The following is a 56,615-nucleotide window of genomic DNA, read 5'->3' as shown; positions in this document are numbered from 1 at the left end:
ACGGCGGGCGGCTTCCTCGGTGTTCAGGCCACGCTTCTCGACCCACAGCCAGAGGTGTTCGCCATCACCGGAGAGCGGGATGTCCAGCACTTCGTCGACCTGGAAGTCTTCCGCCACTGCCTTGAGCACAGCGCTTCCGCAAGCATCGCCATGGGCGCGCGGGCCCAGCAGTTCCAACTCGGTCATGCGCGCCCCAGCAAAGCGACGGCGTGGACCGCAATGCCCTCTTCACGGCCGGTGAAGCCAAGCTTCTCGGTGGTGGTGGCCTTGACGTTGACCTGCTCCAGCTCAACCTTCAGGTCGGCGGCGATGGCCTCGCGCATGCTCTGGATGTGCGGCGCCATCTTCGGCGCCTGGGCGATGATGGTGGTATCGACGTTTTCCACTTTCCAGCCCTTGGCTTCCACCAGCGACAGCACGTGGCGCAGCAAGGCGCGACTGTCGGCCCCCTTGAACTGCGGGTCGGTGTCGGGGAAGTGCTTGCCGATATCGCCCAGCGCGCAGGCGCCCAGCAAGGCATCGGCGAGCGCGTGCAACAGCACGTCGCCGTCGGAGTGGGCAATCAGCCCGAACTTGTGGGGAATACGCACGCCGCCAAGGTTGATGAAATCGCCCTCGCCGAAGCGGTGCACGTCGTAACCATGTCCGATACGCATGAAAAAACGCCCTGTAGATGTCAGGGCGTCGATTCTACCGGATCACCGCACCGAGGGTGTCAGCCACAGAGCGCTGCGGCGTGGTGGCGCAGGTGATCTTCGATGAAGCTCGCAATGAAGTAATAACTGTGGTCGTAGCCGGGCTGCAGGCGCAGTTGCAGCGGGTGACCGGCCGCAGCGGCGGCTTCGTGCAAGGCTTCGGGCTTGAGCTGGACGGCGAGGAAGTCGTCGCGATCGCCCTGATCCACCAGTATCGGCAGGCGCTCTACGGCACCCGCCAGCAGCTCCACTGCATCCCATTCGCGCCAGGCGGCCGGGTCCTCTCCCAGGAAACGGCCCAGTGCCTTCTGGCCCCACGGACAGTCGCTCGGATGAGTGATCGGCGCGAAGGCCGACAATGACAGGTAACGCCCCGGATTGCGCAGGGCGCAGATCAGGGCACCATGGCCACCCATGGAGTGTCCGCTGATGCCGCGCTTGCGGGAAACCGGGAAGTTCGCCTCGATCAGCGCCGGCAGTTCCTGCACCACGTAATCGTGCATGCGGTAGTGCCGCGCCCAGGGCTCCTGGGTGGCGTTGACGTAGAAGCCCGCACCGAGACCGAAGTCCCACGCACCATCCGGGTCACCCGGCACTTCCGGCCCGCGCGGGCTGGTGTCCGGCGCGACGATCACCAGTCCCAGCTCGGCAGCCATGCGCTGAGCGCCGGCCTTCTGCATGAAATTCTCGTCGGTGCAGGTCAGGCCGGACAGCCAGTACAGTACCGGCAAGCCCGCTTCAGGCTCGGCCTGGGGCGGCAGGTAGACCGCGAACACCATCTCGCAGCCGAGGGTTTCGGAACGGTGGCGGTAACGCTGGTGCCAGCCGCCAAAGCTTTTCTGGCTGCTGATCAGTTCGATGGAATCCGTCATGGAGTCCTCCTTTTCCGTGAGGCCGGGGCCACGAAGCCCCGGCCACGCGATCAGTAATGGATGACGGAGCGGATGCTCTTGCCTTCGTGCATCAGGTCGAAGGCTTCGTTGATCTTCTCCAGGCCCATGGTGTGGGTGATGAAGGTATCCAGCGGAATCTCGCCCTTCTGCGCCTTCTCCACATAGCTCGGCAGCTCGGTGCGGCCCTTCACGCCGCCAAAGGCGGAACCGCGCCAGACGCGACCGGTGACCAGCTGGAAGGGACGCGTACTGATTTCCTGGCCGGCGCCAGCGACACCGATGATGGTGGATTCGCCCCAGCCCTTGTGGCAGCACTCCAGCGCCGCACGCATCAACTGGACGTTGCCCACACACTCGAAGGAATAGTCCACGCCGCCATCCGTCATTTCGACGATCACTTCCTGGATCGGCTTCTGATGGTCCTTCGGATTGACGAACTCGGTAGCACCCAGTTCCTTGGCGATATCGAACTTCGCCGGGTTGATGTCCACCGCAATGATGCGCGAAGCCTTGGCCATTTTCGCACCGATGATCGCCGCCAGGCCGATGCCGCCCAGGCCGAAGATGGCGACGGTAGCGCCTTCTTCCACCTTGGCGGTATTCAGCACAGCGCCGATGCCGGTAGTGACGCCGCAGCCGAGCAGGCAGACCTTTTCCAGCGGAGCCTCCTGAGGAATCTTCGCCAGGGAGATTTCCGGCAGCACGGTGTACTCGGAGAAAGTCGAGCAGCCCATATAGTGGTAGATCGGCTCGCCCTTGTAGGAAAAGCGGCTGGTGCCATCGGGCATCAGGCCCTTGCCCTGGGTGGCGCGCACGGCCTGGCAGAGATTGGTCTTGCCGGATTTGCAGAACTTGCACTCACGGCATTCGGCGGTGTACAGCGGGATCACGTGATCACCGACCTTCAGCGATGTCACGCCCTCACCCACTGCCTCGACGATGCCGCCACCCTCGTGCCCCAGGATGCACGGGAACACGCCCTCGGAGTCCTGGCCGGACAGGGTGTATGCGTCGGTGTGACAGACGCCGGTGGCAACGATACGCACCAGCACCTCTCCCTTCTGCGGCGGCGCTACATCCACTTCGACGATTTCCAACGGCTGGTTGGGGGCGAAGGCGACGGCGGCACGGGACTTGATCATCGGGAAACTCCTGAACAAAGGAAACGACAACGCCCGCCTGTGGCGGACGGATTCGGCACGCTGGCCGAGAAACCGGGACGGGCCGGGGCCACGTCGGGGAGCGTTCGGGACGGCATGTAAGAAGCGCACCCCAAAGCCTTGGAAGTGTAGAAAACCCTGTTTCAGGGAATAATCAGGCAATAATCAAAACATTATTGCCATACAGGGACAATCCAGATGCATCGCTGGGAAGGGCTGGACGAATTCGTCGCCGTCGCCGAAACAGGTCAGTTCACCGCCGCCGCCGAGCGCCTCGGGGTGTCTTCGTCCCACGTCAGCCGCCAGGTCGCACGACTGGAAGAGCGACTGCAGACCCGCCTGCTCTACCGCAACACCCGCAAAGTCACGCTCAGCGAAGCCGGCCAGACCTTCCTGCAGCATTGCCGACGCCTGCAGGACGCACGGGAAGAAGCCCTGCGCGCAGTCAGCGATCTGTCCGCCGAACCCAAGGGGCTGCTGCGCATGACTTGCGCGGTGGCCTACGGCGAGCGATTCGTGGTGCCGCTGGTCAATGAGTTCATGGCGCAGTTCCCACAACTGCGGGTGGAGATCGAACTGTCCAACCGCCAGCTCGACCTGCTCCACGAAGGTTTCGACCTGGCGATCCGTCTTGGCCGCCTCAGCGACTCGCGGCTGGTGGCAACGCGCCTGGCGCCGCGAGTGATGTACCTCTGTGCCACACCGGAGTATCTCGCACGCCACGGCACGCCACAGGGTATCGGCGAGCTGGCACAGCACAACTGCCTGGTGGGCAGCAGCGACCAGTGGAGTTTTCTCGAGGATGGCCGGGAAACCCAGCACCGGGTGCAAGGCAACTGGCGCTGCAACAGTGGCCAGGCGGTGCTGGACGCCGCGTTGCGTGGCTTCGGTTTGTGCCAATTGCCGGATTACTACGTGCTGGAGCACCTGCGCAGCGGCAGCCTGATATCCCTGCTGGATGCACATCGGCCGCCCAATACCGGGGTCTGGGCGCTGTATCCACAGCAGCGACACCTGTCGCCCAAGGTCCGTCAACTGGTGGATCATCTCAAGCAAGGCCTGCAGCACCTTCAGTCCAGCGCATTGCCGTGAAGCAAGCGCATGGAAGAGGCCTTGGCTAGAATGGGCGGTTTCCCACCCTTCGGATCAAGGACGACGACATGTCAGCCCTTTCTTCCTTCCGCGAGCGCTATTTGCTGCGCTTCTGGTCGCCATTGCCGACCCTGGTCGCCCTGGGCGTCATCTCGGCTTACTACTTCGCCATGACCGGCACCTTCTGGGCGGTGACCGGTGAATTCACTCGCTGGGGCGGCCACGTGCTGTCCTGGTTCGGCCTGCAGCCCCAGGAATGGAGCTACTTCAAGATCATCGGCCTGCAGGGCACGCCGCTGGATCGTGTCGATGGCGTGATGATCATTGGCATGTTCCTCGGCGCGCTGGCCTGCGCGCTCTGGGCCGGCAACGTCAGCCTGCGCTGGCCGACCAGCAAGCGCCGCCTGCTGCAGGGCCTTATCGGCGGGGTGATCGCCGGATTCGGCGCGCGCCTGGCGATGGGTTGCAACCTGGCGGCTTTCTTCACCGGTATCCCGATGTTCTCGGTGCACGCCTGGGCCTTCATGTTCTCGACGGTAATCGGCGCCTGGTTCGGCGTGAAGATCAGCCTGCTGCCGTTCCTGCGTATTCCGCTGAAGGTTGGCGGCAAAGCCGCCGCCCTGCCGAGTGCCGAAGCCCTGGCTCGTCGCGCCAGACTGCAGTGGCGCCTGGGCCTGGGCGTGCTGGCGATCGCTGCGCTGTTCGCCGCCTGGCGCTTCGAGGTCTCCCTGGTGCTAGGCATGGCCTGCCTGTTCGGTCTGCTGTTCGGCGGCCTGATCGAACGCGCGCAGATCTGCTTCACCAGCGCCGCCCGCGATCTCTGGACCACCGGCCGGACCCAGGCCGCCCTCGGCATCCTGCTGGGCATGGCTGCTGCTTGTGTCGGCACCTTCGCAGCGATCCACAACGGCCTGCCGCCGAAGATCTTCTGGATGGGTCCGAACGCCGTGATCGGCGGCGTGCTGTTCGGCATCGGCATCGTGCTGGCAGGCGGCTGCGAGACCGGCTGGATGTATCGTTCGATGGAAGGCCAGGTGCATTTCTGGGTGGTCGGTGTCGGCAACGTGATCGGCGGCACACTGGTCGCCGTGTTCTGGGATCAGCTCGGCACCAGCCTTGCCCTGCCCTATCCCAAGCTCAACCTGCTGCAGGAGTTCGGCCCCGGCGGCGGACTGCTGATTACCTTCGCCGGCCTCGCCCTGTGCATGCTGCTGGTGCAGCTCAACGCGCAGCGCTTCACTCGTAAACGGAAAGCCAACGATGTCCGAAACCAAGACGCCGACGCTGTCGCTTGATCTGCGCGGCGAGCACTGCCCGTACAACGCCATCGCCACCCTGGAAACCCTGGAGACGCTCAAGCCAGGCGATCTGCTGGAAGTGATCACCGACTGCTCGCAGTCGGTGCATGGCATTCCGGAAGACACCCAGCGCCATGGCTATCACTGCCTGGCGGTTGAACAGCACGGCGCGCTGTTCCGCTTCCTGATCGAAGTACCGCTGCTGGGCTGAGGGTGCTTTTGTAGGAGCGGGCTCCGCCCGCGATGAGCCCGAATCGCGCCGGAAGCCAATCGCGGACAAAGTCCGCTCCTACGAGACGCTTGTGCGCTTGGGTCGGCCCTCACCCTAACCCCAGGGGAGAGGGGACCGTTCGGTGCAGGGTGAAAGGCCGGCAACAGCCGGCACGGACGGCTCCCTCTCCCCCTGGGAGAGGGCAGGGGTGAGCGGGAAGCTTCGGCACGGGCTTCCCGAGAAAGACAGTTGCTCCTACGGTCCAGCCCGGCGCGCAGCCGGTAAAGAGCGAGCTTGCTCGCGAACCTGCCCAGCACTGAAGTCGCCGGAAACTTTGTTCGCGAGCAAGCTCGCGCCTACAGAGGCTGGATATGCCGCGAACGGTCGAGGGCCGGCGAACAGGAATCAGTGCTTGGCGAAGTTGCGCTGCAGGCGTTGCAGGTCTTCCGGAGTGGTGACCTTGATATTGTCCACCCGCCCTTCCACCATGCGCGGCGCATAGCCCGCCCACTCCATGGCAGAAGCCTCGTCGGTGATGGCCGCCTCGGCGACCAGCGCATCGGCGAGCGCGCGATGCAGCGCACCGAGGCGAAACATCTGCGGAGTGTAGGCCTGCCAGACCACGCTGCGATCGATGGTTTCCACTACCCGACCATCAGTACCAACACGCTTCAAGGTATCGCGCGCGGGTACACCGAGCAGGCCGCCTACGGCGTCGAATTCCAACTCGTCCAGCAGGCGATCCAGATCGGTTCGCGCCAGGTTCGGCCGGGCGGCATCGTGCACCAGCACCCAGTCGTCCGGCGTGGCGCCCAGTTCGGTGAGGCGCAACAAGCCGTTGAGCACGGAATCGGCGCGTTCGCGGCCACCATCAGCGCGCTGGATCAGCTCGTTGGAAGCGCTTGGCAGGGTCGGCCACCAGGGATCGTCGGCAGCCAGGCAGACTACCAGCCCTTTCAGGCGGGGATGGCCGAGGAAGCAATCGAGGGTGCGCTCGAGAATGCTGCGGCCGGCAAGGTCGAGGTATTGCTTGGGGCGGTCGGCGCGCATCCGCGAACCGATGCCTGCGGCCGGAATCACGGCCCAGAAGGCGGGAGTGGTCATTGCGCGAGCTGGTAGAGGGTTTCCTTGTCCTTGACCATGCCGAGTTCGTGACGGGCACGCTCCTCGACGGTCTCGGTGCCTTTCTTGAGCTCGGCGACTTCCGCCTCGAGGATGCGGTTACGCTCGAGCAGGCGCTCGTTCTCACCCTGCTGGTCGGCGATCTGCTTCTGCAGGTCGCGCACCTGCGCCAGGCTGCCATCACCCACCCACAGGCGATACTGCAGGCCGGCCAGCGCCAGGATCAGCACGAGAAACAGCCAGTAGGGGCTACGTAACCTCAAACCTTCAGCTCCATACGCAAAGGGGTGGCTCCTGCCACCCCTTCACCGTACCAGACTAGGATCAGCCGCGGAATTCCGCGCGACCACGGTACGGCGCCTTGGCGCCCAGCTGCTCTTCGATGCGCAGCAGCTGGTTGTACTTGGAAACACGGTCGGAGCGGCACAGCGAACCGGTCTTGATCTGACCAGCGGCAGTACCGACGGCCAGGTCAGCGATGGTGCTGTCCTCGGTTTCGCCCGAACGGTGCGAGATCACCGCGGTGAAGCCGGCGGCCTTGGCCATCTGGATGGCTTCCAGGGTCTCGGTCAGCGAGCCGATCTGGTTGAACTTGATCAGGATCGAGTTGCCGATCTTCTCGTCGATGCCGCGCTTGAGGATCTTGGTGTTGGTGACGAACAGGTCGTCACCGACCAGTTGCACCTTCTCGCCGATCTTGTCGGTCAGGACTTTCCAGCCAGCCCAATCGGACTCGTCCATACCATCTTCGATGGAGATGATCGGGTAGCGCTGGGTCAGGCCGGCCAGGTAGTCGGCGAAACCTTCGGCGCTGAATACCTTGCCTTCGCCTTCGAGGTCGTACTGGCCGTCCTTGAAGAACTCGGAGGAGGCGCAGTCCAGGGCCAGGGTCACGTCTTCGCCCAGCTTGTAGCCGGCATTGGCGACAGCTTCGGCGATGGCAGCCAGGGCGTCTTCGTTGGAAGCCAGGTTCGGTGCGAAGCCACCTTCGTCACCCACGGCGGTGTTCAGGCCACGGGCCTTCAGCACGGCCTTGAGGTGGTGGAAGATCTCGGCGCCCATGCGCAGCGCGTCGGCGAAGTTCTTGGCGCCTACCGGCTGGACCATGAACTCCTGGATGTCGACGTTGTTATCGGCGTGCTCGCCGCCGTTGATGATGTTCATCATCGGCACCGGCATGGAGTACTGGCCCGGAGTGCCGTTCAGATCGGCGATGTGCGCGTACAGCGGCACGCCCTTGGCCTGTGCGGCGGCCTTGGCGGCGGCCAGGGACACGGCGAGGATAGCGTTGGCGCCCAGCTTGCCTTTGTTCTCGGTGCCGTCGAGGTCGATCATCGCGTGATCCAGACCTTTCTGGTCAGCCGCGTCCTTGCCCAGCAGCAGGTCGCGGATCGGGCCATTGATGTTGGCCACGGCCTTCAGTACGCCCTTGCCCAGGTAACGGCTCTTGTCGCCATCGCGCAGTTCGAGAGCCTCGCGGGAACCGGTGGATGCACCGGACGGGGCGCAAGCGCTGCCGACGATGCCGTTGTCCAGGATCACGTCCGCTTCAACGGTCGGGTTGCCGCGGGAGTCCAGGACCTCACGGCCCTTGATGTCGACGATCTTTGCCATTCTTGATAACACTCCGAAGATAGAGATAAACGGGGCGGCTGGTGAGACTCAGGCAGTCTCGATTACGGGGAAACTCTTCACCAGGTCGTCCAACTGCTTGAGCTGGGACAGGAAAGGTTCGAGCTTGTTCAGGCGCAGGGCGCACGGACCGTCGCACTTGGCGTTCTCGGGGTCCGGATGGGCCTCCAGGAACAGACCGGCGAGGCCCTGGCTCATGCCGGCCTTGGCCAGGTCGGTGACCTGGGCGCGGCGGCCGCCGGCGGAATCGGCGCGACCGCCCGGCATCTGCAGGGCATGGGTCACGTCGAAGAACACCGGGTACTCGAACTGCTTCATGATGCCGAAGCCGAGCATGTCCACCACCAGGTTGTTGTACCCGAAGGAGGAGCCACGCTCGCAGAGGATCAGCTGGTCGTTACCCGCCTCCTCGCACTTGCGCAGGATGTGTTTCATCTCCTGCGGCGCGAGGAACTGGGCTTTCTTGATGTTGATCACCGCTTTGGTCTGGGCCATGGCCACGACCAGGTCGGTCTGCCGGGACAGGAAGGCCGGCAGTTGGATGATGTCGCAGACCTCGGCCACCGGAGCGGCCTGGTAGGGCTCGTGCACGTCGGTAATGACCGGCACCTTGAAGGTCTTCTTGATCTCTTCGAAGATCTTCAGCCCTTCTTCCATGCCCGGACCACGGAACGAGGTGATCGAGGAACGGTTGGCCTTGTCGAAGCTGGCCTTGAACACGTAAGGGATACCGAGCTTCTCGGTGACCTTCACGTACTCTTCGCAGACCTGCATCGCCAGGTCGCGCGACTCCAGCACGTTCATGCCGCCGAACAGCACGAACGGCAGGTCGTTGCCGATCTGGATATCACCGACGCGGATGATCTTCTGGGTCATGTTCAGGCTTTCCCGGCTTGCTTCAGGGCGGCGTTGACGAAGCCGCTGAACAGCGGGTGGCCATCACGCGGGGTGGAAGTGAATTCCGGGTGGAACTGGCAGGCGACGAACCACGGATGATCCGGAGCCTCGACCACTTCGACCAGCGCACCGTCGCCGGAGCGGCCGGAGATCTTCAGGCCGGCGGATTCCAGTTGCGGACGCAGGTTGTTGTTCACTTCATAACGGTGACGGTGACGCTCGACGATCACTTCCTTGCCGTAGCAGTCGTGCACCAGGGTACCGGCGGAGAGCAGGCACTCCTGGGCGCCCAGGCGCATGGTGCCGCCCAGGTCGGAAGCCTCGGTGCGCACTTCGGTGGCGCCGGTGGCGTCCTGCCATTCGGTGATCAGGCCGACGACCGGATGGCCGCTGGACTTGTCGAACTCGGTGGAGTTGGCATCGGTCCAGCCCAGCACGTTGCGGGCGTATTCGATGACAGCCACCTGCATGCCCAGGCAGATGCCCAGGTACGGAACCTTGTTCTCACGGGCGTACTGCACGGCGGTGATCTTGCCTTCCACGCCGCGCAGGCCGAAGCCGCCCGGAACCAGGATGGCGTCGGCGCCTTCGAGCAGGCTGGTGCCCTGTTGCTCGATGTCCTCGGAGTCGATGTAGCGCAGGTTGACCTTGGTGCGGCTCTGGATGCCGGCATGGGTCATGGCTTCGATCAGCGACTTGTAGGCGTCGAGCAGTTCCATGTACTTGCCGACCATGGCGATGGTGACTTCACGCTCGGGGTTGAGCTTGGCGTCGACCACCCGGTCCCACTCGGACAGGTCAGCCGGGCCGCATTCCAGGCCGAAGCGCTCGACGACGAAATCATCGACGCCCTGGGCATGCAGCACGGACGGAATGCGGTAGATGGTGTCGACGTCTTCCAGCGAGATGACCGCACGCTCTTCCACGTTGGTGAACAGGGCGATCTTGCGGCGGGAGGAGACGTCCACCGGATGGTCGGAACGGCAGACCAGGATGTCCGGCTGCAGGCCGATGGAGCGCAGCTCCTTGACCGAGTGCTGGGTCGGCTTGGTCTTGGTCTCGCCGGCAGTGGCGATGTACGGGACCAGCGTCAGGTGCATCAGCATGGCGCGGCGCGAACCGATCTCCACGCGCAGCTGGCGGATGGCCTCGAGGAAAGGTTGCGATTCGATATCACCGACGGTGCCGCCGACTTCAACCAGGGCCACGTCGGCATCGCCGGCGCCCTTGATGATGCGACGCTTGATTTCGTCGGTGATGTGCGGGATCACCTGCACGGTAGCGCCCAGATAGTCACCACGGCGCTCCTTGCGCAGCACGTCCATGTAGACGCGACCGGTGGTGAAGTTGTTGTTCTGGGTCATCGTGGTACGAACGAAACGCTCATAGTGGCCCAGATCGAGGTCGGTCTCGGCACCGTCGTGGGTGACGAACACCTCACCGTGCTGGAACGGGCTCATGGTGCCCGGATCGACGTTGATGTAGGGGTCCAGCTTGAGCATCGTGATCTTCAGGCCACGCGCTTCCAGAATGGCAGCCAAGGAAGCCGAGGCGATGCCTTTCCCCAATGAAGAAACAACACCACCCGTGACGAAGATGTAGCGCGTCATGAAAAGCCCTGAATGTCAGCGTTTAGGCGGCTCGGCCGCCGGGGAAGCGAAGGTGTCGGGTACAAGACCCGGCTCACGACTTCGTCGTGAAAATAGCGAACTCCCGCTGATTCCGGGGGAATCGACGGGAGCGGTACAAGACGGGAGCGTAGTCTACCGGAAAGCGGCTATCAGCTCAAACCCGAGTCATTCGTCGGAGGTGTCCAGCGCAGGGTCCAGCCCTGTCCCGGCTCCCCGCGCAGGTCCGGCAGCAGCGCTACACCGAGCAGTTCGTCGGCTCGCCAGAGCAATGGCAGACGGCCACGCAGGAAGGCGGGTATGGCCGCTTCGTTGAGCAGCCGTTTCAGGTCACGTCGACCACGCCCAGGCAGCGTCATTACCTCGCCGCCCTGGCGATAGCGGATTTCCAGCGGCACGCTCGGCGGCTCGCCCTCCAGACGCAACGAACCATTACCCGGCAGCGAAAGCGGCCGCGACGGCTCATGCCAAACCTGATTCAGCGGGACGAAACCCAGCCACTGGCTGGCCAGCCACCAGAGCCGGCCATGGGCACGACGCAACTCGCCATCGGCAAGCCGCCAGATTGGCTCCGCGTCTTCGCGGGCGTCGCGCAAATCCTGCCAGCCGGCCCAATGCGCGCTATCGGGCAGGCGCGCCAGGGGAGCGAGCCAGTGCCGCAGCGCGTTGCGCTGACGCGGCTCGCTCAACTCAACGAGGGCAGCAAGGGCCAGTGAGGGAAGCTGCATGCCGATGTACTCGGACCGCGCACCGGCGCCGATCAGATCGTTCTGCGCCAACTCACCCAGCAGCCCCTCGGCTTCCGCCAGGTGCTCGGCGCTGCGAGCAATGGTTTCGACAGCTGCGGGCCAACGCCGAACGACACCCGGAAGGACGTTGTTGCGCAGGTAGTTGCGGTCATGCTCGTCACTGGCGTTGGAGGGATCCTCCACCCAGCTCAGGCCGTGGCCGCGGGCATAGGCCTCCAGTTGCTGGCGGGTGACGCCCAGCAGCGGGCGCAACAACTCGCCAACGCCCAGCGCACGGCTCGGCGCCATCCCCGACAGCCCGCGCACACCCGCTCCCCGGAACAGCCGGAACAGCACGGTTTCAGCCTGATCGTCGCGGTGCTGCCCAGTCAGCAGGCACTCACCTGCGGCCAGTGCCGATACGAACACCCGGTAACGCGCCTCACGCGCCGCACGCTCGAGGCTGGCGCCGTCATCGACCCGTACTCGCGCCAACTGTATTGGCACACCGAGGGAATCGCAGAAGCGCTGGCAATGCTCCGGCCAGGCATCAGCGACAGCCTGCAGGCCGTGGTGGACATGGATGGCGGATATCGGCGGCAAGGCTTCGCGACGGGCGAGCTGTACCAGCAGATGCAGGAGGACGGTGGAATCGAGGCCACCGGAATAAGCCACGCGCCACGCCGGCGCGGTGCGCCAGGGAGCAAGGAAGTTCAGCAGCAGTGATTCAAAGGACATGGCGCAGGTCGGCAGGGTCGAGGACGAGGCAAGGATACCTCGTCACCCGCACTGCGCCGAAGGCGTCGATCAGGCGACGCCGTAGCTCATCAGGCGCTCGTAGCGGCGCGCGAGGAGTTCGTCGGTGCTCAACTGGTTCAGCGTGTCGAGTTGGCCGAGCAGGGACTGACGAATGGTCTCGGCCATGGCAGCCGGATCGCGGTGGGCGCTGCCCAGTGGCTCGGGAATGACGTTGTCGACGATCCCCAGGTCCTTCAGGCGGTTGGCAGTGATGCCCATGGCCTCGGCCGCTTCCGGCGCCTTCTCGGCAGTACGCCAGAGGATCGAAGCGCAGCCTTCGGGCGAGATCACCGCGTAGGTGGAGTACTGCAGCATGTTCAGTTGGTCGCATACACCGATGGCCAACGCACCGCCCGAACCGCCCTCGCCGATCACGGTTGCAATGATCGGGGTTTTCAGGCGCGCCATGACACGCAAGTTCCAGGCGATCGCTTCGCTCTGGCCGCGCTCTTCGGCATCGATGCCCGGGTAGGCGCCAGGGGTATCGATGAAGGTCAGGATCGGCATCTTGAAGCGTTCGGCCATTTCCATCAGACGGCAGGCCTTGCGGTAGCCTTCCGGACGCGGCATGCCGAAGTTGCGGCGTACCTTCTCGCGGACTTCGCGGCCCTTCTGGTGGCCGATGATCATCACCGGCTGGTCTTCCAGACGGGCAACGCCGCCGACGATCGCGGCGTCATCGGAGAAGTGGCGATCACCGTGCAGCTCTTCGAACTCGGTGAAGATGTGCTCGATGTAGTCCAGGGTGTAGGGGCGACGCGGATGGCGCGCGAGCTGAGCGATCTGCCAGCTGGACAGGTTGCCGAAGATGTTCTCGGTCAGCGCCTTGCTCTTTTCCTGAAGACGGGAGATTTCGTCGGTGATGTTCAGGGCGTTGTCGTTACCGACCAACCGCAACTCTTCGATCTTGGCGTGCAGGTCGGCGATGGGCTGTTCGAAATCGAGAAAATTCGGGTTCATGGGCTATCCGTCGTTCTGTTGGCGGCTGGGCCTGGTCCGTAGGCGCCCTACCTTACGGTATCGGGCGCCGAGGGTCGAGACTGGCGGGCGGGCGGCCTTTGGCCACCGCCGCGCTAGCGGTAGTTCAGGAAGACGTTGTCGCGGCCGAACTGGTCACGCAGCGCTTGAATCAGGTTGTCTGCCGGGTCGATCCGCCACTGCTCGCCGAACTGCAACAGGGCGCGCGCCTGCTCGCCGCTGTAGTCGACGGTGACCGGACAACTGCCCCGGTGGCGGGTGCACAGATCGGCCAGCCAGCGCAGGCGGTCGCCCTTGAGGGCGTCGGCATGCACACGCACGCGCAGGCTCTCGGCCAGCGAAGTACGGGCCTCTTCCAGGCCCATCACGCGCTTGGCGCGCAGGCGCAGGCCGCCGGAGAAATCGTCCTGGCTGACTTCACCCTCGATCACCACCAGTGCGTCGGTCTGCAGCAGCGCCTGGTTGGCGGCGAAGGCTTCGGCGAACAGCGAGGCTTCGATGCGACCGGAGCGGTCGTCCAGGGTCACGAAGCCCATTTTGTCACCGCGCTTGTTCTTCATCACCCGCAGGTTGACGATCAGGCCGGCAACCGTCTGGGTATCGCGCGCTGGCTTCAGCTCGACGATGCGCTGGCGGGCAAAACGCCGTACCTCGCCCTCGTACTCATCGATCGGGTGGCCGGTCAGGTACAGGCCGAGAGTGTCCTTCTCGCCCTTCAGACGCTCCTTGAGGTTGAGTTCCTTGACCTTGCGGTGGTTGGCGTAGACATCGGCCTCGGGCTCGGCGAACACCCCACCGAACAGATCCATGTGGCCACTGTCGTGGCTGCGTGAGGTCTGCTCGGCGGCTTTCACGGCTTCTTCCATGGAGGCCAGCAGCACGGCACGGTTGATGTCGACGTGGGCGTGGTAGGCCTTCTGTTCCTCATGGAAGTGCGGACCGAGGCGGTCCAGCGCACCGGCGCGGATCAGCGCCTCCAGGGTGCGCTTGTTGACGCGCTTGAGATCGATGCGGTCGCAGAAGTCGAACAGGTTCTTGAACGGGCCGCCTTCATTTCGGCACTCGGTGATTGCCTCTACCGGGCCTTCGCCGACGCCCTTGATCGCACCCAGTCCGTAGACGATCTGGTCGTCCTCGTCGACGGTGAAGCGGAACTCGGAGTTGTTCACGTCCGGCGCCAGGATGCGCAGCTTCATATGGCGGCACTCTTCGATGAGCGTCACCACCTTGTCGGTGTTCTGCATATCCGCGGTGAGTACCGCGGCCATGAACGGGGCTTTCCAGTGGGTCTTCAGCCAGGCGGTCTGGTACGACACCAGGCCGTAGGCGGCGGAGTGCGACTTGTTGAAACCGTAGCCGGCGAATTTTTCCACCAGGTCGAAGATGTTGCCCGAGAGGTTGGCGTCGATGCCGTTGTTGGAACAACCCTCAATGAAGCCGCCGCGCTGCTTGGCCATTTCCTCGGGCTTCTTCTTGCCCATGGCACGTCGCAGCATGTCCGCGCCACCGAGGCTGTAGCCCGCCATCACCTGGGCGATCTGCATCACCTGCTCCTGGTACAGGATGATGCCGTAGGTGGGCTTGAGCACCGGTTCGAGACCGGCGTACTGGTAATCCGGGTGTGGATACGAAATCTCTTCGCGACCGTGCTTACGGTTGATGAAGTCGTCCACCATGCCCGACTGCAGCGGGCCGGGACGGAACAGCGCCACCAGTGCGATGAGGTCTTCCAGGCAGTCCGGCTTGAGCTTCTTGATCAGCTCCTTCATGCCGCGCGATTCAAGCTGGAAGACCGCGGTGGTCTCCGCCTTCTGCAGCAGGTCGTAGGTTTTCTTGTCATCCAGCGGGATACGGTCGATGTCGACCAGATCGGTGTCGCCGTTCTTCTTCTGGATGCGGTGGATGATTTCCATCGCCCACTTGATGATGGTCAGGGTACGCAGGCCGAGGAAGTCGAACTTCACCAGGCCGGCAGCCTCCACGTCGTCCTTGTCGAACTGGGTCACCAGGCCGGCGCCCTCTTCGTCACAGGCGATGGGAGCGAAATCGGTCAGCTTGGTCGGCGCGATCACCACACCACCGGCGTGCTTGCCGGTACCACGGGTGACGCCTTCCAGCTTGAGCGCCATGTCCCAGATTTCCTGGGCTTCCTCGTCGGTCTTGAGGAAGTCGCGGAGCATCTCCTCCTGCTCGAAGGCCTTCTCCAGGGTCATGCCCACTTCGAAGGGGATCATCTTCGACAGCTTGTCGGCCAGGCCATAGGACTTGCCCTGCACCCGCGCCACGTCACGCACCACTGCCTTTGCGGCCATGGAGCCGAAAGTGATGATCTGGCTGACCGCGTTGCGACCGTAAGCACCGGCCACGTAGTCGATAACCCGGTCACGGCCTTCCATGCAGAAGTCGACGTCGAAGTCGGGCATGGAAATACGTTCGGGGTTGAGGAAGCGCTCGAACAGCAGGTCATAGGCCAGCGGGTCGAGGTCGGTGATCTTCAGCACGTAGGCGACCAGCGAGCCGGCACCCGAGCCCCGGCCAGGACCTACTGGCACGCCGTTGTTCTTGGCCCACTTGATGAAGTCCATCACGATCAGGAAGTAGCCGGGGAAGCCCATCTGGATGATGGTGCCCAGTTCGAACTCCAGGCGGTCGACGTAGATCTGCCGCTTCTCTTCGTAGTTCGGCGTGGTTTCCTTCGGCCAGAGCACCGCCAGGCGCTCCTCCAGGCCCTCGTAGGAGACATGGCGCAGATATTGGTTGATATCCATGTCGTCGTAGGGGATCGGGAAGTTGGGCAGGAAGTACTTGCCCAGCTGTACGTCGATGTTGCAGCGCTTGGCAATCTCGACGGAGTTTTCCAGAGCCTCGGGGATGTCGCTGAACAGCTCGGCCATTTCTTCCGGGCTCTTCAGGTACTGCTGGTCGGAATAGTTGCGCGAACGGCGCGGATCATCCAGGGCGCGGCCTTCGCCGATGCACACGCGAGTCTCGTGGGCCTCGAAGTCCGTCTCCTTGATGAAGCGCACGTCATTGGTCGCCACCAGCGGCGCGCCACTGCGTGCCGAAAGAGCCACGGCGGCATGCACGTGCTCTTCGTCGTTGACCCGGTTGGTACGCTGGATGTCCAGGTAGAAGCGATCCGGGAACACTTCCAGCCACTCAGCCAGCAGCGAGTCCGCATGGGCATCGTCGCCTTCCAGCAGGGCCATGCCGATCTCGCCCTCCTTGGAGCCGGACAGCGCGATCAGGCCTTCGGCAGCGTCCTTGACCCACTGCCGCTCGATGATGATCTCGCCGTTGCGCTGGCCTTCCTGCCAGCCGCGGGAAATCAGCTCGGTGAGGTTGCGGTAGCCCTTGGCGTTCATCGCCAGCAGCGTCAGGCGAGTGAGCGGGCCGTCCTCATCGCGGTTGGCCAGCCAGATATCGGCACCACAGATCGGCTTGATGCCGCCACCCATGGCGGTCTTGTAGAACTTCACCAGCGAGCACATGTTGCTCAGGTCGGTCACCGCCACTGCCGGCATCCCTGCTCCGCCGACCGCCTTGATCAGCGGCTTGACCCGTACCAGGCCGTCAACCAGGGAGAATTCGGTGTGCAGACGCAGGTGAACGAAGGTGGCGGTCATGGTGGTCCTTGGCAAACGCGAAAAACGGCAAGCCCCGGATTGTACCGACCTGAAAGGTAAAGCTACAGGCTTCTGTAAGCCGCGCGCCCCCAAAAATTCTTATGAACTAAGCAAGGCCTATAACCTCACCCTAGCCGCGGTTTCTTGGTGACTTCCAATGTGGAGTCACCAAAATCAGGTCAACCACAGAGCGAGAACTAGATACTCGCAAGCCCACAATCCCTTACTTTATAACCGCATCACCCACATATTAAAGTCTATCGACAACACATTGCCTATACATTGAAGTACGACTATTGCGGATAACTATTACGAACACGACAATAGACGCATCGAACAACAATCGGATGCCATAGAGATGCTAAAAGAATATCGCTGCGGAAAGTGCAGACGGTTGCTCGCACGCCTTGGCAAATCGACTGAAGCACAGATCAAGTGCCCGCGTTGCGGCGCCTTGAACCACCTGAAGACCGAGAGTCTCAAAATAGCGCCTTTGAGCCCACCACTTAAAATTGAGCAATGGTGATTATATGGTTAGCTATCTTAAGCCTCGTGAACAACTTTCAGCTGGACAAAGCCTCAGCTCCCCTAACGGACAGTACAGCCTGCATATGCAAACCGATGGAAACCTCGTGCTGTACAAAAACAACAACGAGGTAAAATGGGCAACATATACGAACACGAAAGGCGGAGTACGTGCCGTCATGGAGTTCAACCTAAACATCTACAACAATTCAAATACCGCCGTATTTTCCACAAATATCAAGACACCAGTTTTATTCGAGAGCTTTAAGGACAGAGCATATCTTCAAGTCCAAGATGACGGCAATTTAGTAATTTATAGTGACGAGGCAATTTGGGGTTACGTGACACTGAAACAGCCCGACCCTAACCAAGTCAATCTATACATTCCATCTGGGACGACAATTCTTCCAGGAACCACCTACTCAAACGGTGACTACCGTATGGCTTTCCAAACGGATGGCAACTTAGTCATCTACAAGGGTGCTAGCACAGTAGTCTGGGCTACTTACACCCAAGGCAAGGGAGCGCTGAAGGCTGTAATCCAAGGCGATGGTAATTTCGTAATTTATGGAGCAAACAACAGAGTCCTATGGCATAGCAATACACCTGAACGCCCAGGCTCATATCTAAACTTCACCAACTATGGGAGGCTATTCGTAAATCAACCAAAACCGATATGGGGCCTCTTTGGAGTGCCCGCATACAAGCCTGTCAGGGTAATCGAACCCAGCGAACCCCGGACATTCCCGATTTACATCTGGAATACTTAAAGCCGCACATAGCAAGGGCTCACACCACATGAGGCCTTGCTATGTAGGAAGTCCGCATCGTCTAGACAAAACTCTCATCGACGGCATATTCATACGTGAGCTCACCTATAAAAAATCCGAACGCCAAAAATTTGCAGTGGCTCTGTTGGAGCCCCTGCAATGCCGCCCCACACTTGTGCTGTTATGAGCGCGTACATAGCCCGCGAAACCAGCAGCTATATATCTACTAACAACTCACGCACAGGAGCAAACGAACGCCGGTGAATAGGCGTGGGGCCCAGGCGCCTGAGGGCTTCGAGGTGCACCGGAGTCGGGTAGCCCTTGTGCCCGCCAATCCCGTAGCCGGGGTACTGCGCTTCCATTTCCTGCATCTCGCGGTCGCGGCTGACCTTGGCCAGGATCGAGGCGGCGGCGATAGCCGGGACCTTGGCGTCGCCCTGCACGACCGGTGCCGAGGGGACTTTCAGCTTGGGGCAACGATTACCGTCGATCAGCGCCAGTTTCGGCGTGACGCTGAGGCCTTCCACCGCACGCTGCATGGCGAGCATGGTGGCGTGGAGGATGTTGAGCTGGTCGATTTCATGCACGTCGGCACGGGCAATGCACCAGGCCAGCGCCTTCTCGCGGATTTCCTCGAACAGCGCCTCGCGACGGGCCTCACTGAGCTTCTTGGAATCGTTGAGGCCCTTGATCGGACGCGCGGGGTCCAGGATCACCGCTGCTGTGACTACCGGCCCGCACAGCGGACCACGGCCGACTTCGTCGACACCGGCAACCAGTTCTTCCACCAGGGTGAAATCCAGGCCCATCTGCATCAGCGTTTCTCCACCAGGGCGAGCACCGCTTCGGCGGCCTGCGCCGACGCATCCTGGCGCAGGGCGCGATGGATGGCATCGAAGGATTCGGTTTGCACACTGCCATCATCGAGCAGCGGCAGCAGCGTGGCGGCCAGCGCCTCGGGGGTTGCCGCGTCCTGGATCAGTTCCGGCACCAACAGACGGCCGGCCAGCAGGTTCGGCAGTGAAATATAGGGGCTTTTCACCAGGCGCTTGAGGATGCGGTAGGTCATCGGCGCCACCTTGTAGGCGACGACCATCGGCCGCTTGTACAACAGCGCTTCCAAGGTGGCGGTGCCAGAGGCAATCAGCACAGCATCGCAGGCGGCCAGGGCCTCGTGGGAAGCGCCGTCGAGCAACTGCACCGGCAAGTCGCGGCCGGCGAGCATTTCTTCGATTTGCACCCGGCGCTCAGGACTGGCGCAGGGCAGCACGAACCTCAGGCCAGGGCGATCCTGCAGCAGGCGCTGGGCAGTATCGAGGAACAGCGCACCGAGCTTACCGACCTCCCCTCCCCGGCTGCCGGGCAGGAGCGCAACGACACTGTCGCCCTCGGGAAGGCCGAGACGCACGCGCGCACCGGCACGATCAGCCTCCAGCGGAATAGTGTTGGCCAGCGGGTGGCCGACGAAACGCACCGGGACCGCATGCTCTTCATAGAAGCGCGCCTCGAAGGGGAACAGTGCGAGCATCAGGTCGCAGGCGTCCTTGATCTTCAGCACACGCTTCTGTCGCCAGGCCCAGACTGATGGACTGACGTAGTGCACCGTGCGAATGCCAGCACGGCGCAGCTTCAATTCGATGTTCAGGTTGAAGTCCGGCGCATCGATGCCGATGAACACGTCCGGCTTGGCAGCGATCAGCATCTGCACCAGGTCCTTGCGCCGGCGCAGCAGTTCGCGCAGGCGGCCAAGTACCTCGACCAGGCCCATGACCGCCAGGCGCTCCATCGGGAAATGCGATTGCAGCCCTTCGGCCTGCATGCGCGGACCGCCGACACCGATGAACTCGATATCGGGGTGGCGCTGCTTGAGTGCCTGCATGAGGCCGGAGCCGAGGATATCGCCGGACGCCTCGCCCGCGACCAGGGCGACGCGCAGCTTGCGTGCGGTCGGTTGCATGGTCAGCGGGTGATGCCGCGGGTGGAGCTCTGGATGGAGTCACGGAACACCGCGACTTCCGGGAACTGCTCGGAGGCTTCCGCCAACTCGGCAAGTGCCTCGTCCACGGTCAGCCCCTGGCGGTAGACCACCTTGTAGGCTCGACGCAGCGCCTGGATCGACTCGGCGCTGAAACCACGGCGGCGCAAGCCCTCGAAGTTCATGCTGCGGGCCTCGGCAGGGTTGCCGAAGACCGTGACATAGGCCGGTACGTCCTTGCCGATGGTGGTGCCCATGCCGGAGAAGGCGTGGGCGCCGATGCGGCAGAACTGGTGCACCAGGGTGTAACCGGAAAGAATTGCCCAGTCATCCACGTGAACATGCCCCGCCAGTGCGGTGTTATTCACGAGGATGCAATGGTTGCCGATCACACTGTCATGACCGACATGAACATAGGCCATGAACAGGTTATGGTCGCCGATGGTGGTTTCCGAGCGGTCCTGGATAGTGCCGCGATGGATAGTGACACCCTCGCGGATCACGTTGTGATCGCCGATCACCAGGCGAGTCGGTTCGCCCTTGTACTTCAGGTCGGGGGTATCTTCACCCACGCTGGAGAACTGGAAAATCCGATTGTGCCTGCCGATCTTCGTGGGGCCTTTGACCACCACGTGGGGACCGATCACCGTACCTTCGCCGATCTCCACATCCGGCCCGACCATGGACCAGGGGCCCACTTCTACGTCGTCAGCCAGCTTTGCGCGCGGGTCGATGATGGCGCGAGGATCGATCAAACTCATAGTTTGCGTTCCGCACAGATAATTTCAGCCGAGCACACCGCCTTGTCATCGACGGTCGCGTGGCAATCGAACTTCCAGATGCCGCGCTTGACGCTGATGAACTGGGCGTTGAGCTGCAGCTGGTCGCCCGGCAGCACCGGCTGGCGGAAGCGCAGCTTGTCGGAGCCGACGAAGTAATACAGGGTACCGTCGGCCGGCTTCACATCGAGCATCTTGAAACCGAGGATGCCGGCAGCCTGCGCCATCGCCTCGATGATCAGCACGCCCGGCATGATCGGGTGCTGCGGGAAGTGGCCATTGAAGAACGGCTCGTTGATGCTGACATTCTTGTAGGCGCGAATGCGCTTGGCCTCGATGTCCAGCTCCACCACCCGATCCACCAGCAGGAAAGGGTAGCGATGAGGCAGGTATTCGCGAATCTCGTTGATGTCCATCATGTTCAGGGGAGCCTGTTCAGAAAAGGGAAACGCCAAAAAATGCGTGGATCACGCATCTGATGGAGCGTCTCCGCTTGGGGTCACGGCGGCCAGGCGCTTTTCCAGCTGCTGCAGACGACGGGCCATGTCATCCAGCTGACGAATGCGCGCGGCACTCTTCTTCCATTCAGCCGCAGGCTGCATGGCGGTACCGGAGGAGTAGGAACCCGGTTCGGTGATCGAACGGGTCACCATGGTCATCCCGGTGACGAAGACGTTGTCGCAGATCTCGATATGGCCCACCAGGCCGACGCCACCAGCGAGCATGCAATGCTTGCCGATCTTGGCGCTGCCGGAAATTCCGCAGCAGCCGGCCATGGCGGTGTGATCACCGATCTGCACGTTGTGGGCGATCATGATCTGGTTGTCCAGCTTCACGCCGTTGCCCACGATGGTATCGGACAGCGCACCGCGGTCGATGGTGGTGTTGGCGCCGATCTCGACGTCATCCCCCAGGGTCACGCCGCCTATCTGCGCGATCTTCTGCCAGATACCCTGGTGGTTGGCGAAGCCGAAGCCCTCGCCCCCCAGCACGGCGCCGGACTGGATCACCACGCGCTTGCCGATACGCACGTCGTGGTAAAGCGTCACGCGCGGCGCAAGCCAGCCGCCCTCGCCGATCACGCTGCGCGCACCAACGAAGCAGTGGGCGCCGATGGTGACGTTCGCGCCGATTTGCGCGCCCGCCTCAATCACGGCATAGGGACCGACACTGGCGCTCGCATCGACCTGCGCACCTTCATCAACCACCGCGGTGGGATGAATGCCAACCGCCGCCTTGGGCTTGCGATCGAACTGATGGGACAGGCCGGCATAGGCCAGGTACGGATTGGGGACAATCAGTGCATTACCGGCGAAGCCTTCGGCATCAGCGGCAGTCAGCAGAATGGCGCTGGCCTGGCTGTCGGCTAGGAACTTGCGGTACTGCGGATTGGCCAGGAAGCTCAGTTGGCCGGCGCCTGCATCCTTCAGGGTAGCCAGCCCGCTGATCACCTGAGCGGGATCGCCGCGCAACTCGGCATCGAGTTGCGCGGCCAGTTCGGCGAGAGTAAAGGACAGCTCGGTCATCATCAGCGCAGTTGATTCATGCGCTCGATGACTTGGCGGGTGATGTCGTACTGCGGCTTCACGTCAACCACGGCACCACGCTCGACCACGAGATCATAACCACCTTTCTTGATGGTTTCCTCGACGGCCTGGTCCAGCTTCGGCTTGAGCTTCTTCAGCATGTCGCGGTCAGCAACGGCCTTGGCTTCGTTCAGCTCCTTGGACTGGAACTGGAAGTCACGAGCCTTCTGCTTGAAGTCACCTTCGGCCTTTTCACGCTCGGCGTTGGACATCTTGCTGCCGCCGTTGACCAGCTTGTCCTGCAGGGCCTTGGCATCGGTTTCCAGGGCCTTGAGCTTGGTCAGTTGGGGGCCGAACTTCTTCTCGGCGTCGACGGCATACTGCTTGGCCGAATCGGACTCGAGGAGTGCCATCTGATAGTTGAGCACCGCGATCTTCATGTCGGCGAACGCGGGGCTCGCTGCCAGGGCGGCGGTGATCAGGACGAACTGGGTCAACTTACGCACAATGCACTCCTGCACAAAGCATGGTTGTCAATACAACGATACGGCCAATTAGAAGGTCTGTCCCAGGGAGAACTGGAAGATCTGGGTCTCGGCGTTGTCCGGCTTCTTGATCGGAGTCGCCAGGCTGAAGCTCAGCGGACCCAGAGCGGTGATCCAGGTCAGGCCCACACCGGCAGACATCGCCATGTCCTGGAACTTGACGCCATCGCAGCCCTGGGTGGTCGAGATAGGACAATCGGTGTCGAACACGTTACCGATGTCGTAGAACAGCACGGTCCGCAGTTGGCGCTGATCCTTCACGAAGGGCAGCGGGAACAGCAGTTCGGCGCCACCGGTGATCAGGATGTTACCACCGAAGGCTTCCGGATCCTGATCCGGGTCGGTGTAGCGGCCTTGGTCATCCGGCCCATCACCGTTGTTACGAGCTTTACTGGGCGTACTACGCGGACCAAGGGAGCTGTCCTTGAAGCCACGCACCGAGTTGAAGCCACCGGCGTAGTAGTTCTCGTAGAACGGCAGGCGGTCGGTATCACCATAGGCACCGCCATAACCGAGCTCGGTATGGAAGCGCATGGTGTAGTTCTCGGTGAGCGGGGCAAAGATCTGGCCGCGGTAGTCGAGCTTGTAGAACGACAGGTCGCTACCCGGAACAGTGGTTTCCAGCACCAGGCTCTGCGAGTGACCACGGTTGGCCAGCACACCCTTGTTCAGGGTAGATTCGGACCAGCCGATGGACGCCTTGAAGTTGGTGAAGCTGTCGCCTTCCTTCTCGATGAAGTCGAAGATTTCATCCACGGTGTAGGCGCCGGTATCGATGTCGTCGCGCTGCACGGTCAGGCCGTAGGTCAGGCGCGAGGTCTCGCTGATCGGGTAGCCAATGCTGACACCGGCACCCAGGCTGTTCACCGAGTAGCTGGAAACGTCGACGTCGAGCTGGTCGTAGTCGGTCTTGCGGTAGAAGGCGTTGTAACCCAGGCTCACACCATCGACGGTCCAGTAGGGGTCGACGAAGCCAAAGTTATAACGGGTCTGGTAGTCGGACTTGGTCAGGCCGATGCTGACCTTGTTACCGGTACCCAGGAAGTTGTTCTGGCTGATGGAGCCGCCAAGGATCAGGCCGGCGCTCTGGGCGAAGCCCACGCTGGCGGTGATCGAGCCGGACGGCTGTTCTTCCACGCTGTAGTTGACGTCGACCTGGTCGTCGGTGCCTGGAACGGCCGGGGTCTCGACGTTGACTTCCTTGAAGTAGCCCAGGCGCTCCAGGCGCTGCTTGGACTGGTCGATCAGGTAGGTCGAGGCCCAGCCGCCTTCCATCTGGCGCATTTCGCGACGGAGAACTTCATCCTCGGTCTTGGTGTTGCCACGGAAGTTGATGCGGTTGACGTAGGCGCGCTTGCCCGGGTCGACCACGTAGGTGATCGACACGGTCTTGTTCTCGTCGTTCGGCTCGGGAACGCCGTTGACGTTGGCGAAGGTGTAGCCCTCGTTACCCAGGCGGCGGGTGATCAGGTCGGAGGTAGTGGTCATCACCTTGCGGGAGAACACCTGGCCCTTCTTCACCAGCAGCAGCTTCTTCACTTCCTCTTCCGGTACCTTCAGGTCGCCAGAGAGCTTCACGTCGCTGACGGTGTACTTCTCACCTTCGTTGACGTTGACGGTGATGTAGACGTGCTTCTTGTCGGGGGTGATGGACACCTGGGTGGAGGCGATATCCATGTGGATGTAGCCGCGGTCCAGGTAGTAGGAACGCAGGCGTTCCAGGTCGCCGGAGAGCTTCTCGCGGGAATACTTGTCGTCGTTCTTGAAGAAGGACAGCCAGTTGGTGGTCTTCAGCTCGAACAGGTCGGTCAGGTCTTCCTCGGAGAAGACGGTGTTGCCCACCACGTTGACATGGGCGATGGCCGCCACGGTGCCTTCGTTGATGTTGATCTTCAGCGCGACACGGTTGCGCGGCTGCGGCACCACTTCGGTCTCGATCTCCGCGGAGTAGCGGCCCTGGGCCACGTACTGGCGCTGCAGTTCGTTACGCACGCCCTCGAGGGTCGCACGCTGGAAGATTTCGCCTTCGGAAAGGCCGGACTGCTTCAGACCCTTCATCAGGTCCTCGGTGGTGATCGCCTTGTTGCCCTCGATCTCGATGCTGGAGATGGACGGACGCTCGACCACGTTGACGATCAGCACATTGCCATCACGGCTGAGCTGGATGTCCTGGAAGAAACCGGTCTTGAACAGCGAGCGGGTCGCTTCGACCAGGCGGCGATCGTCGATCTGCTCGCCGACGTTCAGCGGCAGCGCCGCGAACACGCTGCCGGCAGACACGCGCTGCAGGCCGTTGACCCGGATATCGGAAACAGTGAAGGACTCGGCGTGAACCTGGGCGATCATCAGCGCGGAAAGGGCCGCGGGAAGCAGAAAGCGTTTCATGGAGTCCTTTTATTCCAACTGACAAATAGAGAATCTGCCGCAAATGGCGGCAGATCCGAAAACCAATGGGCGGTTACAGTCGACTCAGATCGTTGACCAGGGCCAACAACATGACCCCGACTACCAGGCTGATGCCAATCTGCATCCCCCAAGCCTGGACCCGCTCCGACAATGGGCGACCTCGCACCCACTCGACCATGTAGAACAGCAGATGCCCGCCATCGAGAACGGGAATCGGCAACAGGTTGAGAACCCCCAAGCTGATGCTCAGATAAGCGAGGAAATGCAGAAAATCCCCTACGCCTGACTGGGCTGAAGCGCCCGCCACTTTAGCAATGGTTATCGGCCCGCTCAAGTTTTTTACCGAGAGCTGCCCAAGCACCATTTTCTTTAGAGAATCCAGAGTTAGCAGGCTCATGGACCAGGTTCGGGAGAGTGCCTGCCCGACCGCCGCCACCGGCCCATAGCTCACTTCGCGGAGCATTTCCGGCGGCCATTGTCCACCTGCGACACCAGCCCCCAGGTAACCGGTGCGGGCCTTGCCCTCGCCTTTGGCTGCCAGGGTCAGGGCAAGTTCCTCGCGCTGACCGGCGCGCTCGATGCCCAGCGTGACCTTGCCCTCGGGCATGGCGCGAACACGCGAGACGACTTCCTGCCAATCCGTGACCGACTGGCCATCCAGACTGACAAGTCGGTCACCAATCTGCAGACCGGCGGCCTTGGCAGGCCCCTTGTCATCCAGCTCGGCGATCACCGGTGCGACAGCAGGTCGCCAGGGCTGGATCCCCAGACCACCGATGGGATCAGGATTGTCTTCGTTCTTCAGCCAGGAACTGATGCGCACCTGGTGCACCGCGGGAACGCTCGAACCCTGTTCCAGCACTGCAACACTCAGCTCGCCGGTTTCACCGAGACGGCGCACCAGCTGCAGGTTCACGCTGCTCCAGCCATCGACGGCTTCACCGTCCACCGCAACCACTTCCTGGCCGGAGGCCAGGCCAGCCAGCGCCGCTGGGCTATCCGCCACCACCGAGCCGATGATCGGCTTGATCTGCTGGCTGCCGAGCATGGCCAGGACCCAGAAGAACAGGATGGCCAGCAGGAAGTTGGCCACCGGACCGGCGGCAACAATGGCGATACGCTGGAACACGGTCTTGCGGTTGAAGGCGCGGTCGAGCAGCTCGGCGGGAACATCGCCCTCGCGCTCGTCGAGCATCTTCACGTAGCCGCCCAGGGGGATAGCGGCAACGACAAATTCGGTGCCCTGGCGATCATGCCAGCGCACCAGCGGCGTACCGAAACCGACGGAAAAGCGCAGGACCTTGACCCCGCAGCGCCGTGCAACCCAGAAATGTCCGAACTCGTGGAAGGTGACCAGTACGCCCAGGGCGACAATCAGTCCCACCACCATATAAAGGGCGCTCATCGCTACCTCCTCGGGCTCAATGCCCGCGCTCCTGCAACCACGCCTGTGCGGCGCCGCGTGCACGCTGGTCGGCCGCCAGCACCGCATCGAGCGATTCGACCGGCGTGTGCGCCTCGCGGTTCAGCACTTCGTCGATGATAACCGGGATATCCGTGAAGCGGATGCGCCGCTCAAGGAACGCAGCAACGGCCACCTCGTTCGCCGCATTGAGCATCGCCGGCACGCCGCCGCCCGCCTCGGCCGCCTGGCGCGCCAGGCGCAGACAGGGGAAACGCTGCTCGTCGGGCGCGCTGAAGTCCAGGCGGGCAATGGAAAACAGATCGAGCGGCGAAACACCCGAATCGATTCGCTGCGGCCAGGCCAGCGCGTGGGCAATCGGCGTACGCATATCCGGGTTGCCCAACTGGGCCAGCACCGAGCCATCGACGTAGTCCACCAGAGAGTGGATCACGCTCTGCGGGTGGATCACCACCTCGACCTTCGATGGCGCGGCATCAAACAGCCAGCAGGCCTCGATCAGCTCCAGGCCTTTGTTCATCATGCTGGCCGAATCGACGGAAATCTTCCGCCCCATCGACCAGTTGGGGTGCGCACAGGCCTGCTCGGGCGACACCCGGGCCAGCTGCTCCAATGGGGTTTCGCGGAACGGCCCGCCCGAAGCGGTCAGCAGGATGCGACGCACGCCAACCTCACCCAGGCCGCGAGCATAGTCCGCCGGCATGCACTGGAAGATCGCGTTGTGCTCGCTATCGATGGGCAGCAGCACGGCGCCGCTGGCGCGAACGGCATTCATGAACAGTGCGCCGGACATCACCAGCGCCTCTTTATTGGCCAGCAATACCCGCTTGCCGGCCTCGACGGCCGCCAGGGTCGGCTTCAGGCCGGCGGCGCCGACGATGGCGGCCATCACCGCGTCCACATCGGGATGCGCGGAAATCTCGCAGAGCCCAGCCTCCCCCACCAGCACCCTGGCCTCGAGCCCCGCCGAAGCGAGGCGATCCTGCAGGTTACGCGCCTGCTCAACCTCTGGCACGACCACGAATCGCGGCCGGTGACGAAGGCAAAGCGCCTCGAGCTCGGCCAGGCGGGAGAAGCCGCTGAGCGCGAAGACGCGGTAACGATCAGGGTGACGCCCGATGACGTCGAGGGTACTGAGGCCGATCGAACCGGTCGCCCCCAGCACAGTGATCCACTGCGGATGGCTCACGGCGTACCCCAGCCTACGGCCCAGAGCAGCGCGGTGAATACCGGGATCGCTGCGGTCAGGCTGTCGATGCGGTCAAGCACGCCTCCATGGCCCGGCAGCAGGTTGCTGCTGTCCTTGAGGCCGGCCTGGCGCTTGAACATGCTTTCGGTGAGGTCACCGATGACCGACAAGGCCACCACGATGGCCGCACAAGGCAACGCCAGCAACAGCTCGCGAACCGTCCAGTCACGATAGATGGAGACGGCGACGGTAATCGCCAGACACAGCGCCATGCCCCCGAAGAAACCTTCCCAGCTCTTGCCCGGACTGACGCGCGGAGCGAGCTTGCGCTTGCCGAAGGCCTTGCCGGAGAAGTAGGCACCGATGTCGGCGGCCCAGACCAGCACCATCACGGCGACGATCAGCCAGTTGGACAGCGGCCATTGCTTGAGCAGCACCAGCCCTTGCCAGGCCGGCAGCAGGATCAACAGGCCGATCAGCAAGCGGCGCCAACGGCCGCCCCAGCTCGATGCACTGTCCGGGTAGGTCAGCACCATGATGGTCGCCAGGCCCCACCAGAGCAGCGCCAACACCAGCACGCCGCCCGCCAGTTGCGGCAGCCAGGCCAATACCAGCATCAGCACGGCGACCAGCGCAGCGTAAGCAACACGGGCAGCCTGCTCGTTGTAACCAGCCAGACGCGCCCATTCCCAGGCACCAAGGCTCACCACCAGACCGATGAACAGCGAGAACGCCGCGCCATCGAGCAGGAAGAAACCACCCAGCGCGATCGGCAACAGGATCAGCGCCGTGATGATTCGTTGTTTCAACATGACGGGGGTGCCTCGGCCTCGACCTGCTCGCTGGTCTTGCCGAAGCGGCGCTGACGAGAGGCGTAGTCCTGCAACGCAGCCTGCATGGCTTCGTGCTTGAAATCGGGCCAGTAGAGATCGGAGAAATACAGCTCGGCGTAGGCCAGCTGCCACAGAAGGAAGTTGCTGATGCGATGTTCGCCACCGGTGCGGATGCACAGGTCGGGCAATGGCTGATCGCCAGTGGAGAGGCAACCCTGGATCAGCTCCGGGGTGATGTCATCCGCCGACAGATGGCCGGCCTGCACTTCACGAGCGAGACGCTGGGCCGCCTGGGTGATATCCCACTGGCCGCCATAGTTCGCCGCCACCTGCAACAACATGCTGCTGCCATTGGCGGTCAACGCCTCGGCCTCGCGCATCGCTGCCTGCAATTCAGGAGCGAAGCGGCTGCGATCACCGATGATGCGCAGGCGAATGCCATTGGCGCTGAGCTTGCGCACCTCACGGCGCAGGGCCATGAGGAACAGCTCCATCAGCGCACCGACCTCATCGGCCGGGCGCTGCCAGTTCTCGCTGGAGAAGGCGAACAGCGTCAGCACTTCGACGCCTGCCTCGGCGCAGGTCTTGATCACCGCACGAACGGCGTCCACGCCAGCCTTGTGTCCGGCGACACCAGGCATGAAGCGCTTCTTCGCCCAGCGATTGTTGCCGTCCATGATGATCGCCACGTGCCGAGGCACGGGCGTCACCTGCTTGGTCTTTTCCATGACGAGAGCCCGGCCGTCAGACGGCCATCAGGTCCGCTTCCTTGGCCTCGAGGGCCTTTTCGATCTCGGCGACAAACTTGTCGGTGATCTTCTGCACATCGTCACCAGCGCGACGCTCTTCGTCCTCGCTGATTTCTTTTTCTTTCTGCAGGTCTTTCAGCTGAGCCAGCGCGTCGCGGCGGATATTGCGCACGGAAACGCGGGCCTGCTCGGCCTCGGCGCGAGCCTGCTTGGTGAAGCCCTTGCGGGTTTCTTCGGTCAGGGCCGGCATCGGCACGCGAATGGTGGTGCCGGCGGTGGCCGGGTTCAGGCCCAGGTCGGAAGTCATGATGGCCTTCTCGACTGCCTGGATCATGCTCTTGTCGAAGACGCTGAGAGCCAGGGTGCGGGAGTCTTCAACGGTGACGTTGGCGACCTGGCGCAGCGGAGTGTCGGAACCGTAGTAGGACACCATCACGCTATCCAGGATGCTCGGGTGGGCACGGCCGGTACGAATCTTGGCGAAGGCATGGCCCAGGGCTTCCAGGGTTTTGCCCATACGATCCTGTGCTTCCTTCTTGATCTCGTTGATCATCTCAATCCTCCTCGATCAGGGTGCCTTCAGCACCACCTACAACAATATTCAGCAGCGCGCCGGGCTTGTTCATGTTGAACACGCGCAGCGGCATTTTCTGGTCCCGGCACAGGCAGATGGCGGTGAGATCCATCACACCCAGCTTGCGATCGAGCACTTCGTCGTACGTCAGACGTTCGAACTTCTCGGCATTCGGGTCCTTGAACGGGTCGGCAGTGTACACGCCGTCCACCTTGGTCGCCTTGAGTACTACGTCAGCATCTATTTCGATGGCGCGCAGGCAGGCGGCGGAATCGGTGGTGAAGAACGGGTTGCCGGTACCGGCGGAGAAGATCACCACTTCGCCACTTTTCAGGTGGCGCATGGCCTTGCGGCGGTCGTAGTGATCGGTCACGCCGACCATGGAAATGGCGGACATGACGATGGCGGTGATGTTGGAGCGCTCCAGGGCATCACGCATGGCCAGGCCGTTCATCACGGTGGCGAGCATGCCCATGTGGTCGCCGGTGACACGATCCATGCCGGCTGCGGACAGCGCCGCGCCACGGAACAGGTTGCCACCACCGATCACCAGGCCGACCTGCACGCCGATACCGACGAGCTGGCCGATCTCCAGCGCCATGCGGTCCAGCACCTTGGGATCGATGCCGAACTCCTCGGAGCCCATCAGGGCTTCGCCGCTCAATTTTAGAAGAATGCGTTTATAGCGAGGTTGACGAGCGCTCAGCTGCTGAGCCATGACCTTTTTCTCCTGCGGCGATTGAATACTGTGCGCCTTGTGGGCGCCTGGCGGAAAGCTTGGACCAGCCAGCCTTACGGCGCCTTTAAACCCGCCTGGCGGGCCTGCGCCGTGGAAACCGCCCCTTTTGGCTTCCCCAGTTTGGCAAAGAGGCCGCGCGCGTTAGCGGGCAGCCTCTTGCGGGGCGACAGTCGTGAGACTGTCTATTACTGCTTGGAAGCGGCTACTTGAGCAGCAACCTCGGCAGCAAAGTCGGCTTCGACTTTCTCGATGCCTTCGCCTACTTCGAAGCGAACGAAGGAAACGATTTCAGCGCCGGCTTTCTTGGCCAGGTCACCGACCTTGACTTCCGGATCCTTGACGAACGCTTGCTCGACCAGGCTGGCTTCGGCCAGGAACTTCGAGATACGGCCCTTGACCATGTTCTCGACGATGTTTTCCGGCTTGCCGGCGATCTTGTCGGCGTTCAGAGCGAGGAAGATTTCCTTCTCTTTGGCAACGGCTTCTTCGGAAACCTGCGACGGATCGAGGAACTGCGGGTTGCTGGCAGCGATGTGCATGGCGATGTCACGAGCCAGTTCAGCGTTGCCGCCCTTCAGGGTGACCAGAACGCCGATGCGGTGGCCGTGCAGGTAGGCGCCAACCACGTCACCTTCGGCGCGAGCCAGACGACGGATGTTGACGTTCTCGCCGCACTTGGCGACCAGGGCTTCACGGGCCGACTCTTGTTCCGCGATCAGCGGAGCGGCGTCGGTCAGCTTCTGGGCAACGGCCTTGTCCAGGCTGGCAGCCACGAAGTTCTTGAAGTCGTCCTGCAGGGCCAGGAAGTCGGTCTGCGAGTTGACTTCGATGATGGTAGCGGACTTGGCATCATCAGCCACTTTGGCGGCGATGGCGCCTTCGGCGGCAATGTTGCCGGCCTTCTTGGCTGCCTTGATGGCGCCGGAAGCGCGCATGTCGTCGATGGCTTTCTCGATATCGCCTTCGGCGGCTACCAGTGCCTTCTTGCACTCCATCATGCCCTGGCCGGTACGCTCACGCAGTTCCTTGACCAGTGCTGCAGTAATTTCTGCCATTTCGAAATCCTCTTGAGTTGCTCTCAAAACCAGATCGCCCGGCTACCCGGGCGGAATTTACAGGGTGGCAAAAAGGGGGCCTAGCCCCCTTTCCGCGCACCGCAGGACGTCTGGACGTCCTGGAATCAGCCTTCGGCGGACTCGGCCGGAGCTTCTTCTACGAACTCGTCAGCAGTCACGCCACCGGCGTTCTTGCCACGCAGTACGGCTTCAGCCATGGAGCCCAGGTACAGCTGTACGGCGCGGATGGCGTCGTCGTTACCCGGGATAACATAGTCAACGCCTTCCGGGCTGCTGTTGGTATCGACGACGCCAATGACCGGGATGCCCAGCTTGTTGGCTTCGGTGATAGCAATGCGCTCGTGGTCAACGTCGATCACGAACAGAGCGTCCGGCAGGCCGCCCATGTCCTTGATGCCGCCCAGGCTGCGATCCAGTTTTTCCAGATCACGGGAGCGCATCAGAGCTTCTTTCTTGGTCAGCTTGGCGAAGGTACCGTCCTGGGACTGCACTTCCAGCTCGCGCAGACGCTTGATCGACTGACGAATGGTCTTGTAGTTGGTGAGCATGCCGCCCAGCCAACGGTGGTCGACGTACGGCATGCCGCAACGGGCAGCTTCTTCGCGAACGATCTTGCCAGCGGAACGCTTGGTGCCGACGAACAGGATCTTGTTCTTGCCCTGGGCCAGGCGCTCAACGAAGGTCAGGGCCTCGTTGAACATCGGCAGGGTTTTTTCGAGGTTGATGATGTGGATCTTGTTGCGCGCGCCGAAAATGAACTTGCCCATTTTCGGGTTCCAGTAACGGGTCTGGTGGCCGAAGTGCACACCGGCCTTCAGCATATCGCGCATATTGACTTGGGACATGATAGTTCCTCGATAAGTCGGGTTAGGCCTCCATGCATCCCAACGGCCAACCCTCCGACTGTGTCGAAAGGGCACCCAGGCCATCGTGTCGATGCATGTGTGGGTTAATGCTCCGAAATGGCCGTAGCCTCCGGAGCGGGGCGCTTTATACCACAACCTTGGCCAGAACAAAACCCGCAAGGACGTTCGGCAGCGCCCCCCAGCGCCTTACCCGACCGGCTCCCTCGGCCGGCCACCCTTAATAGAAGAGCGCCGAATCTGATAGACTTGCGTATTCCTCTCATTTACCCGCGCGTACGCAGCGCCTGAAGAGAAGTCGCATGACCGTCACCATCAAGACGCCCGAAGACATCGAGAAAATGCGCGTCGCCGGCCGTCTGGCCGCCGAAGTGCTGGAAATGATCGGCGAACACGTCAAGCCCGGCGTCACCACCGACGAACTGGACCGCATCTGCCACGACTACATCGTCAACGTGCAGAAGGCCATTCCCGCGCCGCTGAACTACAAGGGCTTCCCCAAGTCGATCTGCACCTCGATCAACCACGTGGTGTGCCACGGCATTCCCAACGAGAAGCCGCTCAAGGAAGGCGACATCGTCAACATCGATGTCACCGTAATCAAGGACGGCTACCACGGCGATACCAGCAAGATGTTCTCGGTCGGCAAGACCCCGGAATGGGCTGACCGCCTCTGCCAGATCACCCAGGAATGCATGTACAAGGGCATTGCACTGGTCAAGCCGGGCGCGCGCCTGGGTGACGTCGGCGAAGTGATCCAGAAGTACGCCGAGAAGAACGGCTTCTCCGTGGTGCGCGAGTACTGCGGCCACGGCATCGGCAAGGTGTTCCACGAGGAGCCCCAGGTGCTGCACTACGGCCGCGCCGGCACCGGCCTGGAACTGAAGGAAGGCATGATCTTCACCATCGAGCCGATGATCAACCAGGGCCGCCCGGAAACCCGCCTGCTGGGTGATGGCTGGACGGCCATCACCAAGGACCGCAAGCTGTCCGCGCAATGGGAGCACACCGTGCTGGTCACCGCCGACGGCTACGAGATCCTCACCCTGCGCAACGACGAAAGCTTCCCGCGCACCTCGGCCTGAATGGCTGTTCAAAATCTTGCGAGCTAGAGCAGAACAAGGCGCAACGACCAACGGGAGTAACAGCCGCAGGCTGGCCCGAAGGGTGAGCGCCAGCGAATCAAACAGGCGAGGACGCGGAGTTTACGCGCTGTAAATGAGCAGTCCTAGCCTGTTTTTAACGCAGTTATGCCGACGCGCAGCAGATTTTGTGTGGTTTGCAATCTCGCCGACGGCTGGGTAGAACATACAAATCCCGGCCCGGCACGGCTGCCGGGCCTGGCGCCAAGCGCCCAGGCCCGACCGCCCTCTTGCCCCTGCCCTCCCCTAAGCCATTGATCAGGAAGGCCGCCATGCCGCAGGTGGATCCCGAGTTGTTCGACCGTGGGCAGTTCCAGGCGGAACTGGCCCTCAAATCCAGCCCCATCGCCGCCTTCAAGAAGGCCATCCGTCAGGCCAACGAGGTGCTCGACGCCCGCTTCAACGGCGGCCGCGATATCCGCCGGCTGATCGAAGACCGCGCCTGGTTCGTCGACCAGATCCTGCAGCAGGCCTGGAATCGCTTCGACTGGGGCGACGACGCCGACATCGCACTGGTCGCCGTGGGCGGCTATGGGCGCGGCGAACTGCACCCGCACTCGGACATCGACCTGCTGATCCTGCTCGACAGCGAAGACCAGGAGATTTTCCGCGAGCCCATCGAAGGCTTCCTCACCCTGCTCTGGGACATCGGCCTGGAAGTCGGCCAGAGCGTGCGCTCGGTCGCCGAATGCGCCGAGGAAGCGCGTGCCGACCTCACCGTGGTCACCAACCTGATGGAATGCCGGACCATCTCCGGCCCGGACAGCCTGCGCCAGCGCATGCTCGAAGCCACCAGTGCAAAGCAGATGTGGCCCAGCGGGCAGTTCTACCTGGCCAAGCGCAAGGAACAGATTCACCGCCACACCAAATACAACGACACCGAATACAATCTCGAGCCCAACGTAAAGGGCTCGCCCGGCGGCCTGCGTGACATCCAGACTCTGCTCTGGGTCGCCCGCCGGCATTTCGGCAGCCTCAACCTGCACGCCCTGGTGCGCGAGGGCTTCCTGGTCGAGAGCGAATGCGCGGTGCTGGCCTCCAGCCAGGAATTCCTCTGGAAGGTCCGCTACGCCCTGCACATGCTCGCCGGCCGCGCCGAGGACCGGCTGCTGTTCGACCATCAACGGCGCATTGCCGGGATGCTCGGCTATGAAGGCAACGACGCGAAGCTGGCCGTCGAGCGCTTCATGCAGAAGTACTACCGGGTGGTGATGGCGGTGTCCGAGCTGAACGACCTGATCATGCAGCACTTCGAGGAAGTGATACTGCGGGCCGGCGAGAACGGCCAGATCCTGCCGCTCAACAGCCGCTTCCAGTTGCGCGACGGCTACCTGGAAGTCACCCACGCCAACGTCTTCAAGCGCACCCCGTTCGCCCTGCTGGAAATCTTCGTGCTACTTGCCCAGCACCCCGAGATCAAGGGCGTGCGCGCCGACACGATCCGGCTGCTGCGTGACAGCCGCCACCTGATCGACGACGACTTCCGCCACGACATCCGCAACACCAGCCTGTTCATCGAGCTGTTCAAGTGCAAGGAAGGCATCCACCGCAACCTGCGGCGGATGAACCGCTACGGCATCCTCGGGCGCTACCTGCCGGAGTTCGGCCTGATCGTCGGGCAGATGCAGCACGACCTGTTCCACATCTATACGGTGGACGCGCACACCCTCAACCTGATCAAGCACCTGCGCAAGCTGCGCCGCCCGGACATGGCGGAGAAGTACCCGCTGGCCAGCAAGATCATGGAGCGCCTGCCCAAGCCCGAGCTGATCTACATCGCCGGGCTCTACCACGACATCGCCAAGGGCCGCGGCGGCGACCACTCGGAACTGGGCGCGGTGGACGCCGAGCACTTCTGCCAGCGCCACCAGCTGCCGCCGTGGGATACCAACCTGGTGTCCTGGCTGGTGCAGAACCACCTGATCATGTCGACCACCGCCCAGCGCAAGGACCTCTCCGACCCGCAGGTGATCTACGACTTCGCCCAGCTGATGGGCAACCAGACCTACCTGGACTACCTCTACGTGCTCACCGTGGCCGACATCAACGCCACCAACCCGACGCTGTGGAACTCCTGGCGCGCCAGCCTGCTGCGCCAGCTCTACACCGAGACCAAGCGCGCGTTGCGTCGCGGCCTGGAGAACCCGGTGGACCGCGAGGAGCAGATTCGCCAGACGCAGAGCGCGGCCATCGACATCCTGGTACGCGGCGGCATCGACCAGGACGACGCCGAGCAGCTCTGGAGCCAGTTGGGCGACGACTATTTCCTGCGTCACAGCGCCGCCGACGTTGCCTGGCACACCGAGGCCATCCTCCAGCACCCGGACGACGGCACCCCGCTGGTGCTGATCAAGGAAACCGCCCAGCGCGAGTTCGAGGGCGGCACGCAGATCTTCATCTATGCCGGCGACCAGCACGACTTCTTCGCCGTGACCGTGGCGGCGATGGACCAACTCAACCTGAACATTCAGGACGCGCGGATCATCACCTCCACCAGCCTGTTCACCCTCGACACCTACATAGTGCTCGATGCAGATGGCGGCTCGATCGGCAACAATCCAGCACGGGTCGAAGAAATTCGCGAAGGACTGGTCAACGCCCTGAAGGACCCGGACGAATATCCGACCATCATCCAGCGCCGCGTGCCGCGCCAGCTCAAGCACTTCGCCTTCGCCCCGCAGGTGACCATCTCCACCGACGCGGCGCGCCAGGTCAGCGTACTGGAAGTCACCGCGCCGGATCGCCCCGGCCTGCTGGCGCGCATCGGCGGGCTGTTCCTGGACTTCGACCTGTCGGTGCAGAACGCCAAGATCGCCACCCTGGGCGAGCGCGTGGAAGACGTATTCTTCGTTACCGATGCGCACAACCAGCCGCTTGCCGATCCTGAGCTGTGCAAACGAATCCAGACCGCCCTGGTGGATATCCTCTCGGATGGCGGCCAACAGACCATGCCGGTGCGCATCAGCATCTAGTCCCGATCTTGTAAAAAGTCAGAAAAAAGAGCCTTGCCATGAACCCTGCCCTCGACTCGCTCCAGCCCTACCCCTTCGAGAAGCTCCGCGCCTTGCTGGCCGGAGCCCAGCCGCCGGCGGACCTCAAGCCCATCGCACTGTCCATCGGTGAGCCCAAGCACCGCTCGCCGGAGTTCGTCGCCAAGGCCCTGGCCGACAGCCTCGACCAGATGGCCGTCTACCCGACCACCCTGGGCATCCCGGCCCTGCGCGAAGCCATCGCCGCCTGGTGCGAGCGCCGCTTCCAGGTGCCGGCAGGCTGGCTGGACGCCGCGCGCCACGTGCTGCCGGTGAACGGCACTCGCGAAGCGCTGTTCGCCTTCACCCAGACCGTAGTCGACCGCAACGCCAAGGGACTGGTGATCAGCCCGAACCCGTTCTACCAGATCTACGAAGGTGCGGCCCTGCTGGCCGGCGCCGAGCCGCACTACCTGCCGTGCCTGGAAGACAACGGCTTCAATCCGGACTTCGACGCCGTACCGGCGGACGTCTGGGCACGCTGCCAGATCCTCTTCCTCTGCTCGCCGGGCAACCCCACCGGCGCGCTGGTGCCGCTGGAGACCCTGAAGAAGCTGATCGCCCTGGCCGATGAGCATGACTTCGTGATCGCCGCCGACGAGTGCTACAGCGAGCTGTACTTCGACGAGCAGAACCCGCCAGCCGGCCTGCTGACCGCCTGCGCCGAGCTGGGTCGCAATGACTTCAAGCGCTGCGTGGTGTTCCACAGTCTGTCCAAGCGCTCCAACCTGCCGGGCCTGCGCTCGGGCTTCGTTGCCGGCGACGCCGAAGTGCTGAAGAAATTCCTCCTCTATCGCACCTACCACGGCTGCGCCATGCCGGTTCAGACCCAACTGGCCAGCGTCGCCGCCTGGAAGGACGAAGACCACGTGCGCGCCAACCGCGACCTGTACCGCGAGAAGTTCGACGCCGTGCTGGACATCCTCGCCGGCGTGCTCGACGTGCAGCGCCCCGATGGCAGCTTCTACCTGTGGGCGAAGACGCCGATTGCCGACACCGAGTTCTGCCGCGGCCTGTTCGATGCGCAACACGTCACCGTGGTGCCGGGCTCGTACCTGTCGCGCGAAGTGAATGGCGAGAATCCGGGCGCCAATCGCGTGCGCATGGCGTTGGTCGCGCCGCTGGCGGAATGCGTGGAAGCGGCCGAGCGGATCAAAAAGTTCGTTCAGAGCCTATAAAAGGCCTTGTGTAGGAGCGAGCTTGCTCGCGAACCCGCTTCACGCCGGAGCTACCGGATAGTTCGGTTCGCGAGCAAGCTCACTCCTACAAAAAAGCCCAAAGCGCCCTACACCCAGCGCCCCGCCTTGCTGGTCACCCAGGCTTCCTGACTGTCCAGCTCCCCCAGCACCTCGCGCATGGTCTCATCGTCGATCTCGTGTTCGCGGCGCATGCGGTACAACTCCAGCCGCTGCGCCCGCAATGCCTTGATGCGCAGTGCCTGATCGGCGAGCTCCAGGCCGCGGGCACGCTCGCGGGCTTCCTGGGTGTCCGGCGCCGGGTCCAGCTCGTGGCGGTACTCGGCCATCAGCCGCGCCCGCACTTCCGCCAGGCGCGCTGCCTCATCCGCATCGGCGCCGTCGCGCACGGGCATTTCCTCGCTCTCCAGCATGTGGATGGCCGCCGCCGCGGTCTTGCGCCATACCGACTGCACTTCACGCTCACGCTGGTCGTTGCTGGCGGCCGGCAAGCCGCGCAGGAGGATCGGCAAACCGATGGTGGCGGCGACCAGGGAGACCAGGATCACCCCGGTGGCGATGAAGATGATCAGATCACGCTGCGGGAACGCCGAGCCATCGAGCAACAGCAATGGTACCGAGAGCACGCCAGCCAGCGTCACCGCTCCACGCACGCCGCCCAACGCCGAGATTGCCGACAAGCGCAGCACCGGCTCGCCGGATCGGCCGCCCAGCTCCACGCCCCACCATTGCTCGAAGCGCACCGACACCTTCCAGTAGCACCAGACCCAGCCAAAGCGCAGCAACAGCAGCACGGCGAACACTGCCAGCACGTAGAAAGCCAGCAGTGACGAGCGCCACATCACGTCGTCGGCATGGTGCGCGACGGACTTGAGGATGTCCGGCAACTGCAGGCCCAGCAGCAGGAACACCACGCCATTGAAGGCGAACTCCAGCATCGACCAGACGCTGCGGTTGAGCAGGCGGGTGTTGGTCTGCCGCGGCAGCAGGTCCACCCAGCTCTGCATCATGCCGGCGGCCACCGCCGCGAGAATGCCGGATACACCCAGTTGCTCGGCAATCATGTAACAGGCGAAGGGCAGCAACAGCATCAGCACCACGTGGGTGGCCGGATCGTCCCAGCCGCGGCGGATCATCCAGCCGCGGATGCGCCCCAGCAGCCAGCTGAGGAATACGCCACAGGCCAGGCCGCCAATGGCCACCAGCAGGAAGCTCAGGCTGGCATCCATCAGCGAGAAGGTGCCGGTCATGGCTGCGGCGAGGGCGAACTTGAAGGCAACCAGGCCGGACGCGTCGTTCATCAGCGCCTCGCCCTGCAGCACATGCATCAAGCGGCGTGGCAGGCGATCCTGGGCGATGGCAGACACCGCCAGCGCATCGGTGGGCGACAGCACCGCCGCCAGGGCGAAGGCCGCGGCCCAGGGAATCTCGGGAATCAGCAGATGGATGAAGACACCGCCGCCGAGCACGGTGAACAACACCAGGGCAAAGGCCAGGGTGAGGATCGGCCAGCGCATCTTCCAGAACTCGCCCTTGGGCATACGCCAGCCATCGGCGAACAGCAGCGGCGGAATGAACAGGAACATGAACAGTTCCGGGTCCAGCGCCACGTGCAGCCCCAGGCTTGGCCAGGCCAGCGCGGCGCCGGCGGCGATCTGGATCAGTGGCAGAGGCAGCGGTATCAGCTGCGCCGCGAGCCGGGTTCCACCCACGACCAGCAGCAGGATCAGCACGGTATAAACGGTTTGCATCGACGAACTCCCAACACAGCCCTGCATTGAAGCACCCGAGGCGGCCCGGATCAGCCCCATATCGGGCAAAAAACTGTTGCAACACCCCGGCCTCCCGGTGGCGTCCCGCAAGGCGCTGGGAAATGGCATAATCCCGCGCCTGAAAAAAGCATCGAAAAGGAGTAGCGCCCCGTGAGTGAGCGGACGCTGTATGGAATCAAAGCCTGCGACACCATGAAGAAGGCCCGTACCTGGCTGGAAGAACATGGCGTCGACTATGCATTCCACGACTACAAGACTAGCGGAATAGACCGCGCGCACCTGGAGCAGTGGTGCAACGAGCATGGCTGGGAGACAGTCCTGAACCGTGCCGGCACCACGTTCCGCAAGCTCGACGACGCGCAGAAGGCCGATCTCGACCAGGCCAGGGCCATCGAGCTGATGGTGGCGCAGCCGTCGATGATCAAGCGCCCGGTGCTGGACCTGGGTGGCCGTACCCTGGTCGGGTTCAAGCCCGACGCCTACGCCGCCGCGCTGGCCTGAGCCTCCTCAAGATGAGCATCGCCTGGGCCCTGTTCCTCCCCGCCTGCTTCGCCCTGAACCTGGCGCCGGGGCCGAACAACCTGCTGTCGCTGAACAACGCCGCACGCTTCGGCCTGCTGCGGGCCACCCTCGCCGGTGGCGGACGCCTGCTCGCCTTCGCCGGCATGCTGACATTGGCTGCTTCCGGCCTGGCGCTGGTGCTGCAGGCCTCGGCCTGGCTATTCCTGGCGATCAAGCTGGTGGGCGCCGGCTACCTGTTGTGGCTGGCCGTGCAACTGTGGCGCGCGCCGACGGCAAACCTGTCGGTGGACGGCACTCCGGTGCCCGCCACCAGCCTGTGGCGCCTGGCCCGCCAGGAGTTCTGGGTGGCCGCCGGCAACCCCAAGGCAATCCTCATCTTCACCGCTTTCCTGCCGCAGTTCGTCGATCCGCGTCAGGCCGTGGGCGCCCAGTTCGCCCAACTCGGCGCAGCCTTCCTGCTACTGGAATGGCTGGCCATCGCCCTTTACGGGCTCGCCGGGGTCCGCCTCGGCAAGCTGCTCGCCGGCGCACGCGCCCGGCGCCTGTTCAACCGTGGTTGTGCCGCGCTGCTGGGCAGCGCCGGGCTGGGCCTGCTGCTCAGCCGCCGTCCGGCCTGACCGAATCCGTTCTTCGAGAATCTCTTTCAAGGAATCCCCACATGTCGAAATCCCTGTTCAGCATCGCTTTCGGTGTCGGCACCCAGAACCGCCAGGGCAACTGGCTGGAAGTCTTCTACGCGCAGCCGCTGCTGGGCCCCAGCGCCGAACTGGTCGCCGCCATCAGCCCGCTGCTGAACTATGAAGGCGGTAACCAGGCGATTGCCTTCACCGCCCACCAGGCGTATCAGCTGGCTGACGCCGTCGAGACCGTCGACGCCGCCCAGGCTGCCCTGCTCAACCGCCTGGCCGAAAGCCAGAAACCGCTGGTCGCCACCCTGCTGGCCGAAGACGCCGCCCCCAGCTCCACCCCGGAGGCGTACCTGAAGCTGCACCTGCTGTCCCACCGCCTGGTCAAGCCGCACGGCCTGAACCTGACCGGCATCTTCCCGCTGCTGCCGAACGTGGCCTGGACCAACCAGGGCGCCGTCGACCTGACCGAACTGGCCGAACTGCAACTGGAAGCGCGCCTGAAGGGCAAGCTGCTGGAAGTCTTCTCCGTCGACAAATTCCCGAAGATGACCGACTACGTGGTCCCGGCCGGCGTGCGTATCGCCGACACCGCCCGCGTACGCCTGGGCGCCTACATCGGTGAAGGCACCACCGTGATGCACGAAGGCTTCGTCAACTTCAACGCCGGCACCCAGGGCCCGGGCATGATCGAAGGCCGCGTCTCCGCTGGCGTGTTCGTCGGCAAGGGCTCGGATCTGGGCGGCGGTTGCTCCACCATGGGCACCCTGTCCGGCGGCGGCAACATCGTCATCAGCGTTGGCGAAGGCTGCCTGATCGGCGCCAACGCCGGCATCGGCATCCCGCTGGGCGACCGCAACATCGTCGAAGCCGGCCTGTACGTCACCGCCGGCACCAAGATCGCCGTGCTGGACGACCAGAACAACCTGGTGAAAGTGGTCAAGGGCCGCGACCTGGCCGGCCAGGCCGACCTGCTGTTCCGCCGCAACTCCCAGACCGGCGCAGTCGAGTGCAAGACCAACAAGACCGCGATCGAACTGAACGAGGCGCTGCACGCACACAACTAAAAAATTGGCCTGAAGCTGCTGCGCTAGGCCATGCTGCGTTGAAATCAGGCGCGGGCTGCTCATTTACAATCGTAAACTCCGCGCCCACGCCTGATTTCGCCTTGCCTGGCCGTCGCTCGCGACGCTTCAAATCCAATTTTTACGTGCTGCCGTCATGACTGTTAATTCTCCCTGGCGCTCCGACTTCCCGGCCCTCGCCGCCTTCGAGGCTGAAGGCCAGATCTACCTCGACAGCGCCGCCACCGCGCAGAAACCGCGCGCCATGATCGACGCCCTCGCCGGCTACTACGCCAGTGGCGCCGCCAACGTACACCGCGCCCAGCACCTGCCCGGCGAGCACGCCACGCGTGCCTTCGAGGCGACTCGCAGTCTGGCGGCCAATTGGCTGAATGGCGGCAGCCCGGCGCAGATCATCTTCACCCGTGGCGCCACCGAGGCGCTGAATCTGTTGGCTTACGCGCTGGAAGGCCAGTTCCGGAGCGGCGACGAGATCGTTGTGAGTGCCCTGGAGCACCACGCCAACCTGTTGCCCTGGCAACAACTGGCCAAGCGGCGCGGCCTGAAACTGGTGATATTGCCGCTGGACCCAACCGGCCGCATCGACCTGGCCCGCGCCACCAGCCTGATCGGCCCGCGCACGCGGCTGCTCGCCGTCAGCCAATTGTCCAATGTGCTGGGCACCTGGCAACCACTGCCGGAACTGCTGCAGATGGCGCGGCAGTACGATGCACTGACCGTAGTGGATGGCGCCCAGGGCGTAGTCCATGGCCGGCACAACCTGTCAGCGCTGGGTTGCGACTTCTACGTCTGTTCCAGCCACAAACTCTACGGCCCGGAAGGTGTCGGCCTGCTCTGGGGCCGCCCGCAGGCGCTGGCGCGCCTGGCCCACTGGCAGTTCGGTGGCGAGATGGTGCGCCTGGCCGATTACTACGACGCGCAGTTCCACGACGCGCCCATGGGCTTCGAGGCCGGCACACCGCCCATTGGCGCAGTGATCGCGTTCGGCGCCACCCTGCAGTGGCTGGCCGCTCGGGACAACGCCGAAATCAGCGCCCACGAGGACTTCCTTCATGCCCGCCTGCTCGCCGGCCTGCGCGCCCGTGACGGCGTGCGCGTGCTGGGCGAACCGGATGTGGCGCTGGCCAGTTTCGTGGTCGAAGGCGTGCACGTCTCGGACCTGGGCCACTTGCTCACCGAACAGGGCATCGCTGTACGCGCCGGACACCATTGCGCCATGCCGCTGATGAAGACCCTCGATGTCGCCGGCGCCCTGCGCGTCTCCCTCGGCCTGTACAACGACAGCGCCGACCTGGAACGCTTCTTCACCGCGCTCGACAACGCCCTGGAGTTGCTGCGATGAGCCTGCCCAGCGCCGCCGCGGAGGCGCTGCAGGCCTTTACCGACCTGCAAGGCTGGGAGCAGCGGGCCCGCCTGCTGATGCAATGGGGCGAACGCCTGGAACCGCTGAGCGACGCAGAGCGCAGCGACGAGCAGCGCGTGCAGGGCTGCGAGAGCAATGTCTGGCTGGTGGCCGATGCGCGTGACGGCCACTGGCATTTCCGCGCCTACAGCGATGCGCGCCTGCTGCGCGGCTTGCTGGCGCTGCTGCTGGTGCGGGTGGAAGGCTTGCCGGCGGACGAGCTGTCCGCCATCGACTTGCCGGACTGGTTCAATCAGTTGGGCCTGGCCCGGCAACTTTCGCCGTCGCGCAGCAACGGGTTGAACGCCGTGCTCAAGCGCATGCAGGAACTGATCGGGACCTGAACGTCTGGCTTTTCGTAGGAGCGAGCTTGCTCGCGAACCTGCCCGACATAGTCGCATCCAGCCAAGCCTTCGCGAGCAAGCTCGCTCCTACAAAAGGCATTAGCCCGCTGTGCGCTCCGACGGCCGCCGCGCACCGGCGACGATCTTGTCCACAGCCCTGGCAGCGGCGACCATGCCGAAGGTCGCGGTGACCATCATCACCGCGCCGAAGCCGCCGGCGCAGTCCAGCTTAACGCCCTCGCCGACGAAACTCTTCGACTGGCACACCGTGCCGTCCGGCTTGGGGTAGCGCAGCTGCTCGGTGGAAAACACGCACTGCACGCTGTAATGACGGCCCGGGGTACGCGAGAAGTTGTAGTCGCGCCGCAAGGTCGAGCGAACCTTGGCGGCCAGCGGGTCGTTGAAGGTCTTGTTCAGGTCGGCGACCTGAATCTGCGTCGGGTCCACCTGCCCGCCCGCGCCACCGGTGGTGATGATCTGCAGCTTGCGGCGCTTGCACCAGGCGATCAGTGCAGCCTTGGCAGCGACGCTGTCGATGCAGTCGATCACGCAATCCAGCTCCGGGGTGATGTAGTCCGCCATGGTTTCCCGGGTAACGAAATCGGCTACGGCGTGTACGACGATGCCCGGGTTGATCGACTTCAGGCGCTCGGCCATGACCTCGACCTTGGGCTTGCCCACAGCGCCCTGGATGGCGTGCACCTGGCGGTTGGTGTTGGTCACGCAGACGTCGTCCAGATCGAACAGGGAAATCTCTCCCACGCCACTACGCGCCAGGGCCTCGGCCGCCCAGGAACCCACGCCGCCGATCCCGACCACCGCCACATGGCTGGCCGCCAGACGCTCCAGGCCCTCACGGCCGTATAGCCGCGCGATTCCGCCGAAACGCTGTTCATCCAGTTGCATCGCCCACACCTCATCTCGAAACGGCCGGCATTCTATAACGGCCGAGCTCCGGTAAGGAGCAGCCGCCGCGCGCTTGCAACAAAGCCGAATTGCCGCAGTCTCAGTCACGCGCCTGCCACACATTCTAAACTGTCGGAAAATGCCCACGTGCGCCCACGCGGCGGACGGTGCCGGCAACCTGTACAGCCCCCGGAGTGCGGGGTAGGATGCGCCCCGACCGGCGGCCATCGCGTACAGAGATTGTCCCGGCCCCTCCCCGTTCCACCCTTTGGAACCCGATCGCACCATGCCTGCACGCAAGTTCGGCCTCAACCTGGTGGTGTTCGTTGCCCTCGCGGCACTCTTCACCGGCTTCTGGGCCCTCTACAACCGCCCCGTCAGCGTTCCCGACTGGCCGGAAAGCATTTCCGGATTCTCCTTCTCGCCCTTCCGCCTGAACCAGAATCCGCAGAAGAACCAGTTCCCCAGCGACGACGAGATCCGTTCGGACCTGGAACTGGTCTCCAAGAACACCGACAACATCCGCACCTACTCGGTGAAAGGTTCGCTGGCCGACATCCCGCGCCTGGCCGAAGAGCTCGGCATGCGCGTCAGCCTCGGCATCTGGATCGGCCCGGACGAGGCCGAAAACGAGGCCGAGATCGAGCGCGGCATCGAGATCGCCAACAACTCGCGCAGCGTGGTGCGGGTGATAGTCGGCAACGAGGCGCTGTTCCGCCGTGAAGTCACGGTCGAGCAGTTGACCGCCTACCTGGACCGCGTGCGCAAGGCGGTCAAGGTGCCGGTGACCACCGCCGAGCAGTGGCACATCTACGAGAAATACCCGGAGATGGCCAAGCACGTCGACCTGATCGCCGCGCACGTCCTGCCCTACTGGGAATACACGCCGATGGACGACGCCGTGCCGTTCGTCCTCGAGCGCGCCAAGGAGCTGCGCGCCAAGTTCCCGCGCAAGCCGCTGCTGCTGGCCGAAGTCGGCTGGCCGAGCAACGGCCGCATGCGCGGCGGCGCCGACGCCACCCAGGCAGACCAGGCCATCTACCTGCGCACGCTGACCAACGCGCTGAACAAGCGCGGCTACAACTACTTCGTCGTCGAGGCCTTCGACCAACCGTGGAAAGTCGGTGACGAAGGTTCGGTCGGTGCCTACTGGGGCGTCTACAACGCCCAGCGCCAGCCCAAGTTCAACTTCGACGGGCCGGTGGTGAACATCCCGCAATGGCGCGCCCTGGCGGTCGCCTCGGTGGTGATGGCGCTGCTCGCCCTGACCTTGCTGATGATCGACGGCAGCGCCCTGCGCCAGCGCGGGCGGACCTTCCTCACCGTGGTCGCCTTCGCCGGCGGCTCGGTGCTGGTATGGATCGCCTACGACTACAGCCAGCAATACAGCACCTGGTTCAGCCTGACCGTTGGCGGCCTGCTGGGTATCGGCGCGCTGGGCGTGTTCATCGTCCTGCTTACCGAGGCCCACGAACTGGCCGAGACCGTCTGGGTGCGCAAGCGCCGCCGGCCATTCGACCCGGTGCTGAGCGACACCGGCTACCGGCCCAAGGTCTCGGTGCACGTACCCTGCTACAACGAACCACCGGAGATGATGAAGAAGACTCTGGATGCCCTGTCCAGGCTCGATTACCCGGACTTCGAAGTCCTCATCATCGACAACAACACCAAGGACCCGGCGGTCTGGGAACCGGTACGCGATTACTGCGAAATCCTCGGCCCGCGCTTCCGCTTCTTCCACGTCGCGCCGCTGGCGGGCTTCAAGGGCGGTGCGCTGAACTACATCCTGCCGCACACCGCGCCGGACGTCGAAGTCGTGGCGGTGATCGACGCCGACTACTGCGTCGAGCCGAACTGGCTCAAGCAGATGGTGCCGCACTTCGCCGACCCGAAGATCGCCGTGGTGCAGTCCCCGCAGGACTACCACGATGGCGAGGAAAACGCCTTCAAGAAGCTCTGCTACGCCGAGTACAAGGGCTTCTTCCACATCGGCATGGTCACCCGCAACGACCGCGACGCGATCATCCAGCACGGCACCATGACCATGATCCGCCGCACCGTGATGGACGAGCTCAGGTGGGCCGACTGGACCATCTGCGAGGACGCCGAGCTGGGCCTGCGGGTGTTCGAGAAAGGCTATTCGGCCGCCTACTCGCACCAGAGCTTCGGCAAGGGTGTGATGCCCGACACCTTCATCGACTACAAGAAGCAGCGTTTCCGCTGGGCCTATGGCGCCATCCAGATCATGAAGGGCCACGCCCGTGCGCTGTTCCAGGGCAAGGACAGCAAGCTGACCCTCGGCCAGCGCTACCACTTCATCGCCGGCTGGCTGCCGTGGATCGCCGACGGTATGAACATCTTCTTCACCGTCGGTGCGCTGCTCTGGTCCTCGGCGATGATCATCGTGCCCAAGCGGGTCGACCCGCCGCTGCTGATCTTCGCCATCCCGCCGCTGGCGCTGTTCTTCTTCAAGTTCGGCAAGATCATGTTCCTCTACCGCCGTGCGGTGGGCGTGGACCTGCTGCGCTCGTTCCAGGCGGCGGTGGCCGGCCTCGCGCTGTCGCACACCATCGCCAAGGCGGTGCTCTACGGGGCGTTCACCAAGACCATCCCGTTCTTCCGCACACCAAAGATGGCCTCCAACCATGGTCTGCTGGTGGCACTGGCGGAAGCGCGTGAAGAGGTGTTCATCATGCTCCTGCTGTGGGGCGCTGCACTGGGCATCGTACTGGTGCAGGGCGTACCGAGCCGCGACATGATGTTCTGGGTCGCCATGCTGCTGGTGCAGTCGTTGCCCTACCTCGCCGCCCTGGTGATGGCGCTGCTGTCCGCCGCGCCCAAGGCTCAGGAGGCGCCGGCAGCGGACGTCGCACCGGCCAACTGATGCGGCCCCTGTAGGAGCGAGCTTGCTCGCGAACGCTTTGGCTTGATGCTCGTGCGTCAGGCTGGGTTCGCGAGCAAGCTCGCTCCTACCAACGGTTGTTACCGCCTATCTCCTCGCAGCAACGCCGGCCAATCGCCGGCGTTTTTGCTTTAAGATGAGCGCCTTTTTCCGTTCCACCCCCAGGATGATCTCAATGTCCCTCTCGCCGACACTGGCCCTCGCCTGCGAGCTGATTCGCCGTCCCTCCGTCACACCGGTCGATGCCGACTGCCAGCAGTTGATGATGCAGCGCCTGGACGCCTGCGGCTTCGCCCTGGAGCCCATGCGCATCGAGGATGTGGATAACTTCTGGGCGCTGCGCCAGGGCCGCGACGGTGCCAATGGCCCGGTGCTGTGCTTCGCCGGCCACACCGACGTGGTTCCCACCGGCCCCGAGCAGGCCTGGCAGCACCAGCCGTTCGACGCCCTGATCGACGCTGACGGCATGCTCTGCGGCCGCGGCGCGGCGGACATGAAAGGCAGCCTGGCGTCGATGATCATCGCCACCGAGCGCTTCGTCGCCGACCATCCGGAGCATCGCGGCAGCATCGCCTACCTGATCACCAGCGACGAGGAAGGCCCCGCCCACCACGGCACCAAGGCCGTGGTCGAGCGCCTGAAGGCCCGCAATGAGCGCCTGGACTGGTGCATCGTCGGCGAGCCGTCGAGCACCACCCTGGTGGGCGACATCGTCAAGAACGGCCGCCGCGGTTCCCTCGGCGCCACCCTGACCGTGCGCGGCAAGCAGGGCCACGTGGCCTATCCGCACCTGGCGAAGAACCCGATCCACCTCGCCGCCCCGGCACTGGCCGAACTCGCCGCCGAGCACTGGGACAACGGCAACGACTACTTCCCGCCGACCAGCTTCCAGATCTCCAACATCAATGGCGGCACCGGCGCGACCAACGTGATTCCGGGCGAGCTGAAGGTGATCTTCAACTTCCGCTTCTCCACCGAATCCACCGTGGAAGGCCTGCAGCAGCGCGTCGCGGCGATCCTCGACAAGCACGGCCTGGAGTGGCACATCGACTGGGCGCTGTCCGGCCTGCCGTTCCTCACCCAGCCGGGCGAGCTGCTCGATGGCGTGGCGGCGGCGATCCGCGCGGTCACCGGTCGCGAGACTACCCCGTCGACCTCCGGCGGCACCTCCGACGGCCGCTTCATCGCCACCATGGGCACACAGGTGGTCGAACTCGGCCCGGTCAACGCCACCATCCACCAGGTGGACGAGCGCGTACTGGCCAGCGACCTCGATGTGCTGACCGAAATCTATTACCAGACCCTGGTGCGACTGCTGGCATGAGTGGACCGAACAAAGGCTTCTGCCTGGGCGCCATCCAGCCCGACACCCCGCCGCCTGCGCCAGCCGCCGAGCGCCGCTACTCCCTGCGCGTGTACCAGCTCGCCCAGCGCCGCCGCTCCCTGCCCACCGTGCTGCGCAACGACCTGCCACAGCCGCTGGGCCCAGGGAAAAAGCAATGCTGATCTGTCCGCTGTGCCGCGAGGCGCTGACTGATGTCGAAAACGGTGTCGCCTGCCCCGCCGGCCACCGCTTCGACCGCGCCCGCCAGGGCTACCTGAACCTGCTGCCGGTGCAGCACAAGAAAAGCCTCGATCCGGGCGACAATGCCGCCATGGTCGAGGCACGTCGGCACTTCCTCGGCGCCGGCCACTACGCGCCGCTGGCCTCGCGCCTGGCCGAACTGGCTGCCGAGCGCGCACCAGGCCGCTGGCTGGATATCGGCTGCGGCGAGGGGTACTACACCGCCCAGCTCGGTGACGCCCTGCCGCAAGCCGATGGCTATGCGCTGGACATCTCCCGCGAGGCAGTCAAGCGCGCCTGCAAGCGCGCGCCGCAACTGACCTGGATGGTCGCCAGCATGGCCCGCGTGCCGCTGGCCGATGCCTCATGCCAATTGCTGGCCAGCGTGTTCAGCCCGATCGACTGGAAGGAAGCGGCTCGCCTGCTCACTCCCGGCGGCGGCGTGCTACGCCTGGGCCCGGCGCGCGACCATCTGCTCGAACTGCGCCAGCGCCTGTACGACGAAGTACGCGAGTATGTCGAAGACAAGCACCTCGCAGACCTGCCCGAAGAACTGCAGCTGGCGCACACCGAACAATTGAGCTTCAAGCTGCCGCTGGCAACCCGCGAAGCCCGCGAGCACCTGCTGGCGATGACGCCCCACGGCTGGCGGGTCAACCCTGAGCGGCGCGAGCGCATCCTCGCCGAGCCCTTCGAGGTCACGGTCGCGGTACGCTACGATTGGCTGGAACGCCAAGAACCCTGACGAGGACGCCATGCGCCAACCGGATATCGAGATCTACATCAAGGATGCCGACCAGGCCGCCGTTGGCGCCTGGCTGGAAAAGGCACTTGGCCCGTGCAGCGAATGGCGCGCCCAGGGCGAGACCTTCAAGTGCACCGCCGGCAGCATTCCCGCCACCTGGCTGCCCAAGGCCGTGGGCAAGTGGAACAGCCTGTTCCTGGACAGCGACAAGACCCCGTGGGACGACGATGTCGCCTGCGCCCGTGCGGCCTGCGCCGCGCTGGAAGTGGAAGTGCGCTGCGCACCCGGCAGCTGGAGCGAAGACCAGGGCGAGGAGGACGCGGACCGCTGGCTTAAAGTGACCACCGCCGGCGTCGAAGAGATTACCTGGCGCACGGGTTGACCCGCCGCTTGTACCTGGCTGTAAAAACAAAGGCCCGTCCAATGGACGGGCCTTTGCTCTTTCGGGGGCTCAGACCTTGGCGACGTCTTCCGCCTGGAGGCCTTTCTGACCCTGGATCACCGAGAACTCCACTTTCTGGCCTTCGACCAGGGAGCGGTGACCATCGCCACGAATGGCACGGTAGTGAACGAAAACGTCCGGACCGCTATCGCGTTGAATGAATCCATAACCTTTGGCGTCATTGAACCACTTGACGGTTCCGACCTCACGATCAGCCATTACCACACTCTCCAACTTGCCTATTATTTTTGGATGGCCCCCGGGAATGAGGACTTCGGCAGTCGCCGGCTGAACGCTTTCCTTATCATCCAACCCGCACCGAATGGCACACAGGAAGGTAATTCGAATAACGCCCACGGGCGACAGCGCTCCCGAGTATATAAATCAAAAGTTACAGCTGAAAAGCACTTTTTCATCAACTCCGCGAGCCTATGACCAATCAGGCCAAAGTGCCATTTTTCGGGGCCTGCAGAGCCATTTTGGTGCTCGTTACCCAGCGTAACGAAAGTGTTTCGAACGTGGACCTTTTCTCACTTCCGGACATTTATGGCGGGTAGTTTCGTTCCCGTTCATCGGCATTCGGCGATCTCCGCAAATGTCATTCACAGGCCGCGAGAATGCATGCCGCAGTTCACACTGCGGCAATATGCCCAATCATTTATCGGATGAATCGGCAGCGCGCCAATCCCTTTCCGCTCGATGGATAACGGCCGCCGCTGGTACTTCCGGCGGCCCGATACCCGGCAAGTCGTGCACCATCAAGGGACGCCAGCAGTCAGGGACTGACCTGATAGCCGCGCCCCTGCAGACAACCGCTGTAGGCACTGGCGCTGGCAGAAGTCTGCGCTTCATTCTGCGCACGGCGGTCCTGCCGACGCTCCTGCCGCTGGCGCGAGGCACCGATTGCCGCACCTGCGGCAGCCGCGTCGCCGGCACGGTTCTGCCGGTATTGCTGCTTGGCCTCGTCACTGGCGCGGTCATAGAGCTCGTCGTGCTGCTGGCCACGCACTTCGGCGGCAACGCTGCCTGCCGCCGCGCCCCTGGCGGCACCACGGACACGGCCACCGACATTCGGCTCGGAGCCGGTGGCGGCACTGTTCGCGGCATTGCTGGCAACGCTGTTGCACTCCGCCATGTCCTGCTGCATCTGCTGGCTGCCCTGGCCCTTGAGCGGGACGACAGTCTGGGCCTCGGCGGGCAACACAAACGACAAGGCGAGCAGACATCCCCAAGTGAACGTACGCATCGCGGAACCTCCGTGGAATGTCATCCCCTAAATGACAGGATAGCCGCAGCCCGTGGGCTGTCCGCGCGCACCGACCAAGCGCTCGTGGCTTTGCTGGCGGGGCCTAATCCGGCAAACTAGCCGGCCTGAGCAATCGCTCGTTTTACCTTCGCCAGCCATAGGGCCTGTATGCCTCGTTACCCGTTCCGCCGCTTCGGTTTTGGTGCCCTGCGCCGCCTGCTGTACCTCTGGGTGCGCTCGGAAACCATCAACCAGTCGGCCTTCAGCCTGAAGATCGACCGCAGCAAACCGGTCCTCTACGTCCTGCAGCAACCCTCGGTGAGCGACCTCGCCGTGGTGGATACCGAATGCCGCAAGGCAGGCCTGCCCCGCCCGGTGATGCCGGTGGCGGTGGGTGAATCCATCGAGCCGGCGGCCTTCTTCTACCTGACGCCGGAGCCCGACTGGCTCGGCCGCCAGGACAAGCGCGGCGCACCGCCGGCGCTGGTGCGCATGCTCGGCGCCATCGGTCAGAACGGCATCGACGACGCGCAGATCATTCCCGTCAGCGTGTTCTGGGGCCAATCCCCGGACAGCGAAAAGAGTGCCTGGAAACTGCTGTTCGCCGACAACTGGGCAGTCACCGGCCGCCTGCGCAAGCTGGCGCGCATCCTCATCCTCGGCCGCAAGACCCGCGTGCAGTTCTCCGCGCCCATCCACCTGCGCGAGCTGGTGGAACAGAACAAGGGCCACGAGCGCACCCTGCGCATGGTCCAGCGCATCCTGCGGGTGCACTTCCGCAACCAGAAGACCGCGGTGATCGGGCCAGACCTGTCGCACCGCCGCACGCTGGTCAAAGGCTTGCTGCGCGCGCCGCTGGTGCGCCAGGCAATCCAGGAAGAATGCGAAACCCAGAAGATCTCCCAGGAGAAGGCCGAAGCGGCTGCCCTGCGCTACGCGAATGAAATCGCCGCGGACGTCTCCTACCCGGTGATCCGCTTCCTCGAAGTCACCCTGACCTGGTTCTGGAACAAGCTCTACGAGGGCGTGAAGGTCAACCATATCGAACGCGTGCAGGAAGTCGCCCAGGGCCACGAAATCGTCTACGTGCCCTGCCACCGCAGCCACATCGACTACCTGCTGCTGTCCTACCTGCTGTTCCGCAATGGCCTGACCCCGCCGCACATCGCCGCCGGGATCAACCTCAACATGCCGGTGGTGGGCTCGATCCTGCGCCGCGGCGGCGCCTTCTTCATGCGCCGCAGCTTCAAGGGCAACCAGCTGTACACCGCGGTATTCAACGAATACCTGCACACCCTGTTCAGCCGTGGCTTCTCCACCGAGTACTTCGTCGAGGGCGGCCGCTCCCGCACCGGGCGCATGCTGCACCCGCGCACCGGGATGCTGGCAATCACCCTGCGCAGCTTCCTGCGCGACTCGCGCCGGCCCATCGTCTTCGTGCCCGTGTACATCGGCTACGAGCGCGTGCTCGAAGGCCGCACCTACCTGGGCGAACTGCGTGGCGCGGCGAAGAAGAAGGAATCGATCTTCGACATCTTCAAGGTCATCGGCGCGCTGAAGCAGCGCTTCGGCCAGGTCTGGGTGAACTTCGGCGAGCCGATCCACCTCGACCGCTTCCTCGACCAGCAGCAGCCGGACTGGCGCCAGCAGGAGCTGGGCCCGGAATACCGCCCGGCCTGGCTGTCGGAAACCACCAACCACCTGGCCCGCGACGTCGCCCGTCATCTCAACGATGCTGCCGCGATCAACCCGGTGAACCTGGTGGCACTGGCACTGCTCTCCACTACCCGCCTGGCCCTGGACGAAACCGCCCTGGCGCGGGTGATCGACCTCTACCTCGACCTGCTGCGCAAGGTGCCCTACTCGCCCAGCGCCACGCTGCCCGAGGGCGACGGCCAGCAACTGATCGAGTACGTGAAGAGCATGAACCTGCTCAGCGAGCAGAAGGACGCCCTCGGCCGCATCTGCTACCTCGACGAGCAGAACGCGGTACTGATGACCTACTACCGCAACAACGTGCTGCACATCTTCGCGCTGCCTGCGCTGATCGCCAGCTTCTTCCAGAACAGCGGGCGGATCAGCCGCGAACAGCTGCTGCGCTACACCCGCGCGCTGTACCCGTACCTGCAGGCCGAGCTGTTCATCCGCTGGAGCCTGGACGAGCTGGACGCCGTGGTCGATCAATGGCTGCAGGCCATGGTCGCCAGCGAACTGCTCAAGCAGGAGAACGACACCTTCATCCGCCCGCCGCCCAGCTCGCGCCAGTACGTACTGCTGACCTTGCTGGCCCGCGCCATCGCGCAGACCCTGCAACGCTTCTACATGTCCATCTCGCTGGTGCTCAACGCCGGGCAGAAGCAGCTCACCGCCGAGGAACTGGAAAACCTCTGCACCGTCATGGCCCAGCGCCTGTCGGTGCTCCACGGCCTGAATGCCCCCGAGTTCTTCGACAAGAGCCTGTTCCGCCACTTCATCCAGACCCTGCTGGACGAAGGCGTGCTGCGCAAGGACGAGAACGGCAAGCTGAGCTACCACGAGCTGCTCGGCGAGCTGGCCGAAGGCGCCGCCAAGCGCGTGCTGCCGGCGGAGATCCGGCTGTCCATCCGCCAGGTCGCCCTGGAGCGGCCACCGCAGGAAGACAGCACCCCGGCCGAGCCGCCAGCGGCCAGCCAGGCCTGAGCTGAACAGCCCCTGCCGGCGGCTTGACGCCCCTGCACCGCGACCGATAGATTTCTGACGATCCATCGGTCGCGGTCAGGGACGCTCCCCGTGTTCAACAGGATTCTGATCGTCTGCGTCGGCAACATCTGCCGCAGCCCTATCGCCGAACACCTGCTGCGCGAATCCCTGCAGGGCACCGACATCGCCGTGGCCTCCGCCGGGCTCAGCGCACTGGTCGGCCACTCCATCGACAGCACCGCCCTCGCCATCCTACGCCGCCACGGCCAGCACCCCCAACCGCATCGCGCCCGCCAGTTGACTGCCGAACTGGTCCACGAGGCCAATCTCGTGCTGGTCATGGAGCAGTCACAGATCCACAGCGTCATCCGCCTCGCCCCCGAGGCGCGCGGCAAGACCTTCCTGCTGGGCAAATGGCAGACCGACCAGGAGATCCCGGACCCCTACCGCCAAGGGCCGGAAGCGTTCGAGCGCGCCTATGCGCTGATCGAATCCGCCGTTGCCCCCTGGGGCGATCGCCTGCGCGCTCGGCGGTAATTTGACGGATTATTATCAATCCGACAAAAGCGTCAGAATTCCTTACAGCGCCGTGACGAAAAAGGCTACGCTCTAGCCCAGCAAGACCATATTCAGCTGTTTGGTCTCCTTGTTACGTCACGTATATCTGCAAGGGCCTACATTGATTTATGAAGATTCTGCACATCACCGAGTCCTTCGGCGGCGGCGTCACCTCGGCCATCAACTCCTACATCCTCAACTCCCAGCAGCATGAGCACTACCTGCTGGCCTCGGTGCGCAAAGGCGATACCACCGGGGAGGAAAACCAGGGGCTGTTCCGGCACATGGAGCTGGTGCCGCGTCGCCTGTCCAGCCTGGCGCGGGTGAAGCCCTACATCGACCGCGTGCAGCCGGATGTCATCCACCTGCACAGCACCTATGCTGGCGCGCTGATCCGCGCCCTGCCGTTCATTCCCGCACAGAAGATCGTCTATACCCCGCACGGTTTTGCCTTCCTGCGTGGCGACCATCCGCTGATGCTCAAGGCCTACCGGGCCATCGAATCGCTGCTGGCGCGGCGCACCGCGGTGATTGCCGGCTGCGGCCTGGATGAGCAGCGCATTGCCGGGGAACTGATCGAACCCGCGCATACCCTGGGCCTGGTGAATGTCTGCGATGAGCTGCCGCAAGTGCCAGCCGTCCGCAGCCTCACCAGCAAACCGGTGGTCGGCATGGTCGGGCGCATCAGCCGGCAGAAGGGCCACGAGTACTTCCGCGCCTTGGCTGAGAGTTGCGCAAACGTTGCGCACTTCAAGTGGATCGGCGGTGGCGACGCCCAGGTCATGGCGGAGATGGTCGAGGCCGGCATCGAAGTGACCGGCTGGCGTCAGCGCGGCGAAGTCATCGCCCACATGAAAGGGCTCGACCTGTACTTCCACACCGCCGCCTGGGACGGCTTCCCCATCTCGGTACTGGAGGCGGCGAAGCTCGACCTGCCCATCGCATTGCGACGCATCGGCCCGTTCGTTGCCGAAGGCCTGTCCACCGCCCAGGACCTGGCAGAGGCACAACGGCAGGTAATCGCCTTCGCCCAGGGCGACCCGGCCGTCCTGGCCCAACTGTCGCGCAACAGCCGGAGCATCCAGGGCCTGCACAGCGGCGAACAGCTGCAATCATCGCTGGAAAACCTCTACGCCCGCTTCACCCCAGGGCACGCTGTCGACCGCCTGGCCATCGGCTGAGCCCCGCCTCGCACCTGCCCGGGCAAGCCCTGGTTTGCCCAGGCGGAGGCAATGCCGAAAGTGCCTCCCCGATACCGTCTCGCATCCCTTACCCTGAGGCCCGGCAGCGTCCACAAGCTGACCGGATAGTTCTATTTCGCCACATACAAAGCTTGTGGGAGTTCATCCCGCAGACAGCCCGGCAACTATCTCTGCCGCCGCCGGAATATTCCTAAAGGCTCCGACTGACCGGAAAGCGCATTGAATCACCCTGCCACGCAGCTTAATTTCGCCAGCCTCTGGTCACCACCACCACGGCGGAACTCAGCGTGTTCAATCAGGTGCTCATCGTTTGCGTCGGCAATATCTGCCGCAGCCCCACGGCTGAGCACCTGTTGCGCCAGGCTCTGCAAGGCGGCGATATCAAGGTCAGCTCTGCCGGCCTGGCCGCACTGGTCGACAAGCCGCTGGAGCAAAACGCCCTGGCGACGCTCCTGCAGCACGGCCAGCAACCCACAGCGCACCGCGCACGCCAACTGACGCCGAAGATCCTGCAGGACGCCGA

Annotated in this window: 53 protein-coding genes (2 of these 53 cut by a window edge); 22 read left to right on the top strand and 31 right to left on the bottom strand. The window is 63.7% G+C overall.

Annotation, left to right across the window (positions count from 1 at the left end; translation table 11 throughout):
• The 4 genes in view from truD to L6D89_RS00765 are tightly spaced (at most 59 nt apart) and all read right to left on the bottom strand, a layout consistent with a single transcriptional unit that may run on beyond the window.
• A protein-coding gene (gene truD / locus L6D89_RS00780; protein WP_236173074.1) for a tRNA pseudouridine(13) synthase TruD crosses the window boundary here: on the bottom strand, nt 1–186 show its beginning. Its footprint begins 873 nt before the window's first position; only the first 186 of its 1,059 coding nucleotides appear in the window; the start codon lies at nt 184–186; its stop codon lies off the left edge, out of view.
• Nucleotides 183–656, bottom strand: coding sequence for a 2-C-methyl-D-erythritol 2,4-cyclodiphosphate synthase (gene ispF, locus L6D89_RS00775; RefSeq protein WP_236198466.1), 474 nt, complete (start codon nt 654–656; stop codon nt 183–185). The genes truD and ispF overlap by 4 nt, the downstream gene beginning before the upstream one ends.
• A 59-nt stretch (nt 657–715) precedes the next feature.
• Nucleotides 716–1,567, bottom strand: a complete 852-nt coding sequence (gene fghA, locus L6D89_RS00770; protein ID WP_236173076.1) for an S-formylglutathione hydrolase — start codon at nt 1,565–1,567, stop codon at nt 716–718.
• Nucleotides 1,568–1,617: 50 nt separating this feature from the next.
• Nucleotides 1,618–2,730 carry an S-(hydroxymethyl)glutathione dehydrogenase/class III alcohol dehydrogenase gene (locus L6D89_RS00765; protein WP_236198465.1) on the bottom strand — a complete coding sequence of 371 codons (1,113 nt, stop codon included), beginning with the start codon at nt 2,728–2,730 and terminating at the stop codon, nt 1,618–1,620.
• A 216-nt stretch (nt 2,731–2,946) separates the two neighbouring features.
• On the opposite strand from L6D89_RS00765, the gene L6D89_RS00760 reads away from it, so the two are divergent.
• The 3 genes from L6D89_RS00760 to yedF all read left to right on the top strand — a co-directional run bounded on the left by L6D89_RS00760 (nt 2,947) and on the right by yedF (nt 5,349).
• A complete protein-coding gene (locus L6D89_RS00760) occupies nt 2,947–3,840 on the top strand; it encodes a LysR substrate-binding domain-containing protein (RefSeq protein ID WP_236198464.1) in 894 nt (297 codons plus the stop codon).
• A gap of 68 nt (nt 3,841–3,908) precedes the next feature.
• Nucleotides 3,909–5,135 (top strand): selenium metabolism membrane protein YedE/FdhT, encoded by a 1,227-nt coding sequence (gene yedE / locus L6D89_RS00755; protein WP_236198463.1) that lies wholly within the window; start codon nt 3,909–3,911, stop codon nt 5,133–5,135.
• Nucleotides 5,101–5,349: a sulfurtransferase-like selenium metabolism protein YedF gene (gene yedF / locus L6D89_RS00750; protein ID WP_236198462.1), complete on the top strand. Its 249-nt coding sequence runs from the start codon at nt 5,101–5,103 to the stop codon at nt 5,347–5,349. Before yedE ends, yedF begins: the two co-directional genes overlap by 35 nt.
• Nucleotides 5,350–5,754: 405 nt before the next feature.
• On the opposite strand, the gene ispD is transcribed toward yedF, so the two are convergent.
• The 8 genes from ispD to dnaE all read right to left on the bottom strand — a co-directional run bounded on the left by ispD (nt 5,755) and on the right by dnaE (nt 16,758).
• Nucleotides 5,755–6,453, bottom strand: coding sequence for a 2-C-methyl-D-erythritol 4-phosphate cytidylyltransferase (gene ispD, locus L6D89_RS00745; RefSeq protein WP_236198461.1), 699 nt, complete (start codon nt 6,451–6,453; stop codon nt 5,755–5,757).
• On the bottom strand, nt 6,450–6,734 hold the full coding sequence (gene ftsB, locus L6D89_RS00740; RefSeq protein ID WP_236198460.1) for a cell division protein FtsB: 285 nt from the start codon (nt 6,732–6,734) through the stop codon (nt 6,450–6,452). The genes ispD and ftsB overlap by 4 nt, the downstream gene beginning before the upstream one ends.
• A gap of 61 nt (nt 6,735–6,795) precedes the next feature.
• Nucleotides 6,796–8,085, bottom strand: a complete 1,290-nt coding sequence (eno, locus tag L6D89_RS00735) for a phosphopyruvate hydratase (RefSeq protein WP_088417964.1) — start codon at nt 8,083–8,085, stop codon at nt 6,796–6,798.
• A gap of 48 nt (nt 8,086–8,133) precedes the next feature.
• Nucleotides 8,134–8,979, bottom strand: a complete 846-nt coding sequence (kdsA, locus tag L6D89_RS00730) for a 3-deoxy-8-phosphooctulonate synthase (protein WP_236198459.1) — start codon at nt 8,977–8,979, stop codon at nt 8,134–8,136.
• 2 nt (nt 8,980–8,981) lie between these two features.
• Nucleotides 8,982–10,610, bottom strand: coding sequence for a CTP synthase (locus L6D89_RS00725; RefSeq protein WP_236198458.1), 1,629 nt, complete (start codon nt 10,608–10,610; stop codon nt 8,982–8,984).
• Between the two features lie 170 nt (nt 10,611–10,780).
• A complete protein-coding gene (gene tilS / locus L6D89_RS00720; protein WP_236198457.1) occupies nt 10,781–12,094 on the bottom strand; it encodes a tRNA lysidine(34) synthetase TilS in 1,314 nt (437 codons plus the stop codon).
• Between the two features lie 69 nt (nt 12,095–12,163).
• On the bottom strand, nt 12,164–13,114 hold the full coding sequence (accA, locus tag L6D89_RS00715) for an acetyl-CoA carboxylase carboxyl transferase subunit alpha (RefSeq protein ID WP_236173086.1): 951 nt from the start codon (nt 13,112–13,114) through the stop codon (nt 12,164–12,166).
• A gap of 113 nt (nt 13,115–13,227) precedes the next feature.
• Entirely contained in the window at nt 13,228–16,758 is a 3,531-nt protein-coding gene (dnaE, locus tag L6D89_RS00710) for a DNA polymerase III subunit alpha (RefSeq protein WP_236198456.1), read from the bottom strand.
• A 358-nt stretch (nt 16,759–17,116) separates the two neighbouring features.
• On the opposite strand from dnaE, the gene L6D89_RS00705 reads away from it, so the two are divergent.
• Nucleotides 17,117–17,284, top strand: coding sequence for a Com family DNA-binding transcriptional regulator (locus tag L6D89_RS00705; RefSeq protein WP_236198455.1), 168 nt, complete (start codon nt 17,117–17,119; stop codon nt 17,282–17,284).
• A gap of 4 nt (nt 17,285–17,288) precedes the next feature.
• A complete protein-coding gene (locus L6D89_RS00700) occupies nt 17,289–18,053 on the top strand; it encodes a hypothetical protein (protein ID WP_236198454.1) in 765 nt (254 codons plus the stop codon).
• Between the two features lie 215 nt (nt 18,054–18,268).
• On the opposite strand, the gene rnhB is transcribed toward L6D89_RS00700, so the two are convergent.
• The 15 genes from rnhB to rpsB all read right to left on the bottom strand — a co-directional run bounded on the left by rnhB (nt 18,269) and on the right by rpsB (nt 32,712).
• On the bottom strand, nt 18,269–18,868 hold the full coding sequence (gene rnhB, locus L6D89_RS00695) for a ribonuclease HII (RefSeq protein WP_236198453.1): 600 nt from the start codon (nt 18,866–18,868) through the stop codon (nt 18,269–18,271).
• The gene (lpxB, locus tag L6D89_RS00690; protein WP_236173089.1) at nt 18,868–20,010 is read right to left on the bottom strand and encodes a lipid-A-disaccharide synthase; all 1,143 of its coding nucleotides are present in this window, start codon (nt 20,008–20,010) and stop codon (nt 18,868–18,870) included. Before lpxB ends, rnhB begins: the two co-directional genes overlap by 1 nt.
• A 2-nt stretch (nt 20,011–20,012) precedes the next feature.
• Entirely contained in the window at nt 20,013–20,789 is a 777-nt protein-coding gene (gene lpxA / locus L6D89_RS00685; RefSeq protein WP_236173090.1) for an acyl-ACP--UDP-N-acetylglucosamine O-acyltransferase, read from the bottom strand.
• Nucleotides 20,786–21,226 (bottom strand): 3-hydroxyacyl-ACP dehydratase FabZ, encoded by a 441-nt coding sequence (gene fabZ, locus L6D89_RS00680; protein ID WP_236173091.1) that lies wholly within the window; start codon nt 21,224–21,226, stop codon nt 20,786–20,788. The genes lpxA and fabZ overlap by 4 nt, the downstream gene beginning before the upstream one ends.
• Nucleotides 21,227–21,274: 48 nt before the next feature.
• The gene (gene lpxD, locus L6D89_RS00675; protein WP_236198452.1) at nt 21,275–22,336 is read right to left on the bottom strand and encodes a UDP-3-O-(3-hydroxymyristoyl)glucosamine N-acyltransferase; all 1,062 of its coding nucleotides are present in this window, start codon (nt 22,334–22,336) and stop codon (nt 21,275–21,277) included.
• Nucleotides 22,336–22,839 (bottom strand): OmpH family outer membrane protein, encoded by a 504-nt coding sequence (locus tag L6D89_RS00670; RefSeq protein ID WP_045210010.1) that lies wholly within the window; start codon nt 22,837–22,839, stop codon nt 22,336–22,338. Before L6D89_RS00670 ends, lpxD begins: the two co-directional genes overlap by 1 nt.
• Nucleotides 22,840–22,887: 48 nt before the next feature.
• Entirely contained in the window at nt 22,888–25,263 is a 2,376-nt protein-coding gene (gene bamA / locus L6D89_RS00665; protein WP_236198451.1) for an outer membrane protein assembly factor BamA, read from the bottom strand.
• 73 nt (nt 25,264–25,336) lie between these two features.
• Nucleotides 25,337–26,689: a sigma E protease regulator RseP gene (gene rseP / locus L6D89_RS00660; RefSeq protein WP_236173094.1), complete on the bottom strand. Its 1,353-nt coding sequence runs from the start codon at nt 26,687–26,689 to the stop codon at nt 25,337–25,339.
• A gap of 16 nt (nt 26,690–26,705) precedes the next feature.
• Complete coding sequence (gene ispC, locus L6D89_RS00655) at nt 26,706–27,896, bottom strand: 1-deoxy-D-xylulose-5-phosphate reductoisomerase (RefSeq protein WP_236198450.1); 1,191 nt, start codon at nt 27,894–27,896, stop codon at nt 26,706–26,708.
• On the bottom strand, nt 27,893–28,708 hold the full coding sequence (locus tag L6D89_RS00650) for a phosphatidate cytidylyltransferase (RefSeq protein WP_236198449.1): 816 nt from the start codon (nt 28,706–28,708) through the stop codon (nt 27,893–27,895). The genes ispC and L6D89_RS00650 overlap by 4 nt, the downstream gene beginning before the upstream one ends.
• The gene (gene uppS / locus L6D89_RS00645) at nt 28,702–29,457 is read right to left on the bottom strand and encodes a polyprenyl diphosphate synthase (protein ID WP_236173097.1); all 756 of its coding nucleotides are present in this window, start codon (nt 29,455–29,457) and stop codon (nt 28,702–28,704) included. The genes L6D89_RS00650 and uppS overlap by 7 nt, the downstream gene beginning before the upstream one ends.
• A 16-nt stretch (nt 29,458–29,473) precedes the next feature.
• Nucleotides 29,474–30,031 (bottom strand): ribosome recycling factor, encoded by a 558-nt coding sequence (frr, locus tag L6D89_RS00640; RefSeq protein WP_045210004.1) that lies wholly within the window; start codon nt 30,029–30,031, stop codon nt 29,474–29,476.
• A gap of 1 nt (nt 30,032) precedes the next feature.
• Nucleotides 30,033–30,770, bottom strand: coding sequence for a UMP kinase (gene pyrH, locus L6D89_RS00635; RefSeq protein WP_017521181.1), 738 nt, complete (start codon nt 30,768–30,770; stop codon nt 30,033–30,035).
• 206 nt (nt 30,771–30,976) lie between these two features.
• Nucleotides 30,977–31,846 carry a translation elongation factor Ts gene (tsf, locus tag L6D89_RS00630; RefSeq protein ID WP_024766084.1) on the bottom strand — a complete coding sequence of 290 codons (870 nt, stop codon included), beginning with the start codon at nt 31,844–31,846 and terminating at the stop codon, nt 30,977–30,979.
• A 125-nt stretch (nt 31,847–31,971) separates the two neighbouring features.
• Nucleotides 31,972–32,712, bottom strand: a complete 741-nt coding sequence (gene rpsB, locus L6D89_RS00625) for a 30S ribosomal protein S2 (RefSeq protein WP_054908326.1) — start codon at nt 32,710–32,712, stop codon at nt 31,972–31,974.
• A 305-nt stretch (nt 32,713–33,017) separates the two neighbouring features.
• Between rpsB and map the strand changes: the two genes are divergently transcribed.
• The 3 genes from map to dapC all read left to right on the top strand — a co-directional run bounded on the left by map (nt 33,018) and on the right by dapC (nt 38,079).
• Nucleotides 33,018–33,815, top strand: coding sequence for a type I methionyl aminopeptidase (gene map, locus L6D89_RS00620; protein WP_275094702.1), 798 nt, complete (start codon nt 33,018–33,020; stop codon nt 33,813–33,815).
• 329 nt (nt 33,816–34,144) lie between these two features.
• Nucleotides 34,145–36,844: a [protein-PII] uridylyltransferase gene (locus L6D89_RS00615; RefSeq protein WP_236198448.1), complete on the top strand. Its 2,700-nt coding sequence runs from the start codon at nt 34,145–34,147 to the stop codon at nt 36,842–36,844.
• A gap of 38 nt (nt 36,845–36,882) precedes the next feature.
• The gene (gene dapC, locus L6D89_RS00610) at nt 36,883–38,079 is read left to right on the top strand and encodes a succinyldiaminopimelate transaminase (protein ID WP_236198447.1); all 1,197 of its coding nucleotides are present in this window, start codon (nt 36,883–36,885) and stop codon (nt 38,077–38,079) included.
• 107 nt (nt 38,080–38,186) lie between these two features.
• Here dapC and L6D89_RS00605 read toward each other — a convergent pair whose 3' ends face one another.
• A complete protein-coding gene (locus L6D89_RS00605) occupies nt 38,187–39,908 on the bottom strand; it encodes a Na+/H+ antiporter (RefSeq protein ID WP_236198446.1) in 1,722 nt (573 codons plus the stop codon).
• Between the two features lie 111 nt (nt 39,909–40,019).
• Here L6D89_RS00605 and L6D89_RS00600 point away from each other — a divergent pair, with 111 nt between their 5' ends.
• From L6D89_RS00600 to L6D89_RS00580, 5 genes are all read left to right on the top strand, one after another.
• Nucleotides 40,020–40,370, top strand: coding sequence for an ArsC family reductase (locus L6D89_RS00600; protein WP_275094700.1), 351 nt, complete (start codon nt 40,020–40,022; stop codon nt 40,368–40,370).
• Nucleotides 40,371–40,381: 11 nt separating this feature from the next.
• Nucleotides 40,382–41,008: a LysE family translocator gene (locus tag L6D89_RS00595; RefSeq protein ID WP_236173102.1), complete on the top strand. Its 627-nt coding sequence runs from the start codon at nt 40,382–40,384 to the stop codon at nt 41,006–41,008.
• A 41-nt stretch (nt 41,009–41,049) separates the two neighbouring features.
• Complete coding sequence (gene dapD, locus L6D89_RS00590; RefSeq protein ID WP_236198445.1) at nt 41,050–42,084, top strand: 2,3,4,5-tetrahydropyridine-2,6-dicarboxylate N-succinyltransferase; 1,035 nt, start codon at nt 41,050–41,052, stop codon at nt 42,082–42,084.
• 154 nt (nt 42,085–42,238) lie between these two features.
• Complete coding sequence (locus tag L6D89_RS00585) at nt 42,239–43,444, top strand: aminotransferase class V-fold PLP-dependent enzyme (protein ID WP_236198444.1); 1,206 nt, start codon at nt 42,239–42,241, stop codon at nt 43,442–43,444.
• Entirely contained in the window at nt 43,441–43,848 is a 408-nt protein-coding gene (locus L6D89_RS00580; protein ID WP_236198443.1) for a SufE family protein, read from the top strand. Before L6D89_RS00585 ends, L6D89_RS00580 begins: the two co-directional genes overlap by 4 nt.
• 99 nt (nt 43,849–43,947) lie before the next feature.
• Here L6D89_RS00580 and tcdA read toward each other — a convergent pair whose 3' ends face one another.
• Nucleotides 43,948–44,754: a tRNA cyclic N6-threonylcarbamoyladenosine(37) synthase TcdA gene (gene tcdA, locus L6D89_RS00575; RefSeq protein ID WP_236198442.1), complete on the bottom strand. Its 807-nt coding sequence runs from the start codon at nt 44,752–44,754 to the stop codon at nt 43,948–43,950.
• Between the two features lie 286 nt (nt 44,755–45,040).
• Here tcdA and L6D89_RS00570 point away from each other — a divergent pair, with 286 nt between their 5' ends.
• The 5 genes from L6D89_RS00570 (at nt 45,041) to L6D89_RS00550 (ending at nt 50,347) form a co-directional block, all read left to right on the top strand.
• Complete coding sequence (locus tag L6D89_RS00570) at nt 45,041–47,638, top strand: glycosyltransferase (protein ID WP_236198441.1); 2,598 nt, start codon at nt 45,041–45,043, stop codon at nt 47,636–47,638.
• A gap of 184 nt (nt 47,639–47,822) precedes the next feature.
• A complete protein-coding gene (gene dapE / locus L6D89_RS00565) occupies nt 47,823–48,980 on the top strand; it encodes a succinyl-diaminopimelate desuccinylase (RefSeq protein ID WP_236173107.1) in 1,158 nt (385 codons plus the stop codon).
• Entirely contained in the window at nt 48,977–49,162 is a 186-nt protein-coding gene (locus tag L6D89_RS00560; RefSeq protein ID WP_236173108.1) for a hypothetical protein, read from the top strand. The genes dapE and L6D89_RS00560 overlap by 4 nt, the downstream gene beginning before the upstream one ends.
• A complete protein-coding gene (locus L6D89_RS00555) occupies nt 49,156–49,965 on the top strand; it encodes a putative RNA methyltransferase (protein WP_236198440.1) in 810 nt (269 codons plus the stop codon). The genes L6D89_RS00560 and L6D89_RS00555 overlap by 7 nt, the downstream gene beginning before the upstream one ends.
• A 10-nt stretch (nt 49,966–49,975) precedes the next feature.
• Nucleotides 49,976–50,347, top strand: coding sequence for a hypothetical protein (locus L6D89_RS00550; protein WP_236173110.1), 372 nt, complete (start codon nt 49,976–49,978; stop codon nt 50,345–50,347).
• Nucleotides 50,348–50,416: 69 nt separating this feature from the next.
• On the opposite strand, the gene L6D89_RS00545 is transcribed toward L6D89_RS00550, so the two are convergent.
• Both L6D89_RS00545 and L6D89_RS00540 read right to left on the bottom strand, forming a co-directional pair.
• Complete coding sequence (locus tag L6D89_RS00545; protein WP_015476243.1) at nt 50,417–50,626, bottom strand: cold-shock protein; 210 nt, start codon at nt 50,624–50,626, stop codon at nt 50,417–50,419.
• A gap of 556 nt (nt 50,627–51,182) precedes the next feature.
• Complete coding sequence (locus L6D89_RS00540; protein ID WP_236198439.1) at nt 51,183–51,653, bottom strand: YMGG-like glycine zipper-containing protein; 471 nt, start codon at nt 51,651–51,653, stop codon at nt 51,183–51,185.
• 168 nt (nt 51,654–51,821) lie between these two features.
• On the opposite strand from L6D89_RS00540, the gene plsB reads away from it, so the two are divergent.
• The 4 genes from plsB to L6D89_RS00520 all read left to right on the top strand — a co-directional run.
• Complete coding sequence (gene plsB / locus L6D89_RS00535) at nt 51,822–54,332, top strand: glycerol-3-phosphate 1-O-acyltransferase PlsB (RefSeq protein ID WP_236198438.1); 2,511 nt, start codon at nt 51,822–51,824, stop codon at nt 54,330–54,332.
• 90 nt (nt 54,333–54,422) lie between these two features.
• Nucleotides 54,423–54,869, top strand: coding sequence for a low molecular weight protein-tyrosine-phosphatase (locus L6D89_RS00530; protein ID WP_236173113.1), 447 nt, complete (start codon nt 54,423–54,425; stop codon nt 54,867–54,869).
• 149 nt (nt 54,870–55,018) lie between these two features.
• Nucleotides 55,019–56,071 (top strand): glycosyltransferase family 4 protein, encoded by a 1,053-nt coding sequence (locus tag L6D89_RS00525; RefSeq protein ID WP_236198437.1) that lies wholly within the window; start codon nt 55,019–55,021, stop codon nt 56,069–56,071.
• Nucleotides 56,072–56,379: 308 nt separating this feature from the next.
• Nucleotides 56,380–56,615 carry the 5' portion of a low molecular weight protein-tyrosine-phosphatase gene (locus L6D89_RS00520; RefSeq protein WP_236198436.1) on the top strand. 211 nt of this gene lie beyond the right edge of the window, so only the first 236 of its 447 coding nucleotides appear in the window; it begins with the start codon at nt 56,380–56,382; its stop codon lies off the right edge, out of view.

Source organism: Pseudomonas pseudonitroreducens (assembly GCF_021603645.1).
Taxonomy (GTDB): Bacteria; Pseudomonadota; Gammaproteobacteria; order Pseudomonadales; family Pseudomonadaceae; genus Pseudomonas; species Pseudomonas pseudonitroreducens.
This window is presented reverse-complemented; position numbering and strand designations above follow the sequence as displayed.

Coding starts and splice junctions, on each gene's coding strand:
- L6D89_RS00765 (WP_236198465.1), bottom strand. CDS start 2,730: ATGATCAAGTCCCGTGCCGCCGTCGCCTTCGCCCCCAACCAGCCGTTG.
- uppS (WP_236173097.1), bottom strand. CDS start 29,457: ATGGAAAAGACCAAGCAGGTGACGCCCGTGCCTCGGCACGTGGCGATC.
- L6D89_RS00595 (WP_236173102.1), top strand. CDS start 40,382: ATGAGCATCGCCTGGGCCCTGTTCCTCCCCGCCTGCTTCGCCCTGAAC.
- ispF (WP_236198466.1), bottom strand. CDS start 656: ATGCGTATCGGACATGGTTACGACGTGCACCGCTTCGGCGAGGGCGAT.
- pyrH (WP_017521181.1), bottom strand. CDS start 30,770: ATGGCTCAGCAGCTGAGCGCTCGTCAACCTCGCTATAAACGCATTCTT.
- L6D89_RS00580 (WP_236198443.1), top strand. CDS start 43,441: ATGAGCCTGCCCAGCGCCGCCGCGGAGGCGCTGCAGGCCTTTACCGAC.
- L6D89_RS00555 (WP_236198440.1), top strand. CDS start 49,156: ATGCTGATCTGTCCGCTGTGCCGCGAGGCGCTGACTGATGTCGAAAAC.
- fabZ (WP_236173091.1), bottom strand. CDS start 21,226: ATGATGGACATCAACGAGATTCGCGAATACCTGCCTCATCGCTACCCT.
- bamA (WP_236198451.1), bottom strand. CDS start 25,263: ATGAAACGCTTTCTGCTTCCCGCGGCCCTTTCCGCGCTGATGATCGCC.
- L6D89_RS00550 (WP_236173110.1), top strand. CDS start 49,976: ATGCGCCAACCGGATATCGAGATCTACATCAAGGATGCCGACCAGGCC.
- L6D89_RS00700 (WP_236198454.1), top strand. CDS start 17,289: ATGGTTAGCTATCTTAAGCCTCGTGAACAACTTTCAGCTGGACAAAGC.
- L6D89_RS00725 (WP_236198458.1), bottom strand. CDS start 10,610: ATGACGCGCTACATCTTCGTCACGGGTGGTGTTGTTTCTTCATTGGGG.
- L6D89_RS00545 (WP_015476243.1), bottom strand. CDS start 50,626: ATGGCTGATCGTGAGGTCGGAACCGTCAAGTGGTTCAATGACGCCAAA.
- rnhB (WP_236198453.1), bottom strand. CDS start 18,868: ATGCAGATGGGCCTGGATTTCACCCTGGTGGAAGAACTGGTTGCCGGT.
- L6D89_RS00605 (WP_236198446.1), bottom strand. CDS start 39,908: ATGGGGCTGATCCGGGCCGCCTCGGGTGCTTCAATGCAGGGCTGTGTT.
- L6D89_RS00585 (WP_236198444.1), top strand. CDS start 42,239: ATGACTGTTAATTCTCCCTGGCGCTCCGACTTCCCGGCCCTCGCCGCC.
- rpsB (WP_054908326.1), bottom strand. CDS start 32,712: ATGTCCCAAGTCAATATGCGCGATATGCTGAAGGCCGGTGTGCACTTC.
- tsf (WP_024766084.1), bottom strand. CDS start 31,846: ATGGCAGAAATTACTGCAGCACTGGTCAAGGAACTGCGTGAGCGTACC.
- dapD (WP_236198445.1), top strand. CDS start 41,050: ATGTCGAAATCCCTGTTCAGCATCGCTTTCGGTGTCGGCACCCAGAAC.
- yedF (WP_236198462.1), top strand. CDS start 5,101: ATGTCCGAAACCAAGACGCCGACGCTGTCGCTTGATCTGCGCGGCGAG.
- lpxD (WP_236198452.1), bottom strand. CDS start 22,336: ATGATGACCGAGCTGTCCTTTACTCTCGCCGAACTGGCCGCGCAACTC.
- L6D89_RS00540 (WP_236198439.1), bottom strand. CDS start 51,653: ATGCGTACGTTCACTTGGGGATGTCTGCTCGCCTTGTCGTTTGTGTTG.
- frr (WP_045210004.1), bottom strand. CDS start 30,031: ATGATCAACGAGATCAAGAAGGAAGCACAGGATCGTATGGGCAAAACC.
- L6D89_RS00570 (WP_236198441.1), top strand. CDS start 45,041: ATGCCTGCACGCAAGTTCGGCCTCAACCTGGTGGTGTTCGTTGCCCTC.
- eno (WP_088417964.1), bottom strand. CDS start 8,085: ATGGCAAAGATCGTCGACATCAAGGGCCGTGAGGTCCTGGACTCCCGC.
- L6D89_RS00760 (WP_236198464.1), top strand. CDS start 2,947: ATGCATCGCTGGGAAGGGCTGGACGAATTCGTCGCCGTCGCCGAAACA.
- rseP (WP_236173094.1), bottom strand. CDS start 26,689: ATGAGCGCCCTTTATATGGTGGTGGGACTGATTGTCGCCCTGGGCGTA.
- L6D89_RS00525 (WP_236198437.1), top strand. CDS start 55,019: ATGAAGATTCTGCACATCACCGAGTCCTTCGGCGGCGGCGTCACCTCG.
- tcdA (WP_236198442.1), bottom strand. CDS start 44,754: ATGCAACTGGATGAACAGCGTTTCGGCGGAATCGCGCGGCTATACGGC.
- dapC (WP_236198447.1), top strand. CDS start 36,883: ATGAACCCTGCCCTCGACTCGCTCCAGCCCTACCCCTTCGAGAAGCTC.
- yedE (WP_236198463.1), top strand. CDS start 3,909: ATGTCAGCCCTTTCTTCCTTCCGCGAGCGCTATTTGCTGCGCTTCTGG.
- tilS (WP_236198457.1), bottom strand. CDS start 12,094: ATGTCCTTTGAATCACTGCTGCTGAACTTCCTTGCTCCCTGGCGCACC.
- L6D89_RS00560 (WP_236173108.1), top strand. CDS start 48,977: ATGAGTGGACCGAACAAAGGCTTCTGCCTGGGCGCCATCCAGCCCGAC.
- L6D89_RS00705 (WP_236198455.1), top strand. CDS start 17,117: ATGCTAAAAGAATATCGCTGCGGAAAGTGCAGACGGTTGCTCGCACGC.
- L6D89_RS00650 (WP_236198449.1), bottom strand. CDS start 28,708: ATGTTGAAACAACGAATCATCACGGCGCTGATCCTGTTGCCGATCGCG.
- accA (WP_236173086.1), bottom strand. CDS start 13,114: ATGAACCCGAATTTTCTCGATTTCGAACAGCCCATCGCCGACCTGCAC.
- lpxB (WP_236173089.1), bottom strand. CDS start 20,010: ATGCAACCGACCGCACGCAAGCTGCGCGTCGCCCTGGTCGCGGGCGAG.
- dapE (WP_236173107.1), top strand. CDS start 47,823: ATGATCTCAATGTCCCTCTCGCCGACACTGGCCCTCGCCTGCGAGCTG.
- plsB (WP_236198438.1), top strand. CDS start 51,822: ATGCCTCGTTACCCGTTCCGCCGCTTCGGTTTTGGTGCCCTGCGCCGC.
- dnaE (WP_236198456.1), bottom strand. CDS start 16,758: ATGACCGCCACCTTCGTTCACCTGCGTCTGCACACCGAATTCTCCCTG.
- lpxA (WP_236173090.1), bottom strand. CDS start 20,789: ATGAGTTTGATCGATCCTCGCGCCATCATCGACCCGCGCGCAAAGCTG.
- fghA (WP_236173076.1), bottom strand. CDS start 1,567: ATGACGGATTCCATCGAACTGATCAGCAGCCAGAAAAGCTTTGGCGGC.
- L6D89_RS00615 (WP_236198448.1), top strand. CDS start 34,145: ATGCCGCAGGTGGATCCCGAGTTGTTCGACCGTGGGCAGTTCCAGGCG.
- kdsA (WP_236198459.1), bottom strand. CDS start 8,979: ATGACCCAGAAGATCATCCGCGTCGGTGATATCCAGATCGGCAACGAC.
- ispD (WP_236198461.1), bottom strand. CDS start 6,453: ATGACCACTCCCGCCTTCTGGGCCGTGATTCCGGCCGCAGGCATCGGT.